This is a genomic window from Legionella lytica (assembly GCF_044626755.1).
Lineage (GTDB): Bacteria > Pseudomonadota > Gammaproteobacteria > Legionellales > Legionellaceae > Legionella > Legionella lytica_A.
This window is the reverse complement of record NZ_JBGORX010000001.1, coordinates 461374-519044: the sequence shown is the minus strand read 5'-3', so window position 1 is coordinate 519044 and position 57671 is coordinate 461374. Positions and strand designations below refer to the sequence as shown.

Sequence of the window (57671 nt, the reverse complement as noted above, 5' to 3'; positions counted from 1 at the left end):
TATTTAATTGCTCTAATCCCAACAATGAATCGCTATTTTTGGGGCTAAGTTCTAACGCTCTATTAAAATAAGCCCGTGATTGTTTGAATTTCTTATTAGTCAATTGTAAGCGACCCATTGCATTTAAAGCATCGACATCATTAGGATTTGTGGCCAACAATTGACTGTAAATAAGATTCGCTATGCGAATATGGTATTGTGCTGCTTCAACCCGTGCGATTCCCAATAAGGCAGGCCTGGACTTGGGATTTTTAGCCAACAACTCCTGATATTCAGCTTGAGCCTTTTTTAATTGCAAAGACCATTCATAAGTTAATGCTAATTCCTGCGCAGGTACAGGATCATTACCCGCTGCGGCATCTTTAGCACGTTGAAGCCAGCCTATAGACTCAGAGTAATTCTTTTGGGAACGAGCCAATAAACCATGTAATAAATAGACTTGAGCATCACGATGTCTTAATTGGTCGCAATAATTTAAAATACGTTGCACTTCATTCAAGCGAGGATTTTTGGCATTAAGCAATAATAGTCCAGCCGCCGTATTGCAAGGAGACGATTTTTCCGGGAGTGTTTTTTGCAAGGGCTGACTTGCAACCTTACTTGAGTTAAGTTGCCCTAGACCGATTTTGGCATCGACATTTCCAGGTTCCAGATTCAAGACCTCATTAAAATAATGTTTGGCCTGAACATAATTTTTTCCCATCATGTGAATGCGGGCTAAACCGTTTAATGCATCTACATCTTTAGGATTTTTCTGCAGTAACCCGCTGTAAATACGCTGCGCTGCAGCACTATTTTTTTGCCCTAAATCAATACGCGCTATACCGAGCAAAGCCGGACGTAAATCAGGATGGCTCACTAGGAGCGTCTCATAGATATTCTTAGCTGTTAAGTCAAAATGCGACCATTCATAAGTTACAGCCAATTCCAGTGCTGGCACAGGATTATCTATTGGAGCTGCATTCTTAGCTTTTTTTAACCATTCGATGGCCTGAGGATATCTTTTCTGTACCCGTTCATTTAATCCTTGTAACAAGAGTACTTGCACCTCAGTATTTTTCTCGCGCGCACAATTTAATAGAATTTGTTGGACTAACAATAATTGGGGAGGAGATTGGTTAATTAATTTTAACCCTTGAGCGGGATCACAAATAAAAATAGGTGTTATAGCAGAATCGAGCTTCGCAATTTGTTCATTCAGGACGTTAACCTGCTTCATGCCGATTTGCGCATCGACATTTCCTGGTTGCAGGGTTAAAACCTGATTAAAATAGAGTGCTGCTTCATCATATGCCTTATAAGCCATCATAACCCTCCCCTTACCATTCAACGCATCGGGATCGTTGGGATTTATGCTTAATAGCTTTTTATAAATGTCGAGTGCATCTTCCAACTGATTATTTGCTGTTGCTGTCCGTGCAAAACCCAATAAGGCCGGACGAGAATTAGGATTTGTCGCTAAAACCTGCTCATATATAGGTTGGGCTTTCTCTGGTTGATTCGCCCACTCATAGGTGACCGCCAATTCTAATGCGGGAATATAATTCGTATCTGCCGCAGCTGCTTTCGCTTGCTTCAACCAAGAAATAGCCTCTGTATAAAGGCTATTTTTCATACCCTCTTTTCTAGCGAGCAAGCCGTGCAACAATAAAACCTGAACATCTTTAGGCATACTTTTATCACAAGCTGCGAGTATGGTTTTGATCTGTGGAAAAGGCGAATTTTCTTGATTTAATAAAACGAGCCCCTGATTGGCGTCACAGACTAAGGGGATATTTTCAGCCCTCAATACAAAAGTCTGACCAAGCATAAAGAGCATTAGACTATACTTAGACCATGTCATATTCATGATAATCCATAATATCGGTGTAAAACACAAAAAATAATTAAAATCAAAAGTATTAACACTTCATAATAAAACAAACGCCGTTCTTCTTTTTGATCTGCCGCTAATATCTTTTGAAAATCGTAAGCTACCGCATGTGATTTTTTTCTAGGCTCTACTTTGCCAGTTTTTATGGTTTTATTCCATTTCATTTCGCGATGAAAAAACTGCACCGAATAAGCAGCTAAGGTAATAACACAAAGTAATGGTCCATAACCCACCAATAAAAGTAAAGGGGTGGTGATTTTTTGTGTGACACCCGCCCTATCTAAACGGTAAAGAATCCAGGCACAAAGCATACATAAAGAGATCCAGCTATTAGCCCAAAGCAAAAAATAATGATCATAAATATAGATTAATTCTGCCGAGCCATACTGATGAATAAGCAATGTTGCCTGGGTTGGAAAAACAGCAACGAGCATGTTAACTAAGGAAATTACTCCTGGAAAGATAATACCCTCAAACCAGACTCGTCTTGACGTTTTGGGATCAATACAAAAACTATAAAAAGTAGTAAATAAATAAGCCGCAAAACTGATTAAGGAAAAAATACGGAAGAACTGCCAAGATAATGCGGTATTTAAAAAATAGAGGGCATTAAGTGCTATGGAGGTAGTAATCATGATTAAGGGCATCAAAACTGTACTGAACCAAATCAAACCAAAAAAAATACCGCCAAGACCGCCAGGAGCGCTGGGACGAAACCATATGTTTTTAAACTTTCGAATAATCTGTACGTTCCCCTCCGCCCAGCGAAAGCGTTGCCGCCATAAACTGGTTATATCACCAGGCTCTTCAGCAATGGCAACTGCATTTCCGTCAAAAAGAACTTTATTATTATTCAGTTGGGTTTTAAATGTTGTGTAGGTATCTTCAACGAGAGTTGAGGTATCCACCTTCCCCCCCAACTGCTCAATATTAGCTCGGGTATGCAGTTGTGCTCCTCCCGCCAAACAGGCCATAACACCAAGCACATTCTGAGCACGCCGTGTTGCCGCCTGAGCGACGATGTATTCAAAACCTATGCTACGACTAATAAAGTTTCCTGGATTCTGTCCCTCTTTAATATAAGCGGTCACCGCACTAATCTGCGGATCGGCAAAATGACGAGTCATTCTCAGCAAGGTATTTTTTTCGAACATAACGTCCGCATCAATAATCATAATCGCCTCAGCCCAGGAATCGCTGAGGATGGTTTTTAAACCATGATTAACTACCGCGGCTTTACCAAAATCGATTTTTTCATTACGTCGCACATTAATAACATGCTCCGGGTATTCCAGGCTTTTAGCGGCAAGAATTACCGGCGTCTTATCGGTGCTTACATCATCTACGGCATAAACACGTAAACATTCGTAGGGATAATTCAAACTCATTAAGCTATCGATACTAAAGCCGATCACGTCCTCTTCGTTCCAAACGGGTATAATAATGGCCACTCTGGGTGTGTAATTTTTACATTGAGAGTAATGATTTTTTAATCCGTGAATACCGACTAAGAGAAATTGTAGGAATAAAGTAATGACTGGGACCGCTCCCAGTAAGGCTAAAAAAGACAAAAAGTCAATTAATCCAACCATAGATTAAAATTCATCCGTAAATAATAGCTATTTCATTACTAGCACTAGTGTATCAGGATTATAAAGAAAGAGAACCTGGTTGCATACAACCTAGTTCTCTTAACTACTTCTATTATATTTTAAGGATGAGGAATGGAGTCAATAATATTACCGATATTCCCTGAGACCCCATCGATAGACTTCATCTGATTCAGGACGATAGGAATATAGCTCGATACCCAGTTCACTATAGGCTGTAGTTGGTTACAAATAACTGAGCTTTGGGTATAAGGCTGATAAGGCAAAGAGGTCATTTTTAATACAGCCAATACTAATGACACCATTAAAACTCCTCTTCCAAAACCAAAACACCCTCCCAAAATCTTATCAATACTGCTTAAACCCGAACGGCGAAGCATAAGACCTAGAATAAAATTAATTACCGCGCCCCCCAGCATCACCCCAACCACAATAATCATGAACGCTGCGGCGGTGCGGGCAGTTTGGTTTCCTATAAACTGGGATAACCAAGGAGTTAAACTTTGTGAATAGTTATATCCCGTCCATATAGCAACTATCCATATACCCAAAGCAATTACTTCTTTTATTACCCCACGAAATAATCCGGTTATCGTAGATAATCCAATCAACACTATAAGAATTAAATCTATCCATTGAAATTGCATCGCTAACTGACTCCAGTATTAACCACAAATCCATTTAATTGCATCGCACTTGCCAATTGAGTTTTCAACTTAACTACGTTGTCTCTTATTGGAGAGTGCCCAACGTATACTTTGTAAATGGTCCCATTTCTTCCTGCGATACGTGCATAGCTCGCCTTATATCCTTTACCTTGCAATTTATGTACCAAAGCTTCAGCATTCGCTAATTTTGAAAAAGATGCAAGTTGTACTGCGTAGATATCACGCTTCACAGCCGGCCTTTTAGCAGCTACTTGGGCCACAACCGGTTGGACTAGTATTTTGGACTTAACCACGTCTACTTTACGTTTAATAACTTGTTGTGCAGCTACCTGAACCGGCTTAACTACGCTCACTGATTTAACAGTAGGTTTTTCGACTTTAGCCTGCACGGCTTTAACTTCTCTATGTACTGTAGTTTGTACCGCGTTGTTTAGCGCAAGTTCAATGGGCTTTTCGATTGCTGCCGGGGCGGGTTCTACCTTAGCAACAGGCATACTTGGCTCTTCATCAACCGGAGCTGCCCCATTAAAATCTTCTTTATCCGCTTTTTGAGAAGCCGCCGATTTAATATTTACCTTCGCTATTTTAATCGTTTTGAACATTTGCTCTTCGTCAGTAACGGCAACATTTGGAGCAACAGGTTTAGGGGGTAATTGAACATTAACACTCAGGTTACTATCTAAACGTTGGCTTGATTTTTTCATCATCGCAGGCAAAAAAATTGCTCCTAATGATAAAACCACAGATACACCCACTATGCGATGTTTTAATTTTTCATCCATTACCAGTTTCATCGAACCTCCTAATTAGACTGGACAGCCATTATATGACCCACAGTAAAAAATGACCCATAAACAACAATTAAATCACCTGGTTTTGCTTGATCTAATGCAGTTTTAAAGGCAATAAGTGGCTCATTATAACAAATTTCCACAAAAATTTCTGCATCATTAAAATAAGAAAGCAATAAATTTGCACTAATGGCACGTGTAACATCTAATTGGGCAGGATACCAGTGATCTACATAATCCTTTAACGGTAAAATTAAGCCTAAAATGTCTTTATCTTTTAACGCTGAAAAAACCGCATGAATTTTGTTTTTTTTACCGTAGTTCTGCAACGTCTTAGCTAATAATCTTGCAGACTGCGGATTGTGAGAGACATCATAGAGCACATCAATGCGCCCCTTCTGCAATTGCAAACGACCAGGAATAAAAATACGCGCCATGGCTTGCTGCATATGTTCGTATGATATAGGAAGGCTATCAGCCAATAGAAATGATGCCGTAATTGCAGCAGCAGCTGATTTCAATTGTATTGCCGGTTTCGGTAAATCATTTATTGCTGTGTCACTACAAAAAACTTTCCAGCTATGCTCACTTTCTTCAAATGAAAATTCCTTACCTAGATAAAATGAAGAAACCGGCAATGTTTTTGCCACCTCGACAATACTTGATGGAGGATTTTCGTCAGCATAAATAAAGGGTTTTCCACTACGTAGAATACCTGCTTTTTCATAGCCGATGGCGTCAAGGGTATCACCTAAAAAATCCTGATGATCCAAATCAATAGTAGTAATGATTGAAAGATCAGCATCGATAATATTGGTTGCATCTAAGCGACCACCTAAGCCCACTTCAAGGATAATAATATCCACCTGTTTTTGCTGAAAATACCATAGTGCGGCAAGGGTTATAAATTCAAAATAAGTTAATACAGTATCTTGACGTACAGACTCAATTAAAGTAAATGCCTGACATAAGCTCGCATCATTTATTGGGGTTAAACCAACACGGACGCGTTCATTAAAATAGATCAGATGCGGAGAAGTATAAGCCCCTACTTTATAACCTGCCGTGTGATATATATGTTCTAAGGCGGTTACGGTTGAACCTTTTCCATTGGTTCCTGCAACGGTAATGACTTTGCAATTAGGCTTAAGTAACTGCAATCGCTCGGCAACGATTTGTATTCGAGTTAGACCTAATTGAATTTCGTTGACATTTCGGGTTTCAAGATCAGATAGCCATTCAGCTAGGATCCATTCGTTATCGGGCTTTAGCAAAAAATACTCCTGACGGGAATTTTCAATAGGATAAAGCTCTGGAGCTATTTGCCTACCACTCTAAGCATTGCCGTATTACCGCGAGCAAGCCGCGGTAATACGAGAGTATGCGAGCACTAAACCTTGCGGGACTAAACCATCTGCCTAAGCAAATTAATTTTTGCAAGTCAGCTTAGCTACCAACTCAGAAACAACCGGACGAATTTCTTTTCGTTGAACAATCATATCAATATGACCATGCTCTAAAAGAAACTCACTGCGTTGAAAGCCTTCCGGCAAAGTTTGTCGTACGGTTTGCTCGATTACTCTTGGGCCTGCAAAACCAATTAACGCATTGGGTTCCGCCATAATCACATCCCCCAGACTTGCAAAACTGGCAGAGACACCACCCATAGTAGGATCAGTCAATACCACAATAAAAGGCAGTCCAGTTTCAGCAAATTTTGCCAAAGCAGCTGAGGTTTTCGCCATCTGCATCAAAGAGAATAAACCTTCTTGCATACGCGCACCACCACTGGCAGTGAAACAAATGTAAGGACGGTGCTCTTCTGCAGCGAGAGTAACGGCACGCACAAATTTTTCACCAACAGTAGCTCCCATTGAGCCACCCATAAAGTTAAACTCAAAAGCACTGACCACAACAGGCTGCTGCATTAATGTCCCTTTAACAACAATTAATGCTTCTTTTTCACCCGTAGCTTTTTGAGCTTGAGAAATTCGGTCTTTATACTTTTTGGAGTCTCTAAACTTCAATCGGTCAACGGGTTCTAATGTTGCAGCGATTTCTTCTTGGCCGGCTTCATCGAGAAACTGCCCAATACGAACTCGTGCAGAAATTCTATGGTGAAAGTTACATGACGGGCAGACCATTAGATTCTTGGTCAGTTCGGTACTGTATAGAACCTCGTTACAGCCAGAACACTTAAGCCATAAACCCTCAGGTACCCCTTTTTTCTGCGAGGTATCAGTATTTACTCTTGATGGTAATAATTTTTTTAACCAACTCATAAATTGGACCTATTATTTATAGAATCTTAGTCATAAAAAAAGCAGCCTTTTCCATTATAGGAAAAATCTACTGCTTTTTTCGCTAATATTATACACATAAAAAAATATTCTGAAATCGAATCCTGAGAAACGTTAGGTTCATTACCATAATCCCCTATTAGAGTAAACAGATTATCATTAATATTTTTTGCAAAGACCAAATAAAGCACAACACTGCAACATATTCATTTTATTCATCATTTTTTTTATTTTTTTTAAAAAATTTCCATTTTTTTCCTAAAGTTTTTTACATTGCAGCCGATAAACATTTTGGGAACAGGAAGCTCATATTAAAAATGAATTCTTGATTACTAAACGGAAAGAAAATCCCAAAAGGGATCAAGTCTGAGGAGACTATAAATATGGCTCAAGTTATTAATACCAACGTATCGTCGCTACTAGCACAGCGTAATTTAACAAAAAGCAGTAATGCAATGTCTACAGCAATTGAAAGACTTTCATCTGGCTTAAAAATTAATAGTGCAAAAGATGATGCTGCAGGTCTTGCAATTTCTACATTAATGACCGCTCAAATTAATGGTGTGAATAAAGCAGCTCAAAACTCTAGCGATGCAATTTCTCTTGCGCATATTGCTGAAGGCGGTATGGGTTCAGCTATTGACAACTTACAAAAAATGCGTGAATTGTCTGTACAAGCCGCAAACGGTACTAACAGTTCTGCTGACCGTTTGGCATTACAAGATGAAGTAAGTCAGTTAATTAGCCAGATCAATGATATTGCAAACGACACGCAATTCAACGGTCAAAGCATTATTAACGGAGCTTTCTCAAGTACTACCTTCCAAGTTGGTGCTAACGCAAACCAAACTACTTCTTTTGGAATTGATAGTATTTCAGCCAGTTCTATAGGCTTCCTGGCACAAGCTACTGGTACTAACGTAAGTACAACTACTGCTACTGACATCACTATTGGTATGGCTGGTACTCCAGGAACTAAAACGATTGCTTCTTCTGCCCTTTACGCTACCAGCATTACAGGTCAAGGCGCTGGTTCTGCATTCGCGAAAGCTGCAGCAATCAATGCAGCAAACGTTAATGGTTTATCAGTTACAGCACAAACTTCAGGTACTACGGGTGCTCTAACTTTTGCTGGTGGTGCTTATGCTTTAGACATCAACGGCATAACCATATTTGATGGTGATGATACTGCTTTAACTGCAACTACACTGAATGATTTGATCAACAGCCAATCTTCACAAACTGGCGTGGTTTCTTCATTAGATGCAACGGGTACTATTGTTACTTTAACTGCTGCTGATGGCCGTGATATCACTGTAACTGAAACTGGAGATACTCCATTAACAGCTGCAGGTTCATTTACGTCGGGTACTGCGTTAACCGGCACATTAACAATGACTGGTGACAACGTAATTTACTTAGGTGGTACTATTGCTGACTTAGGATTTACTTCCGGTACAATTATGACTGATACCAGTGGTATTGATACTCTGGACATTAGTACTCAAGCGGGTGCAACAACAGCAATTCAAAGAATTGACTCAGCAATAGCAAAAATTACTGCTAACCGTGCTGCTATGGGTGCTATGGAAAACCGCTTTGAAGCAACTATTGCTAACCTGGAAAACATTTCTGATAACACTCAAGCTGCTCGTAGCCGTATCCAAGATACTGACTATGCAGCTGAAATGGCAAATTTAACTAAGAACCAAATCCTGCAACAAGCTGGAACTGCAATGTTGGCACAAGCAAACAGCATGCCACAATCTGTTCTTTCACTATTAGGCTAATTGTAGGTATTTTAAATCGAAGTACAGGCTACTGTACTTCGATTTTTATTATTGCCCTAACAGCTAATAACTCTGTTGCTCTATGGGAATAGGAATAATAAATGACAATTGAATCAATCCCCCCAACAAATAAAATATTACAAGCAGACTTAGTAAAGCTTAATGATAAAAATCTTAAACCAATGACTAAAAGTGCTACCTCTACAGAAAATTTAGATACTGATGTCAAGCAAACGATTGATGAGGTAACTGGCTTATTACAAAGCATAGTAACAACAAAAATATCAGATAAAGTATTGCGTAAGCTTCCATCAGATGAATACTTGCATTTGTTAAGTTTACTTGATGAAATAGTTCAGGGATCCGTCAATAAACGCGTTTAAAATGAATGTTCTGCATTTGAATAAATAACCAAAATAAGAATAATAATAAGGGAAATTATGGGCTTATCATCACCTGGAATAGGATCGGGACTCGATATTAGAGGCATGGTCGATGCAATGGTTAAAGCGGACGTAGCTAGTGCACAAGCCCGTCATGATAAAAAATTAACTTCTGCCAATGCAGAGATTTCCGCTATTGGACAAGTTAAAAGTATCTTAGCCAATTTGAAAAATACATTAAATAATTTATCCAATATGAGCCAAATCAATAAAATGAAAAGCTCAATTAGCGATGCTAAATATTTTGATGCAACAATTACGACTCAAGCTCAACCCGGGACCTACCAAGTTCAAGTGCAATCCCTAGCCCAATCCCAAAGCCTTTCCAGCGCTTACTTCGCAAACAGCACTACCTCTTTAGGAGGCGGTACGATTACTTTTAATTTCGGTACCTATAGCAGTGATCTGAGCACCTTTACTGCAAACGCAGAGGTAAATCCCTTAACGATTACCATTACACCAGGAGGTGATAGTCTCCGGGCAGTTTGTGATGCAATCAATACAGCAGATGCTGGAGTAAGCGCCTGCATTATACAAGATAGCTTAGGGGCTCGATTAAGTCTTACCTCCTCTGAAACAGGAGAGAACTATGCGATGCAAATTACTAGTGATATCTCAGCATTGAATTATGACCCAACCACAAGTACTACATCACTAACACAAAATTTAGCAGCACAGAATAGTATGGTGCTCATTAATGGCATGGCAATAAATCAAAGTACGAATCAGCTTAAAGATGTGCTTTCAGGAATTACCCTTAACTTAAAAGATGTTACCGCTGGTTCAAACATTAGCTTAACCGTTTCAAACAACCAGGAACATCTAACAACATGCATTAACGACTTCATTAAAAAATATAACGAATGCATGACGCTACTAAGTAACGCAATTGGATATGACGCAGAGACACAAACCAGTGGATTTTTCCAGGGTGACTCCCAAATCAAAGGTTTAAAGCAAAACATGCAACACCTTATAAGCAGTTTTACTGCACCAAGTGGTAGTCCTTTTCAATCACTTGCAGACATCGGAATTACCACCAAAAAAGGTGGGGCGTTAGAGTTAGATCCAGATACGTTCAAAACAGCCCTCAACGAACACTTTGAAGCCGTCGGCGCTTTATTTGCAAAATCCATCACGGCAACAGATCCCAATATTCAAATTAACTCGATGGATACAAAAGTTGCTGCGGGAAGTTATGATGTTTTTTTAACTGATTTTGTTCCTGGCGCGAGTTTATCAGGGCGTATTGGTGATCTTCCCGGAATATCTACTGATGGTGTTACCCTGACAGGAGCTGGGAAATTTAATACTTTATCAATTAACGTACTTGCCGGTGGTACGGGTGATCGTGGTCAAATCATTGTCAATGATGGGGTTGCAGTCCTACTAGATAAGATGCTTGAAGGTTATGTCGGTGATAAAGGCGAGTTTGAAGAACGAACGGATTCGTTAAATAAAGACGTAACTCAGTTAAATAAACAGCAAAAACAAATTGATGATAAAAGTAAAATGCTGGAGCAGAAATATCTAAAACGATGGAATGCTGTTGACCTGCTTATTTCAAAACTACAAGATACGAGTGGAATGTTAAGTCAGGTTCTGGCTAATTTACCCAAACTAAAAGTTAAAGATTAAACTTACAAAATAGTTGGCTAGCGTTTAGTTACGCAGGCCAACTGATACATGGACTTAAAAGGTATCAATTCATGAAAAATCCATATAAAAAAGCAGCAGATCAATATAAATCTATTGAGTTAAAAACTCGAGTCGAAGCAGCAGATCCTCATGAGTTAATTAACTTACTCCTACAAGGTGCACGCAATCATATTGCGGCAGCGCAAGGAAGTATGGAACGCAAACAAATCCGAGAAAAAGGCGAGCACATAGGCAAAGCATTGGGTATTGTTGCCGGTTTAAAAACCTGTCTCAATCAGCAAGAAGGTGGTGAAATAGCTGCTAACCTACTTCAAATTTATGAACATATAGAAATATTACTGTTAAAAGCGAACTTACATAATGATGAAGAATTATTAGCTAAATCATGCGAGTTATTGCGTGAGATCCATGAGGCTTGGAAAGAAATTTCTCCCAAAGCATCAGACACGACAGATACAACAAATTAAGCGTACCCAAAATGTAGTCTATGGTTATAACACCCGTATTACGACTTCGCCTAATACGGGCTACACAACAAAATTAATTGCAAAATTTTTTAAAGTTATTCAGCAACATGCCGCTAAAGATCACATAAGCCCCCAAAATTGAGATCATGCCATGAAACTTATGATATCAATGTTGATCTCAGCATTCTTTATGCTGATTAGCTCACTTGCCACAGCGGCTACCACTCGTTATGGAGAAAGCTTATGTAGCTCACCAGATTACCTCTGCATTAAAATTAAAAATGGGGAAAGCTGGGATGAGCTCTTTCCTAATGCCGAAGAACGCGATATGGTGCGTCGCATTAATCGCATGAACATATCCTTACGTGCCGGCATGACCATTGCAGTCCCCAAAAACATCGATCGTTTAACAATTTATGATGTATCCCCCTTCCCTCGTTATATAGAATCCACAGGTGAAAAAACGATTTACGTTAGTCAAAAAAAACTAGCCTGGGGAGCCTATGATGTAGATGGGGAGCTTCTTTGGTGGGGACCTATTTCATCAGGAATTAGCAAATGTCCCGGGGTACGGGGTGGATGTACTACACCAACAGGTTCATTTCGTATTATTCGCAAACAAGATATAGAGTGTGTGTCTACGGTATTTCCACAAAGATCTTATGGTGAAAGTGGTGGTGCTTTAATGCCTTATTGCATGCACTTTTTCCGTGGTTATGCATTACATGGCAGCGATGATGTTCCAGGCTTTAGAGCAAGCCACGGGTGTGTACGCATGTTTACGGAAGATGCTCGCTGGCTTAATGAGGAATTTATAGATTTACCTGGTGGCGGTATGCAAGGAACCAGAGTAGTTATTGATGCGCCAAACGACCCCAATGAGAAATAACGTCTTTGACTGAGTAAAATCGAGCGCAGAAAATCCGTTCACTCTGGCCAAAATAGTAGAAATATCAACAAGCCATAGTCAGGCTGATATTTTATTTGATGTATTTGATACTAATGTGTTATTTTTAGCGGTTGGCTTTTGAGTGAACGAATCTGGAGAATAAAACACTAATGGCACATTACAATACACAATCGCTAGAGAACTCTGGCAAAGGGTCCATTATGTCATGGATCGTATGGGGATTAGCTTGCCTATTCTATTTTTATGAATGCCTTCTTCAAGTATCTCCAAGTGTGATGAGTAATGAGTTAATGCGGGATTTTGCTGTTACTGGGCAAACGCTAGGTATTTTATCAGGGGTTTATTTCTATTCTTATGCAGCAATGCAGCTTCCTGGTGGCGTGTTAATGGATTATTTTGGCCCACATCGCCTTTTAACACTAGCAACCGTAGTTTGTGCTGTAAGTACCATTGCTTTTGGTATGACTGATAACTTTTTCATGGCCTGCATTGCCCGATTAATGATTGGTTTTGGTTCGGCCTTTGCAGCAGTAGGAACCATGAAATTAGCAGCAAACTGGTTCCCTGCCCATCGCTTTGCATTATTAACCGGTCTGATGGTTACCCTTGGAATGCTTGGTGCCATTGGTGGTGAAACGCCATTAGCACTGCTTATTGAAGCATTCGGCTGGCGTAAAAGTATGATGATTATGGGCTACATCGGTCTTGGTCTCGCTGTATTGATTTTTATTATCGCTAAAGATGCCCCGAAAAACTCTCATCCCCCAGTCCATCATCACCCCCAAGAGGAAGAAGAGCATTTAATACCCAGTTTAATTGCCTTAATGAAAAATAAACAAATCTGGTTAGTCGCTTGTTACGGGGGGCTAATGTATATGGCAACTCCCGTATTTTGCGGACTTTGGGGTGTTCCATTTCTTATGACAAAAATGGCCATTACTAAAGAAATAGCTGCTAATTACATTTCCTTAGTATTTGTTGGCTGGGCTATTGCCAGTCCATTGTGGGGGATATTTTCCAACCGTATTGGTCTACGTAAACCGCCAATGTATATAGGTTGTGTTGGCGCCCTATTCTGCTCATTATTCTTTATCTTTGCTCCGATTGGTTCCTCATTCTTAATGCAATTTTTCTTGTTTTCCTTTGGTATATTTTCTGCAGGCTTTTTACCCGCGTTTACCGTAGTTAAAGAATTATGTAATAAAAAATATGTTGCTACCGGTTTAAGTTTTATGAACATGATGAATATGATAGGTATTGCTCTAGCTCAACCCCTTATCGGTTATATTCTTGATAAATTATGGACCGGTGAATTGAATGGAACGGTCAGAGTCTATCCTATGGAAGCTTATCACACTGGATTAGCTATTCTTCCATTAGGTATGTTCATTGCGTTACTTATTTTGCCCAAAATTAAAGAAACTTATTGCCAAAGCGTGAATTAAGAACATCATAAGCCCCCTTTAAAGTTGTGCTTAGCCCATAACGCATGAATTAGCGCGGCGTTCCACTAGGGCATCCTTCAAATTTTGACTAAAACTCGAATTACCGTGGCCACGCCACGTTAATTCGGGAGTAATGATGCACGTCATAATCCATGAAGTTATTCACAAAAATAGCATTTTGAAGTTTCTTGGGTATAATACACACAAATTGTGATCTCAATGTAGGTTTAATCAGCACGTACCAAACTTGCATTACATTTAAAGTAGATTTTACTATGGCTAAAAAACTGTATATTAAAACAAATGGCTGCCAAATGAATGAATATGATTCAACAAAAATGGCAGAAGTATTGCGCGAATCTCACGGGCTGGAGAAAACAGATCAAGTCGAAGAAGCAGATGTAATATTACTTAATACCTGCTCTATTCGTGAAAAAGCCCAAGAGAAAGTATTCTCTCAATTAGGACAATGGCGTGATTATAAAGCCAAAAATCCACACGTAGTGATTGGGGTTGGGGGTTGTGTTGCTAGCCAAGAAGGCTCAGATATTGTTAAAAGAGCCCCTTTTGTAGACCTCGTTTTTGGCCCACAAACATTACATCGCCTTCCCGCCATGTTGAATGAGCGTATTGAGAAGAAAAAGCCTGTTGTTGATATTAGCTTCCCGGAAATTGAAAAATTTGACCATTTACCGGCGCCAAGAGCTGAAGGACCAACTGCCTTCGTATCCATTATGGAGGGATGCAGCAAATACTGCAGTTTCTGTGTAGTTCCCTATACCCGTGGTGAAGAAATCAGCCGTCCTTTTGATGATGTATTGGCTGAGTGCTATCATTTAGCAACCCAAGGAGTAAGAGAAATCAACTTACTTGGACAAAACGTAAATGACTATCGCGGAAAAATGGAGAATGGTGAGATTGCTGATTTAGCACTTCTAATCCATTATGTTGCTGCAATTGATGGAATTGGCAGAATTCGTTTCACCACCTCTCATCCATTAGCGTTTTCGGATAACTTAATTAATGCCTATGCCGAAGTTCCTGAATTGGCAAATCATTTACATTTACCAATACAAAGCGGCTCTGATCGCATCTTAGGTCTTATGAAGCGAGGCTATACCGCTTTAGAATTCAAATCAAAAATCAGAAAATTACGTAAAATACGTCCTGACATTCGCCTGTCTACTGACATTATCGTTGGTTTCCCCGGAGAAACAGATAAAGACTTCCAAGCAACTATGGATCTAGTGCATGAAATCGGTTTTGATATCTCCTTTAGCTTTATTTACAGCCCAAGACCAGGAACACCCGCAGCTAATTTAGCTGATGACACCCCAATGGATGTCAAAAAACAACGACTTCAAATTCTACAAAACCGATTGCTACTCCAATCATCGCGTTACAGCCAGTCAATGATTGATAGCACGCAAAGAATATTGGTTACTGGACATGCGAAAAGAGACAACCAACAACTTTCTGGGCGTACTGAATGCAATCGTGTAGTCAATTTTGATGGTCCAGCTCATTTAATTGGTCAATTTGTGGATATTCATATTAATGAGGCATTACCAAACTCATTACGTGGACGTCTTGTTGAAGTTGAGGCTCATACATCCTAATGATAGAACATATTCAAAAACAACTAACAGTTCCCCGCGAGCACCATAATCAGCGCATAGACAGTGTGCTCGCACATATGCTCCCTGAATATTCCCGCTCACTTATCAGTAACTGGATAAAAAGCGGTGCCGTCACCATGAATCAAAAGCCCTGCAAACCGAAGGATAAGGCTTTGGATGGTGACCTCATTGAAATTAATGTAGATCTTAATGTAGTTGATACCAGTTTTGAGTCTTGTGCTCCTGAAGCAATACCATTAAATATCGTTTTTGAAGATGATGAGTTATTGGTCTTGAATAAACCTACCGATATGGTGGTACACCCTGGAGCGGGAAATCGAGAGCATACCTTGGTTAATGCCTTATTACACCATGCCCCCTCTCAGCATCATTTGCCCAGAGCTGGAATTATTCACCGCCTGGATAAAGATACTACGGGTTTATTAGTTGTAGCCAAGAGCTTAACTGCCCATACCTCCCTAATAAGGCAAATGCAAGCGCGAGAAATTCAACGTCACTACATAACCTTAGTGCAAGGTCATCTGATTTCAGGGGGAACCATTGAGACAGGTTTTGGGCGTCACCCTCGTAACCGATTGAAAATGGCCGTGCAAGAACATGGGCGTGAGGCAATCACTCATTATTCAATCAACAAACAATATCAAGACTTTACCCTACTGGATGTTAAATTAATGACTGGACGCACACATCAAATTCGCGTTCACTTAGCACATCTTAACCATCCGGTGGTTGGCGATCAGCTTTATGGTGGCCGTATGAAAGTCCCGGCACAAGCCTCAACCGAGCTACGCACACTCATTCAGGACTTTAAAAGACAAGCCCTACACGCATGTAGCCTTTCTTTTTTCCATCCCAAAACGGACGAGGAGTTGACATTTACCGCTCCTTTACCTGATGATTTTCAATATCTTCTTAACACATTGGACGCGCATTATGAAGACTAATTTAGCCTGTTGGCCAGCGCCTAAAAATATCACCGCACTGAGCACAACACGTTTGTCAGGATATAGTTTACCCCCGTATAACTCCAATAATTTGGGACTAGGAATTGGAGATGATGATCAGCATGTTTTGCAAAACCGCCAGCAACTGGTTGAGTTACTGCATTTACCTGGTGAACCTCAATGGTTACGCCAGACGCACAGTACTCGTTGTGTGTTGGTGGAAGAAGATGCACATCGAGAGGCAGATGCTTCCGTTACCCGCTCAAGTAAACATCCGCTCGTGATTCTTACCGCAGATTGTTTACCCATTACTCTATGCAATGTACAAGGCAATGAAATTGCCGCCATTCATGCAGGTTGGAAAGGTTTAGTCAATGGCATCGTAGAAAATACACTTGCCAAAATGCACAGCAAAGCCTCCGATCTGCTCGCATGGATAGGACCCGCAATTTGCCAAAAATGTTATGAAGTGGGCGATGAAGTATTTGAAACCTTCACCACGAAGTATCCTTTTAGCAAAGAAGCATTTAAACCAGTCAACTCAAAATGGCTGGCTAATTTGCCGAAAATTGCGGAATTGGTGCTGAACTCTCAAGGCATAAATGCGGTATATCAGTCCGAATTATGTACTTTTGAGTCAGAAAGTGAGTTGTTTTCCTATCGCAAAACCTCTCAAACAGGTAGAATAGGCACCTTAATCTGGTTTAATAATCAACCTCAACCTCAGGACTAAAAATGATAAAAAGCATGAAAGTACTCTTTAGTGCCCTGCTTCTTGCAAGCATGCCGCTAGCTCATGCGGCAGAAGAAGTAGCTATACCAAGCATGGCCCCTGTATTAAAAAATATTATGCCCGCCATTGTGAATGTTGCCGTGCAAGGTTATTTACCCAATGAAATCAGCGCTCCAGGAGCGGCAGCTGAAGAAGAGGCACAAAATAATAGACGCTCTAGACAATTACCTGAAAAAGGACGTAAGTTTGAAAGTATTGGTTCAGGCGTAATCGTCGATCCTAAACAGGGTGTTATCATTACGAATGATCATGTGATTCGCAATGCCACGCTGATTACTATTACCTTACAAGATGGTCGACGTTTGAAAGCAAGGCTAATAGGTGGTGACAGTGAAACTGATTTAGCCGTATTAAAAATTGATGCAAAGAACTTAAAATCACTACCTATTGGTGATTCAGATCAACTTCAAGTTGGTGATTTTGTGGTGGCAATTGGTAACCCATTTGGCTTAAATAGCTTCGGTAACAGCCAATCTGCAACCTTTGGTATTGTTAGTGCTTTAAAGCGCAGTGACTTAAACATTGAAGGTGTAGAAAACTTCATCCAAACCGATGCTGCGATTAACCCGGGTAACTCTGGTGGTGCTCTGGTTAACTCTAAAGGTGAGTTAATTGGTATCAATACAGCGATTCTTTCACCTTATGGTGGTAATGTGGGGATTGGTTTCGCTATTCCGATTAACATGGCGAAAGATGTTGCACAACAGATTATCAAATATGGCTCAATTCATCGTGGCTTGATGGGGATTTTTGTTCAGCACTTAACTCCTGAATTAGCTCAAGCGATGGGATATCCAGAAGATTTCCAAGGTGCATTAGTTGCTCAAGTTAATCCTGGGTCTCCAGCAGAGTTTGCAGGATTGAAAGCTGGCGATATTATTACGCAAATTAATAATACTAAAATCACACAGGGCACTCAGGTCAAAACGACCGTAAGCTTATTACGTGTAGGTACTAGTGCAAAAATTATGGTTCAACGCGACGGTAAGCCCGTCACTCTTGATGCCGTAGTTACTGACGTTAAATCCCATGAACAAAAACTCCAATCAAGCAATCCATTCCTTTATGGTTTGGCATTAAGAGCATTTGATCAAGAAACTCCACCTCATGGTAATGTTACAGGGGTTCAAGTTGTAGGTGCGGTAGAAAGCAGTGCCGGATGGCGTGCAGGTCTAAGACCAGGAGACATTATTATCTCAGCAAATAAGGCTCCAGTGAAAGACGTGAAATCCTTACAACACATTGCACAGCAAAAGAAAAATGAGTTACTGGTACAAGTATTACGTGGACCTGGTGCTCTTTATTTATTGATTATCTAAGCTTGGTCAAAACAACCCAGGATATCTACCCTCCTGGGTTGTTTTCTTAACCCTATCTTCCTCTCTATAGTGCCTTGCATGGGTAAAGAACCACGATGCGGCGTGCACCTACGTATTTCCGAGCTACACAAGAAAAAAACATACCCTTATCAATAATGACTCTTATCTTTTTCCTAATAGCACAACCATTATAAAAACCAGGCTAAGCTGCCTAAATAATTATCAATTATCATCATTCCCGAGCAATTTATATACAAAAAAAAGTATTTATTTATTTTATATGAAAAAAACCACTATTTTTATTAATTTAAGTATTGACATATGCCCGTCAAAAAGACACAATCTCGGTCCTCGCGGCTATGTAGCTCAGTTGGTTAGAGCGCGGCACTCATAATGCTGAGGTCGGTGGTTCGAGTCCACCCATAGCCACCATTTTTTCCTTTAAAATCAATTACCTTCCAGTAAAATCTTAAAAAACTTGTTGTTAAGTTTTTAAATTTGGTTATCATGTTACTATCTAGGATTTTGCGGTTTTTCAATGCGCTCGATAGTACTTACATTTTTAATATTATGTTCTACATTTGTTTATGCAAATGACATTAATATTTCTACTACCACCAAGGATGGGAATACAACGTTCTTTCTTCAGGCTGGTGCCTTTAATTTAGAAAAAGATGCTCAACAACGAAAAGCACAGTTATCTAAGCTAGTTGATTCACCAATAGAAATTAAAAATCTATCTGATAAGCGCCTCTATCTCGTACAAATAGGTCCCATCCATGATTACCCAACCGCAAGAGAATTACAGCGTACCCTTTCTCAAAACCTAAATACCTCCAAGAATAACGCACTAGCTCAAAATCAATCTTCTTTAGCCACAGCAAACTCAGCGACTAATAGTGGAGATCCAGCGCTAGCAATGCCAGAAGACAGCCAACTATGGAATTTACGCAATGCAGACATTCGGGCGGTCATTACTGAGGTTTCTCGTGTTACTGGCAAAAACTTTGTGATAGACCCAAGAGTACAAGGAAAAATATCCATTGTATCCTCTACCCCAATGTCATCCCATGAGCTATACCAGGTATTTCTTTCAGTACTTCAAGTTTCAGGGTATGCTGCGATCCCCAGTGGCGAAATTATTAAAATTATTCCCAATATTGATGCCAAAACACAATCATCAGATCTAAGATCTCGTCCTCGCGGAGATGACATGATGGTTGCTGTCGTTCCGGTACACTATGTTCCCGCAGAGCAACTAGTACCTGTTTTAAGACCGTTAATGCCACAATGGAGTAGCGTGTCAGCGTATGGCCCATCCAATATGCTGATTCTTTCAGGTCGTGCGAATAATATCAATAGCCTTGCAGATATTATAAAGCAGGTTGATAACTCAACAGCCAACGGTATTGATATCGTTCCACTTAGACATTCTTTAGCAATGGATATCGCAAATACATTGAAAGATTTGATCAAAGCCCAACCGAATATGGCTGGTGGACGCACGCAAATATCTATTTCTGCTGATGACCGTTCTAACTCTCTTTTAATTAGCGGTTCTAAGACAGATAGAATACGTCTGAGAATGCTTATTCTAAAGCTAGACCGTGAAAGTTCAGCAGGCCTCAATAGTAATACTCAAGTTGTGTATCTTAATTACATGCGCGCCGAAGATTTAGTTCCTATTCTTGCAGGTATTGCTCAAGCTAACTTTAGTGGAAATGTAGGTACCACAATTGGAACCATTACCCGACCAGCCTTAGACAGTACGAATCCCGCTTCAAATCTTGTAAATAATGGCCAAAATAACCAATTGAGCTCAATGAGTAATAACAGTGGAAGCGGTTTAGCTTCATCCGCCGCGACAGGAAATACCGCTTCAGCCAGTACCCAAAATGAAGGCTCCACGAAACCCACAGTACAAATCATTGGTGAACCCAATACTAACTCCATTATTCTTAATGCCCCATCCTCAGTTATTGGCGTTTTAAAGCGTGTTATTGCGCAATTAGATATTAAGCCAGCACAATTGTTAATTGAGGCCTTAGTTGCTGAAATAGACCAGGATGACGTAAATGACTTGGGTATTGAATGGGGTACCCAGCAACAAACAGGTAAACCCAGCGGCTTTAGAAATGGCTTCGCTATTCTTAATAGCCAAAGTAGAATTGACGATTTCCAAGCCCAGATTTATGCGTTAGCTCGAGCACATAAAGCGAATATTTTATCAACACCATCAGTCGTAGTTCTTGATAATCGCCAAGCGAAAATTCTTGTGGGTAAACAAGTGTCTATTGCGTCTACAAATTACCCTAACAATGCAAATGGTACCACAACATCCTCCAGCCCGTTTACCACCTTTGATCGGGTTAACGTAGCATTACATCTTTACGTAAGACCACAAATTACTCGTGGCAATGGCATTCAAATGCAAATTGACCAAGGTAATGATACCTTAGACCCATCGGCAGTAGCGGAAACATCAACTACACCTACATTTAGAATCAGCAGTATTGTAACCTCAGTGCATGTTGAAAGTGGTAATGTGGTTGTCTTAGGGGGCTTAACCCAAGATAGCCTGAGCAGCGACAATAATCGCATTCCCATTATTGGTGATCTTCCCGGGGTTGGCAGATTATTTAAACGCAGCATCCATACACGCGATAAACGCGTTCTTATGGTGTTTATCAAACCCATTATTCTGCGTAACGAACGTGATACGATTCATGCTACAGATCAGCGATACAATCATACTCGTCAATACCAATTAGATTGGTTACGCTCAGAAGAGGCCTTTGTGCAAAGTAACAACGCGACCGTATTGCCTGCGTTGAAGCGTGCTGACTTACCAAGACCCTTTAGCCGTCCACCTTTATTAGTGACTAAATAAGCCATGGATGCTGAAGAGAAATTCCTTAAAATTCCATACAGTTTTGCGAAGAACCATGGAATTGTTGTGGGGAGTGAATTGGCTGATGGAAAAGCAGTAATTTACCATCTACCTAATGTATCCTTACAATCGCTTGCTGAAATAAAGCGATTATTGCAGTGCGAGTTGTCATTAAAGCAAGTTGATGAAACTGCTTTCCAACAACATCTGGCCAATACCTATCAATCTAAATCATCGATTTTAGAAGCCGCAGGTGGAATGGAAGAGGATATGGATCTTTCATTATTAGCAAGCCAGCTCCCTGTCAGTGAAGACTTATTAGAAAATCAGGATGATGCGCCAATTATCCGTTTACTTAATGCCTTATTTACACAAGCAATAAAACAGAAAGCATCAGATATTCATATTGAAACTTATGAGGATCGCGTATTAGTTCGTAATCGTATTGATGGTGTTTTGCATGAAGTATTAGAAATTCAACGTGCCATTGCTCCTTTGGTTATTTCAAGGGTCAAAGTTATGGCAAAGCTCGATATTGCAGAAAAGCGTATTCCACAGGATGGACGTATTTCATTGCGTATTGGTGGACACAATATTGACGTGCGGGTGTCTACCCTGCCCTCAAATCATGGCGAGCGTGTTGTACTGCGTATTTTAGATAAGCAAGCAGCTCAATTGGATCTGAGCCTTTTAGGAATGCCCGCTCCAGCCTTGATAACAATTCGCCAATTAATTGCCGAACCTCATGGAATTATTTTAGTTACCGGTCCTACGGGTTCGGGTAAAACCACTTCATTGTATGCGATGCTTACGGAATTAAATGAAGTTACGCGCAATATTTTAACCATTGAAGATCCTATTGAATATGATTTAGAAGGGATAGGTCAAACTCAGGTTAATACCAAAGTTCAAATGACCTTTGCTAAGGGCTTGAGAGCGATTTTACGACAAGATCCTGATGTAGTAATGATTGGGGAAATTCGTGACCTGGAAACGGCGGAAATCGCGGTACAGGCGAGTTTAACAGGACACTTGGTACTTTCCACTTTGCATACCAATAGTGCATTGGGCGCATTAACGCGTTTACGTGATATGGGTGTGGAATCATTTCTTTTATCATCAAGTATTGTTGGCTTAATAGCCCAGCGTTTAGTTCGTAAACTTTGCCCTCATTGCAAAACACCTCATCAATTAAGAGATGATGAAAAAGAGCTAATGAACCTTGGGCCGGAGGCCGATTTATCTAAGGTATGTGAACCTAAGGGTTGTGATTTGTGTAACCATCTGGGATACCGCGGTCGAACCAGTATTTATGAGTTAATCACCATTGATGACACCTTAAGGGGTATGATTCATCGAAATGAGAATTTGCAGTTGATGGAGGAGCATTTAAGACCTACCATGCCGAGTATTCGTGATGATGGGTTTAAGCGCGTCCTGGCTGGTGATACCTCTTTAGCTGAAGTGCTTCGGGTTACTACGCAAAATTGATTATAAGGAACGCTAGCTGCTTACAACCGGGCTTTCAATTTTTACTCTCCCAAATGACCACTTATATCTCCTCCCCAATTCGCTGGAGGAATTTCTTCTCGAACATACCAATGAAAACTTGAATAAGGTCAATCAATAACTTTTTTTACCAATCCATGTTTTACCGGATTAAAGAAACCCGGTTGCAAGCAACCAGGTTTTCTTTTTTTACTTAACCAGCTTACGCCAGGTAGTTCCTTTTGGACCGTCTTCTAACTCAACTCCTTGCTCAAGTAATTCAGCACGGATTTGATCAGCACGTTCCCAATTGCGGTCAGTTCTTGCTTGAAGACGTTGAGCGATTAATTGTTCGATTATCACCTTATCGTCATCTGCAAGGCCTGCTTGCAGGAATTCTGCAGCATCAGACTGCAATAACCCCATTACCGCCGCTAAATGTTTTAAGGTTGCAGCGAGCACAAGATTGGCATTTTTATTCACTTCATGGCTTAACTGGAATAAAACAGATAAAGCTACGGGAGTGTTAAAATCATCATTCATTGCCTTGTTAAATTCAGCAATCCAATGCTCATCCAACTCACCATTAGTCAAAATCGATACATCTTTCATCGTTTGATACAGACGAGTGAGTGCCTTTTTAGCATTGACCAAATTCTCTTCAGAGTAATTTAATGGGCTACGATAATGGCTGCTTAACAAGAAATAACGGACAACCTCAGGATGATGTTCGTTTAATACATCAGCAATCGTGAAAAAATTACCTAATGATTTAGACATTTTTTCATTATTTACCTGCAGCATACCCACGTGCATCCAATAATTAGCAAATGGCTTACAGGTAGCCGCTTCACTTTGTGCAATTTCATTTTCATGATGCGGGAACTGTAAATCCAGACCACCTCCATGAATATCAAATTGCTCGCCAAGCTCTTCCATCGCCATCGCGGAGCATTCGATATGCCATCCTGGGCGCCCTTCTCCCCAGGGTGAAGGCCAACTTGGCTCTCCAGCTTTGGCCTTTTTCCACAACACAAAATCAAGTGGCGAACGCTTTTCTTTCACTACTTCAATGCGCGCACCAGACATCAAGCCCTCTAAATCCTTATGTGATAGCTTACCGTAATCAGCAAAAGTATCGACCTGATAGCAGACATCACCATTATCACTCACATAAGCATTACCTTTTGTCAACAAGCGCTCAATTAGTCGAATAATCGTATCAATGTGTTCTGTTGCTCTTGGCTCATAATCAGGGGGCTGAATATTTAAAGCCTTGCGGTCCTCATGCATCGCCGCAATGTAATGCGCAGTTAACTCATCAATGGGAATACCGCGCTCATTGGCACGTGCAATAATTTTGTCATCAATATCAGTAATATTACAAACAAAAGTTACATCATAACCTTGGGAACGCAGATAACGTACAATCACGTCAAAAGAAACCATAGAGCGTGCATGACCTAGATGGCAATGGTCATAAACCGTAATACCACAGACATACATCCCGATTTTTCCTGGATTAATGGAAACAAACGGCTCTTTTGTTCTAGTTAGCGAATTAAATAAATGTAACATTTCTGCCCCTTAGCTCACTTTTCCCCAAGTATCTTTCAAATCAACCACACGATGGAAAACACTCACGCATTCGTCTTTTTTCTCATTAACACAATAATATCCCAAGCGCTCAAACTGGAATACTTCACCTTCTGGCTGATGCGCTAAAGAGGGCTCACAAAGTCCTTGCATCGTTTGTAATGAGTCATGATTTAAAAATTGGAAGAAATCGTCTTCACGCGCTGGATTCGCATCGGTAAACAAGCGATCGTATTGCAGAACCGTTACTGGATAAGCATGTTCGCTTGATACCCAATGAATCACACCCTTAACCTTTCTGTCTTCAGGATTTTTTCCTAAGGTGTTTTCATCATAGGTACAACGTAATTCAACTACCTCGCCCTGCTCATTATGAATAACTTCACGACACTTAATTACATAAGCATGACGTAAACGTACTTCAGCTCCTGGTGATAAACGGAAGAATTTCTTAGGTGGCTCTTCCATAAAATCAGAACGTTCAATATAAAGTTCTCTGGTAAAAGGAAGATCCCGACGTCCTGCTTCAGGATCGTTTTGGTTATATGATGCATTCAGTTGTTCAACTTTTCCTTCAGGATAGTTTTCAATAACCACTTTTAAAGGATCCATCACACACAAAGCACGCTTCGCTGTTCGGTTTAATTCAGAGCGAACGCACTCTTCTAATAAAGTCATATCAATCACTGAATCACTACGCGAAATACCAATCATTTCACAAAATTGGCGAATCGCTGCAGGCGGATATCCGCGTTTACGCATACCACGTAAGGTGGGCATACGTGGGTCATCCCAACCAGAGACCGCACTCTTCTCAACTAACTCACGTAACTTACGCTTAGAAGTTACTGTATGTGATAAGTTCAAACGTGCAAATTCAGTTTGTACGGGTTTTGCAGGCACTGGTAAATTTTCGATAAGCCAATCGTACAATGGTCGATGATCCTGGAACTCCAAAGTACATAGAGAATGAGTAATTTTCTCTAAAGCATCTGAAATAGGATGCGCATAATCATACATGGGATAAATACACCACTCATCACCTGTACGTTGGTGATGTGCATGGCGAATACGGTACAGAACCGGATCACGCATGTTAATGTTGCCCGATTGCATGTCAATTTTTGCTCTCAATACATGGGTGCCATCAGCAAACTCACCGGCTTTCATGCGAGTAAATAAATCAAGACTCTCTTCCATAGGACGGTTACGGTATGGGCTTTCACGTCCAGGCTCTTGTAAGGTTCCACGATAAGCGCGAATTTCTTCCATGCTTAAACTGTCTATATAAGCTAAGTCTTTTTTGATTAATAACACGGCAAATTCATAAAGCTCATGGTAATAATCAGATGAATGGGTCATATCACACCATTCAAAGCCTAACCAACGCACATCATCAATAATGGCATGAACATATTCATCTTCTTCTTTGATGGGATTTGTATCGTCAAATCGTAGATAACAGATACCACCAAACTCTTGTGCCAAACCAAAATTAAGGCAAATTGATTTGGCGTGCCCTACGTGCAAATAACCATTAGGCTCTGGTGGGAAGCGCGTCACTAATGATTTATGTTTGCCGCTAGCTAGCTCATCAGTAATCAATTGTCTGATAAAATGTGCTCGTTTTTCGGTTGATTCTGTCATCGGTTTTTCCATCGTTTCCATATGATCTCTTTTGATCGTTATATTAAATACTTAGTTTTGCAGGTCGGGCCACAGCCCAACCCACACATTAATCATCACTCATCCATCGCACAGCGCATGGAATGTATCAAGCTTGCTCCGGCTTGCAGCATATCATGTTTTGCTTGATATGCCTCTAAAATCTGATTAATCAAAGCCGCACCAACAATAACCCCATCAGCAAAACTGGCCACTTCTGCTGCCATCTCTGGCGTTTTGATGCCAAAACCAACCATCAAAGGCAAGTTTACTTGTGCCTTTCGTTGTTGATATTGGGCCTTTAAGGAGGAGGTATCAAGAGTACTTGAACCGGTCACCCCTTTTAAAGAAACATAATATAAATACCCTTGAGCATGCTCTTGAATTAAAGCCATGCGCTCATCGGTAGTTGTGGGTGAGCAAAGAAAAATACTATATATACCGTGCTGCTGCCAAATAGAATTAATCTCTGCAGCCTCTTCAGGGGGTAAGTCCACTAAAATCGTGCCATCAACACCAGCTTCAGTGGCGTGTTGGGCAAACAATTCATAACCGTATTGCTCGATAGGATTTAAGTAACCCATAATCACAAGAGGTGTTTCTTTATCTTGTTGGCGAAACTCCCTGACCATAGCTAATACGTCTGTAGTATATACCTTATGGGCTAAGGCACGCTCCATCGCGTGCTGAATTACAATTCCTTCTGCCATAGGATCAGAAAAAGGAATGCCTAACTCTATAACATCAGCCCCAGCCTTTACTAACTCATGCATCAATTGTACGGTGATTTCAGGATAAGGATCGCCGGCAGTAATATAAGGACTCAGCATTTTTTTGCCACTCGCGTGTATCTTAGCTATAACTTTGTCTATTCGGTTCATACGCTAATCCCATCAATACTTGCAACAGTATGCATGTCTTTATCACCACGGCCGGATAAATTCACGATAATGTGTTGATTCTTGTTCATTGTCTTTGCCAATTTCATCGCGTAGGCTATCGCATGACTCGACTCTAAAGCAGGCATAATCCCTTCCACACGAGTCAAGGTACGAAATGCATGCAGGGCTTCGTCATCATTGATGGCTTCATACTTAACGCGACCGATGTCTTTTAAATAAGCATGCTCTGGTCCTACACCGGGATAATCAAGACCCGCGGAAATCGAATGGGTATCTTTAATTTGTCCATGCTCGTCACAAAGTAAATAGGTGCGATTACCATGCAAGACCCCAGGCGTTCCAGCAATTAGGGAAGCCGAATGTTCACCAGTCTCCAAACCTTTACCGCCTGCCTCAACACCGTAAATTGCTACAGACTCATCATTAAGAAAGGGATGGAATAAGCCAATTGCATTAGAACCACCACCAATACATGCCACTAAAGCATCGGGTAACTGTCCTTTTGCTTCTAAAAATTGCGCGCGAGCCTCTGTACCAATAATCGTCTGAAAATCACGTACTATCTGTGGATATGGATGAGGCCCAGCCACCGTTCCTATAATATAAAAGGTATCATCAATATGACTAACCCAATCACGCATTGCTTCGTTCAGTGCATCTTTTAATGTTTGTGAACCAGCGGTTACTGGCACTACCTCAGCGCCTAATAATTTCATCCGATAAACATTGGTTGCTTGACGCTTTACATCTTCAGCCCCCATGTAAACAACACACTCAAAGCCTAACTTCGCAGCCACTGTTGCTGAGGCAACCCCGTGCTGTCCGGCACCCGTTTCAGCAATAATCCTCGTTTTACCCATACGCTTTGCCAGTAAGCCCTGCCCTACCGTGTTATTCACTTTATGCGCGCCGGTATGATTTAAATCTTCTCGCTTCAGATAAATCTGGGCTCCACCGACGAGCTGACTTAAACGTTCAGCATAATAAAGTGGGCTCGGACGACCCACAAAATAATTTAATTCTCGACTTAGTTCTGCCAAAAACTCAGGGTCATGGCGATACTTATTATAGGATTGTTCTAATTCTTTCAATGCATGCATTAATGTATCTGCGACAAAAATGCCGCCATAGGGACCAAAATGTCCGTGCTCATCAGGAAGTTCTTTGTTATTCATTATATGTATACCTCACTGTGTAAACCAGGCTGTAAAGCCTAGTAGTCATGGTATTTAATCTAAGGCAAGCGTTGAAATACGCTTCATAAATTGCGTCATCTTTGTGTGATCTTTTATTCCAGGAGACGCTTCGATACCACTGCATAAATCTACTGCATAAGGATGACAGCTTTTAATCGCATCCAACACATTCGATTCATCTAATCCACCTGCTAATATGTAGGGTTTATCTAGTCGTTGGGGAATGACACCCCAATCAAAAGTAAGTCCAGTCCCCCCTCGTACGGTATTTGAGGGGGTATCCAACAATATAGCACGTGCACCAACATAATTTTCTGCCATCTGTTGAATGTATGTGCTTGAATCCGAATGAATGGCTTTAATAAACGGTTTATTAAACTGCTGACAAAATGCTACCGATTCCGCGCCATGAAACTGAAGTAGTTGAATCGGCAATTCTTCAATAATTTGCTGTACTAACTCCACGCATGGGTCAACCAAAACAGCAACTGTACCGACAAACGGGGGACTATCTTTTAATAAAATCTTTGCCTGCTCCACGGTAACATGGCGCGAGCTTTTGGGATAAAAAATTAAACCGATTGCATCCACGCCTAAGCCAATAGCATGAGCAATATCATCACTACGCGTCATACCACACATTTTGACTCGCACCCGCGACGGCTTCAATTATTTCTCCCAAAGAAAAGCTGGTCCCGGGCTATTTTGTAATATACCAAACCCTTGAGGATAAGTTACTTGCACTAAATACAAACCATAGGCAGGCGCCGTTTCCGCACCTAATCGTCTATCACGCGCAGCTAAAACCTCTTCTACCCAAGATACGGGGTGTTTTCCTGAGCCTACAGCAATTAAAACACCGGCAATATTACGTACCATGTGATGCAAAAAAGCATTTGCAGTAATGTCAATGATGACTAAATCATTGGTACGAGTTACCAGGATTTTATGAACATTGCGCATTGGTGTATTTGACTGACATTCAACAGAGCGAAAGGAAGTAAAATCCTTTTCTCCAACTAAAAACTGTGCGGCCTGATTCATTAAGCGGTGATCCAATTGCCGGTATTGCCAGGTCATATTGCTGCGCAGCAAAGCAGGCCGAATCGTTCCGTTGTAAATTATATAACGATATCTTCTGGCTGTTGCTGAATATCGGGCATTGAACTCTTCTGAAAGCTCTTTGCCCCATTTAACGCAAACATCTTTAGGCAGGAAGGAATTTGCACCATGAATCCACGCCCTTATACTGCGCTCTTTATCTGTATCAAAATGAACCACTTGATTGGTTGCATGCACTCCGGTATCCGTTCTGCCTGCACAAACAACAGAAATAGGACTATCGGCTACTTTTGATAAAGCATGTTCTAAGGCTTGTTGCACGGTATGCAAGCCCGTTTGTGCTTGCCAGCCATGATAGTGGCTACCATCGTACTCAAGCACCAAGGCTATACGCATTCATTATTCCTAAATAAAATGCCTCAATTTATATTACTGTATTTGCTTTGTCTATACTTTAGAGGATTCATTTTCAAAGTTTATCCTCCCAAGTAGCGGATAGTAATTATTTTTCTTGATCCATTTAATTAGCCATGATAGTTTCGTAGGCTTTATTTCGAAAAAGCACATTGAGACGCATTCTATGAGATGGAATTTTTTTGGTCACGGCATTGCAACCTTAGCATTTGTTTTTAGTAGTCCAACTTTTTCTCAAGATACACAACACAACATAGAACCATTTTGGAGTACAACAGGAAATTGGGTTGCTTCTTTCGGAGCTGGCGTACAGTATCCTCAATGGAATGATTTAATGAGAGTTAATAATACTCCGAACCCTTCAACTCCTCGCAGTAATAATTTATTTTCCACACGAAATCAAAGTGAGCCAGTAATTGGGGTTGCTTTAGGACGACGTTGGGAACATGAAAGCACCTGGTTTCCAGCCTATTCGTTTAGCGCGGTATGGAAGTACTTTTTCAGAACCAATATTGGTAATACCATTCTGCACAACTCAGGGCCTGAACTCTCTAATTATAAATATGATTGGGATTTAACTGCAAATATGCTTCTGGCATCTGCCAAAGTGAATCTGTTTCAGTATAAAAGATTTTCTCCTTTTGCGCATGCAGGAATTGGTAGCTCATTTAACAGAACTTCTCACTACAAAGAAAGAGCACCTGCTGGCGTTACTCCGCGAGTAAGTCCACAGTTTGCTAATTTCAGCACCAGTGAATTTACCTATAATGTGGGTGCAGGCGTTGATCTACTGCTTTCACCGAAATGGACTCTATCCGTTGGATACAGTTATCAAGATTTGGGCCAAATTAGTTCTGGCCCAGGAAAAGGCACTTGGTCGAATCAATCATTAAACCCAGGTTCTTACCATTCTAATGAAGTGTTGGTTTCTGTAAGTTATATTTTTGGTGCAAATCAAGCGAGCACAAAATAGACTGTGTAAATTATCGAACCCTCGACATGCTCCGGCATGTCGAAAATTTTATGACACATAATGTTAAGGAATAATCCCGTCTTGCGCTGCGCTAATACGGATTACGGCTCCGATAAGTTCATTAATATCTATGTTGTTAGTTGCAAGCATGTACATTTAAAGACATTTTAAATCGCTTGCATTAGCCCCACCTCTATTACATAATTTAGCCCCTGCTTTTTTCCCGGATTACTATGTCAGCATCATTGATTGATGGAAAAACGTTCTCTGCTCTCCGTCGAGATCAATTAAAACAACGTGTGCATGAGCTCATGCAACAGGGACATCGTGCTCCAGGTCTTGCGGTAGTACTTGTTGGTACCGATCCTGCCTCATCAGTTTATGTTAATAACAAACGTAAAGCCTGTGCTGAAGTGGGTATCACTTCCCACTCTTATGATTTATCCGAAGAAACCAGTCAGGAAGAGCTACTCAAACTTATTGATACGTTAAATGATTCTAAAGAAATTGATGGCATTCTCATTCAATTACCACTCCCCAAACATATTGAGGAAGCGGTAATTATTGAACACATTATACCTGCAAAGGATGTTGATGGATTCCATCCTTATAATTTAGGCCGACTTGCCCAGCGCAATCCTCTGCTTCGTCCCTGTACTCCTATGGGTATTATGAGCTTGTTGGAACATTACCAACTTAACGTCAAAGGCAAGCATGCCGTAGTAATTGGCGCATCCAATATTGTCGGACGGCCCATGAGTCTGGAATTACTTGCAGCGGGAGCCACGGTTACTGTTTGTCATCGTCTGACTCAAAATCTCGAGCATTTCGTGCGTATTGCAGATTTGATCATTGTGGCAACCGGCCACATGGATGTTATTGATGTAGCGTGGCTCAGTGAAAAACAAGTTGTGATTGATGTCGGTATCCACCGCCTCCCTGATGGAACGATTCGCGGTGATGTCGATTTTAAAAAAGCACTCAATAGAGTTTCCTGGATTACTCCAGTTCCTGGTGGTGTAGGCCCAATGACGGTTGTCAGTCTACTTGAAAATACATTAATGGCAGCCTCAGCGCGCAAACAATAGAGAAAAACTGGTTGCAAGCAACCAGGTTTTTCAAATAGGTTTTAGGCTATTTATCAAAAGAGTCCCAATCAAACTCGCCACTGAGTTCATCAAAATCATCTTTAAATTCCTCACGTAAGCGTTTGCGCTCTAATCGTTCTTCTAGCATTCGCCGTACGTTTTTTCGATGAGCAGTGTTTGTAACATCAGCATCATCATCGTAACTGTAATCAGAAAAAGACTGATCATCTTCATGCAGATCTCTCATCACGGTCTCCTATCAGACTTTTACCAAAGGGGTACGAGATACTGAAAAATTTACCCTTCTTACTAAAGAGTATAGTAGAAAATTTTTTTAATCTGATATAATTCATCACATTACTCTTACTTAAGAAAACTAATTTATGCTGAGCTATCAACACGGATATCATGCCGGTAATTACGCCGATGTCATTAAACATATTGCGCTAACACGCCTACTAAACTACCTTACCATTAAAGATAAGCCTTTGTTTTATCTTGAAACTCATTCAGGAAGAGGGGTTTATGACTTAAAGAATAAACAAGCCGAAAAAACAGGGGAATACAAACAAGGTATCAAACTAATTTGGCCAGATCATAAAGCTCTCCCGCCAGTTTTTCATAATTACACACACGCTATTGCAGAGCTCAATAAAAATAACGAGTTGAAGCACTATCCTGGTTCCCCCGCTTTAGCGATTAAGAACTTACGTGCCCAAGATCGAATGTATTTTTGTGAGCTCCACCCCGCTGAATTTGAGGCGCTAAGTACCATGCCCTGTTTCAACAAAAAAGTACATTTCAGCGAGACTGATGGGATTGCAGCAATGAATGCATTACTGCCTCCACCTGAAAAGAGAGGTTTAATCTTTATAGATCCCTCGTTTGAAATAAAAGATGAATACAAAACAATTCCTGCAGCAATAAAGCAAGCAGTTGCTCGTTTTTCTACAGGAGTTTATTGCCTTTGGTATCCAGTAGTTGATAGACGGCTTGTTGATAGGCTAGTACGAAACATGAAAGACATTAAGGGCCATAACGCCTTACGTATTGAATTTAATCTAACGATGGCCCCCATGCAGGGAATGTCAGGAGCAGGACTTTGGATAATTAATCCACCCTATACTTTTGCTGAAGAAATGAAAACCGCTCTAGATGCTCTACGCGTTTATTTTAACCCAGGGGTTTCCTCTTACCTTATTGAGACGTATTAACATGACAATTGTCCCTATCTCTGCATTCTCTGATAACTACATTTGGGCGATTATTGATAAAGAGGCAGGGATTTTTGATTGTGTTGATCCTGGCGACGCTCGTCCGGTGTTTCAATTTGCTAAAGAACAGCATTTGCAGCTACGGTCTATTTTATTAACCCACCATCATAATGATCACATTGGTGGCGTTGCCCAGCTCATTCATCAGTCTCCTAACTGTATAGTTTATGGACCTCATGATGCACGTATTCCTTACATCAACCATCATGTAAGTGAGCATCAAACCATAAACGTGGGACGCAATTCTTTTCGTATCCTATCTAATCCCGGACACACCTCCAGCCATATCAGCTATTATGAAGCTCAACATGGGTGGTTGTTTTGTGGCGATACGCTATTTTCAGCGGGTTGCGGCAGAGTATTTGATGGGACAATGGAACAATTACATCGTTCAATGGAGCTATTCAAATCCTTACCTCCAGAGACCGAGGTGTATTGTGCTCACGAATACACCCTGCAAAATTTACGCTTTGCTGAAACAGTAGAGCCTCATAATCAATTTATCCACCTATACATCCAAAAATTACGGGCACAAACGAATCCTTGTACTTTACCCTCAACTATAGAAATGGAGCGATTAATAAATCCTTTTTTACGAACTCAAAGTCCCGAAGTACTAAAGTATGCGCAGTATCATGGGGCTGTCTCTAATAACTCCTTAGATGTTTTTGCAGCACTACGCGAAGCAAAAAATCATTTCAAATAAAAAACAATAGAATCTAATTGAAATCATTGTGTACCAATAAAAGACAAAAAGGGTTTAATCATCGAATAAACTTTAGTACACTGGCAAGCCAATAGTATTCATAGGTAAATACCATTGAAAATAATAATAATAAAAAGATTTTTATTAGGTATTCTCATCTTTTGTGGTATTACCAATACCCATGCTACTTCTGATGTATGGGAAGTACTTCGTGGTGAATTTAAATTAGACCATGAAGTTTCACGGGAGGAAGTCCAAGCCCAAATTCGCTGGCTAATTGCCCATCCAGGCTATTTACAAAAAACCTTCAGTCAGTCCCAACCCTATATCTACCATATCGTTACAGAAATTAAGAAACGAAACTTACCCGGTGAGTTAGCCTTAATCCCTATGATTGAAAGCTCTTTCAACCCCTTTGCTTATTCGGTTGTAGGTGCCGCGGGCTTATGGCAACTCATGCCTGGGACCGGTAAAGATTTTGGAATAAAACAAGACTGGTGGTTTGATGGACGACGCAGCATTGACCATTCAACTGACGCAGCCCTCAATTACCTGGCCTATCTGAATAAATTTTTTGACGGCAATTGGACACTATCTATCGCATCTTATGACGCAGGTGAAGGCACTATTTCACGGGCGATCAAAGCCGCTCAACAAGAGAAACGCAGTCCAAGCTACTGGGACTTATCCATACCCAGAGAAACCCAAATTTATGTACCACGATTGCTCGCCTTTGCAGAGATTGTAAAAAATGCAGAGCAATATAAATTAACAATCCCCCCAATTCCCTATCAGCCTTATTTTCAGGAAGTAAACATTGGTAGTCAAATCGATTTAAACCATGCCGCCAAATTAGCAGGGATTAGTTATCGGGAGTTAATCAAATTAAATCCTGGATACAACCACTGGACTACAGCACCCTATAAACCCTTTAAATTATTAATACCAACAGAGAAAGTACGCCAATTTAATTTAAATCTGGCGAATTTTCCGGAAGATAAAAGAGTGAGTTGGACCAAACACCAGGTACAAGAGGGAGATAATCTAGACTCTATTGCCACTCGATATCATACAACAGTTAATTTAATTAAGCAGTTAAATCAATTAACGACAAATCAAGTCAAAATCAATCAATCCATCTTAATTCCCAGTACGCGTAATGCTCCACTGATGTCCGCCCCCTCTCCCAAGCAAGAAATTGCCTTGGTAAAAACGACCTATTATGGAAAACCGAGCCAACATAATGTGCCAACGCCAGCCCCGACCGCCCCGGCCTCTGCCTTTGCCCCCGCGGTGGGAAGCCACCGCATGATTCATATAGTGCAAATAGCCGATAGCTATCAACGTCTGGAAAAAATGTATGGTGTTAACGCGAACGATATACTGACTTGGAACAAATTATCTAGTGACCAACGTTTACAGGTCGGACAGCAATTAATTATTTGGAAAACAGCAAAGCCTGTAAGACCGTATATAGTTCAAAATGGTGATACCTTGGATGGAATTGCAAAACGTCATAAGCTTCCTGTAAATCAAATTCTTTCATTGAATCCTGGGCTTCAATGGAATACACCTCTATACATTGGACAAAAAATTCTTATCGGATAGGGCCAGCATGACGAGTATTTGGTCTTAGACCAGGACCACCATCAGATTCCTTAGACTGTTCATTTTTAACTAAATAGTTACAAAAATTTTTTATTTCCGGCCTCAACCTTGCGAGAGTGAAATCAAAACTTGTGTTATACTCAAAATAACTTGTTTATAGTATTAATGAATATATGAAATTACTATTTGATTTTTTCCCTATAGTTTTATTTTTTATCGTATATAAACTTTCTAATATATATACAGCCACAGCAGTGGCAATGGTTGCCTCATTAAGCCAGGTAGCGTTCTATCGCTTAAAATTCCAGCACTATGAAAAAATGCACTTAATCAGCCTGGCAATCATTATGGTACTCGGTGGAGCCACCCTCTTTTTCCACAATCCCTGGTTTATTAAATGGAAACCAACCGGCATTTATTGGCTTTCTGCTTTGATATTCTTCAGTTCAAGTTTTATAGGCAGCAAACCATTAATTCAAAAAATGATGGAAGCAAATGTATCACTGCCGTCCAAGATCTGGCATAGACTCAATTTTGCATGGTCTTTATTCTTTATTTTAATGGGTGCGGTCAATATTTATGTTGCCTACCATTACGACACTGATGCCTGGGTTAACTTTAAGTTATTTGGTGGTGTAGGATTTACCCTGCTTTTTGTACTAATCCAAGCGTTTTACCTAACAAAACATATGGACGAAACCGGACTTGAGAAACAATAGGAGCCAGAATGAGACTCTTGCTAGTTGAAGATGACGAATTACTAGGAGATGCTGTAAAAACAGGATTAACCCAGTTTGGTTATATAGTCGACTGGCTCAAGGATGGGGAAGCAGCTCGCGCTGCATTAAAATCAGAATCTTTTGAATTAATTATTCTTGATTTGGGTTTACCTAAATTATCAGGTTTAGGCTTATTACAAAATATTCGTAATGACGGCAACCCTACTCCTGTAATTATTCTCACCGCGCGTGAATCCGTCGAAGACCGTGTTAAAGGCTTAGACAGTGGTGCAGACGACTACTTGATAAAACCTTTTGACTTAAATGAGCTTAGTGCCCGAATCAGAGCGTTGGTTCGACGCTCTCAAGGGCGTGCTGACGCCGTATTACAGTATAAAAATATTACCTTGGACCCCGCCGCTCATTCGGTATTTGTGGATGATGTTCTGGTTAACGTGCCTCGCCGAGAATTTGCGTTACTGCAAAAGTTGTTAGAAAACAGCGGACAGGTTCTATCGCGCGAACAACTGATGCAAAGTATTTATGGCTGGGAAGAAGACGTAGATAGCAACGCACTTGAAGTTCATATTCATAATTTACGTAAAAAGCTTAATGCCAATTTCATTCGCACTATTCGCGGTGTTGGTTATATGGCTGAAAAAAATGATGGTATTGTGGTCTCGTGAAATCGTCTATACGAAAGTTTTTATTATTTAATTTATTACTGGCTATTACGATTACTACTACTTTAACAGCCATTGGTAACTATTATCTTGATCAAAAAGACATTCAAGATCACCTAGATACCTTAATGGCTGTTTCTGCATTATCCTATCAAGCTCTCTTGGGCGATGACCTACATCAACGCCCTCTCGTAAAAATTCAGGAAGCACTGGAAACAATTCCCCAAAAGGTAGACAATTTCTATCAAAAAAGATTTCTAAATGATGAACCACCAGAAAATTACATGGACAAGTTTAATTTTCAGGTATGGACTAATGGTGGAAAATTATTATTACATTCCTCTACCGCACCTAAAATTCCGCTTGCTTCAGAAATTGATGGCTTCAGTGATAAAAAGATTGCCGATCAAGATTGGCGGGTCTTTACCACTTATAATGCAAAAGCCGGAGTTCGCACTGTTTTAGCCGAGCGCTATGATACGCGCAATGAGCTAGGGCATCGTATTGCCCAAGATGATCTTTACATCATGCTACTCACCTTCCCTCTATCAGGATTATTAATCTGGATTATTATTGGACGAGGTTTAGATAGCTTAGATAAGGTTGCGGAAGAAGTCGCAAACCGAGCGCCGAGTCATTTGGAGCCTGTAGATTTACAAGAAGTACCTGAAGAAATAAAACCAGTTATCGACGAATTGAATAAACTATTCTTTAGATTAAAAGAAGGTTTTGAACGAGAAAAACGATTTGCTGCAGATGCCGCTCACGAATTGCGTACCCCTCTTGCTGCCTTGAAAACTCAAGCTCAAGTTGCATTACATACGAATAATATTGAAGAAAAAAATCAAGCGCTACAAAAGTTAATTGCGAGCGTAAACCGCAGTACCCACGTAGTGCAACAGCTACTTACCATGAGCCGCTTAGTTCCTGAAGCTGCACATATGGATGGCCGGGATGAGGTTAATCTAAGTCGTTTAGCTCGTGAAACCTTAGCGATGCTTGCAGCATCTGCCGTAGAAAAACAAATTGATTTAGAATTTGAAACCTCCTCAGAGAGTCTTACAATTCATGGCAACTCAACTGCGATTGGTATATTAATTCGCAACCTCGTAGATAATGCGATTCGTTATTGCAACGAAAATGGGCACATTATTGTTCGTCTTTCTCAACAACAAAACGAAGTGATACTGGAAGTGTGTGATAATGGTCCAGGGATTCCCGCAGAATTGCGAGCTCGTGTGTTTGAGCGCTTCTTCCGTATTCTAGGTAATAAAAGTCCTGGAAGTGGATTAGGGCTGGGCATTGTACAGCAGATTTGCCAATTACATAATGGTCGAGTTGAATTGGATGCCCCGATAACAGGAACTGGACTTATTGTTCGCGTATTTTTGCCGCTTGATGCTAAGAGCATGGTCTGAACCTTTACCAACTATAGAAGTACTAGAGTTTGTGAGGAAAGATTCAACCCCTGTTTCACCTTAACCTATATTGAAGAGTTTCTTAAACACCTTCATATTTGCACTATAGCTTTTCTTTTGACGAATCTGGCCCCCCAAAAGAGGTGCCTAACAAGAGTTATTAGCAAAAAAAGGAAAATGAGTCCCTTAATTTTTAAGGCATCTAATCCATTTATTCAAGAAACTAACGTGCAGCCAATATTTGTAAGGCATCACGAATTAACTGTTCACAACTCTTCGTGCCATCATCGACCTTATTCACGGCCTTCAATGCTTCTTGAGGCTTATAACCTAATGCTTCTAATGCACTCACGGCTTCGTCTTGCCCAAGAACCAAGTTGACCGGTGCCTGTAACGTATCCGCTGGTAAATCGGTAAATTGCTTAATGCTATCACGCATTTCCACCACCAAGCGCTCAGCAGTCTTTTTACCAATTCCGGGTAGCTTAGTTAGAAACGTAGCATTTTCCTGCTTGATGCACTGAATAAATTCGTTAGGCGTTGTACTGGAGAGAATGGCCATCGCCATTTTAGGTCCAACACCATTGACTTTGATTAATGCCCGGAACAATGCCCGTTCTTGCTTATCTAAAAAACCATACAATAACAATGCATCTTCACGAACAACAGTGTGAATGTGTAAGCCGACAGAGCCATTTAGGCAATCTAACTGAAAAAAGGTGTTTAATGAGGTTTCCACATCATAGCCAACCCCTTGGACACTCACCACTAATTTTCCGGGTTGATACTTATCAACTATTTGACCATCAAGCCAGCCAATCATCGTCTTCTTCTCCTTAAACTAACACTGTTGTTACCTATAATTGCAGATAATTTGTCGCGCATATAACTATGGCAGATAGCAATTGCCAATGCATCCGCAGCATCAGTTTGTGGCGCTTTATTTAAGGATAATAAGCTCACCACCATATGCCCTACTTGAGCTTTCTCTGCAGCACCATAGCCAACAACAGTTTGTTTGATTTCTCGTGCAGCATACTCGCTGACCTTTACACGATGTGATGCAGCAGCAACCATAGCCACCCCACGAGCATGTCCTAACTTCAAAGCGGAGCTAGGGTTTTGATGCATAAAGACTTGCTCGATTGCTACCTCTTCAGGACTATAATGATCCATTAATTGGCAAATGCCATCATAGATTTGTAATAGTTTTTGGCTTAACTCAGCCGTAGGTGTAGTGCGAATACAGCCGCTATCAACGTATTCTATTTTCTGGCCTACTTGTCTGATTAAACCATAACCAGTAATTCGTGAACCTGGATCAATACCTAAAATAACAGTCATTAGCTCATTGATTCTAAAATTTTTTCTGAGAATTCAGCATTGCTGTAAACGTCCTGAACATCATCCAAGTCTTCCAACATGTCGATCATTTTCATCAAGCTTTCAGCCGAATCATCATCAATAGGCACTAAGGTTTGAGCACGCATTGTTAATTGAGATTGCTCTACAGCCAGATTCGCATCGCTCAATGCGTTTAAGACACTATGATAGGCTTCTACTGGAGTAATTACTTCAATTTGTCCATCTTCCACGGAAACATCATCTGCACCCGCATCAATAGCAACTTCCATGACTTGGTCTTCAGATACACCTGCAGCCATGAGGATTTCACCTTGGTTAGTGAACAAATAAGCTACAGAACCATCTGTGCCTAAATTACCCCCATTTTTAGTAAATGCATGACGCACTTCAGAAACTGTACGGTTTTTATTATCAGACAAACAATCGACTAATACAGCAACTCCACCCGGGCCATAACCTTCATAACGCATGGCAACCATTGCCTCGCCGTCTAAGCCACCCACGCCGCGTTTAATGGCATTATCAATAGTGTCGCGCTTCATATTTGCAGCAAGAGCTTTTTTAATCGCATCACGTAGTCTTGGATTTGAAGCCTCTTCTGCTCCTCCCATACGTGCTGCAACGGTGATTTCACGAATTAATTTTGTAAATATTTTACCGCGCTTAGCATCTTGAACTCCCTTACGGAATTTAATATTCGCCCATTTACTATGACCTGCCATAACTGACCTCTGACTCGAATTAAATTTGTATGCGATTATACATTCTCTGTTATTAAAAATCTTCATCCTTAATTAGATAATATGCCCTGATAGGAAGGGACTAATGCCATAACATTACGTATTACGACTTCATCTAATATGGGCTACAAAATTGCTTGTTTTCATGGCACACTAACGATTAACGATTATATAAGGAGATAGACAGTGTATCTGCAAGGTTTTGGCAATTATCATCACAGCGAGGCGGTTTCAGGGGCTTTACCAAGTAACCAAAATTCTCCGCAGAACTGTAATTTGGGTCTTTATGCAGAACAACTAAGCGGTACTTCATTTACCCGCCCTCGCCACTTGAATCAGCATAGTTGGCTTTATCGCATACTCCCTTCGGTAGTGCAAGGAAATTACGAGCCTTACAAGGATGAGCTAGTAAAGCCCTACCCTCCGCAGCAATCTCCTAATCCATTACGCTGGTCACCTATTAGTAATGATAATGAGTGTGATTTCATTGAGGGCATGTTTCATCTTGCAGGATCTCACTTAGTAACGACTTATCTTTATCAGTGCAATCGCTCCATGCAGCATAGCTATTTTGCTAATAATGATGGTGAATTGTTATTTGTGCCTTATATAGGGGAAATTAATCTCCACACTGAATTTGGTAAGTTAAATATATGCCCAGGTATGATTGCAGTAATTCCTCGTGGAATTAGATTTAAAGTCGAACTAATCAGTAAAGAAGCGAAAGGCTATCTATGTGAAAATGCGGGTAATCCTTTAACTCTACCGCACTTAGGGCTTATTGGGTCGAATGGTTTAGCGAATCCCCGCCATTTTAAATACCCAACTGCCGCATATGAACAGCAAGTACAAAATGTTACTCTGGTTTGTAAGTATCAAAATAAACTATGGACCGCACCAAGCACTCATTCACCACTTAATGTAGTCGCCTGGCATGGTAACTATGCACCTTATTGCTATGATTTAAGCTTATTTAATACCATTAATACGGTCAGCTTTGATCATCCCGATCCCTCTATTTTTACCGTCCTGACTTCTGAGAGTGATACTCCTGGGGTTGCGAATCTTGATTTCGTTATTTTCCCTCCTCGTTGGATGGTTGCCGAGCATACCTTCAGACCTCCCTATTTTCACCGAAACTACATGAATGAATTAATGGGGCTTATACGTGGCGAATACGATGCGAAAAAAGAAGGTTTTGTGCCTGGTGGTGTGAGCATTCATAATTGCATGACCCCACATGGTCCTGACCAAGTAAGCTATGAAGCGGCTACTGCTAAAAAATTAGAGCCCGAAGCTTATTTAAATACCCTAGCCTTTATGTTTGAAACGCGTGATGTGTGGCAAGTTACAGAGCAAGCAATGGACGCTCAAGAACGACAAAGGAATTATGCTGATTGCTGGCAAGGGTTAAAGCCGACGTTTAAACTGTAGTTCGTAATACAGTTCTATATCTGTAGCAACTGTCTTGAAATGAAATTAAAGACAGTTGCTCCATTTGAAGTGTTTTAGAATAGATCTTCTTGAGTTAAACCTACTTTCTCTAACAGGCCGCGTAGCGTTTTTAAAGCCTCAACCTGAATTTGACGTACGCGCTCACGAGTTAGGTCGATTTCTTTACCCACATCTTCCAATGTTGCTTTTTCAAAACCACGCAAACCGAAACGTCGGGCAATAACTTGCTGTTGGTTTTCAGTTAACTTATCTAAAAGCGATTCAATGTGAAGGCGTAGGTTCTCATTGGTTAATAGCTCTGCTGGATTCACACTATTTTCATCGGCGATAGTATCTAACAACGATTTGTTTTCATCATAACCTATAGGTGTATCAACAGAAGCAACTTTATCATTCAAACCCAAGAGCTTTTGCACATCTTCTAAAGGCTTATCGACCATTTCAGCAATTTCTTCAGGAGAAGGCTCATGGTCTAGCTTTTGAGTAAGCTGGCGCGCTGCTCGCAGGTATACGTTGAGCTCTTTAACCACATGAATGGGCAACCGAATAGTTCTGGTTTGATTCATAATAGCACGTTCTATCGTTTGTCTAATCCACCAAGTGGCATAGGTTGAGAATCTAAACCCACGATTTGGATCAAATTTTTCAACAGACTTCATTAATCCCAGATTCCCTTCCTCAATCAAATCAAGCAAAGGCAGTCCACGGTTAAGATAACGGCGAGAAATTTTAACTACCAGCCGTAAGTTCGATTCAATCATTTTTTTACGTGCTGCCACATCACCTTTTAAGGCAAGCGTGGCATAGTGAACTTCTTCCTCAGCGCTGAGTAAGGGAGAGAATCCAATTTCACTCAAATACAGTTGAGTTGCATCCATCATTTTTATGGCATTTTTGCCGCGACTAAAAGAAGGAAAAGCAGCATCATCCGAAAAATCAGGTAACTCAGATTCTACCTCATCCTTTTCAGTGAGGACCTCCAAATCGTCATCATCCATCAAGAATGTCTCGTCGTCAGTGCTTACCTCAGACAACTCCTCATCCTTAAATTCAGTATCTTTAATTGACTCATCGTCATTTTGCATGATTTCACCCTGTAATGTTTAGCCGTGTTTCTAGAATTTACACCTTTTCAGGCAGTCATCCCATCACGAAATCCCTTAGAACATGACGAGCTGCAACCATATAGTACCTCTATTGTTGCAACAACCACTCATTAAATGTCAACCTTTTTGTAAATAATTCAACGGGTTGACAGGAATACCCGCTTTTCTGATTTCAAAATGTACACCTGTGTACTTACGATCAATGACTCCGGCAATAGCAATCACTTGACCGGCATTTACTCGTTGTCCTTCGGAAACCATAATTCGCGCATTATTGCCGTAAGCGGTTAAAAACTCGTTGTTATGCTTTATAATAATTAAATTACCATAACCTGACAAACCACTTCCAGCATAAGCTACTGTACCACTTGAGGCTGCAATAACTTTATCCCCAGACTTACAAGCAATATTTATGCCTTTTTTACCCTGATCCGGAACAAAAGATGTAACAACGCGTCCACTAACAGGCCATAACCATCCGGAAGCAGAACGAGCATAGCGCCGCGTGGGTGAGTGAACTATCTTAGGTGCGACAATTGGTGCCGGTCGATAGTGCTTAAATTGCGTTACTCGCTGGGGTATGGGTGCTCGACGAACTCCTCCTCGTACATTTAAAACCTGACCAACTCTTAATGAATAAGGAGGAGAAATATGATTTAAACGTGCCAAGCTGCGGTAATCTGTATCATAACGAAATGCAATGGCAAAAAGTGTCTCACCCCGTTGAACAATATGTGTTCCCTGTTGTCGGGAATACGGTCGCCATTTTGACTCAGTTACAGGAGCTAAATTGGACCCACAGCCCACAAGCGCGATTGCCAGAAAAAGACATAAAGATCTTTTGCAAAATGTCAGTATCATGAATTGCCTCAAGCAAATATTTTCAATAAAAATCTGCCGCAAATAGTTCTAAAACGAGGAAAGCTCGTATTCTTCGTCATTCCGTGGAGTCTGCCAGAATACTGGCTTCCGCGGACAAGCCTCGAAACGCTAAGGAAGGCCTGCGCTCTTATCTCATCCAGAATAACATAGCTTACTTCAGAATAATGTCCCTTACTAAAGTATCAAATTAACGCCAGTTAACCAACTGGATAATTGATCAAACATTTTATAATTGGTCATATCCAAATGTAAGGGAGTTATGGAAACATAACCTTCTTTTACTGCGCAAAAATCCGTACCCGGGCCACAATCAGCTGCTTCACCGGGCAAACCAATCCAATAAATAGGACGCCCTCGAGGATCTTGAGACTTCACTAAAGGCTGAGCTCCATGACGAGTTCCTAAACGGGTAACTTGTAGTCCTTTAATTTCATCGATGGGTAAATCCGGCACATTCACATTTAAAATGGTTTGCGATGGCAAACTGTGAGCACTTAATTGGGCTACTAATTGTTTGGCAATATGCGCACCTGTTTCATAATGTTTGATTGTGTCCCCCACCATAGACATGGCGATTGCAGGCAAACCTAAATAGCGCCCCTCCATTGCTGCCGCTACAGTACCGGAATACAGAACATCATCGCCTAAGTTAGCGCCATCATTGATTCCTGAAACAACCATATCAAAACCATTACTTAAAAACCCGGTTAAGGCCAGATGTACGCAATCAGTAGGTGTGCCTTCGACACTGTAATAACCATTCTCTAATTGTTTAACTTTCAAAGGACGACTCAAACTTAATGAGTTACTGGCACCACTGCGATTTCGATCCGGAGCAACCACCTCTATATCCACACAAGTAGACAACTCCCTCGCTAAAATAGTAATTCCTGGAGCATGCACCCCATCATCATTGCTTATTAATACTTTCATTGTTAACTCACTGGGGACTCTAACCATTTAACCACTGCTAAATACTCTTCCAAGTCATGTTTATTTTGAGCAATACTTGCTTGTAATTCTTTGTTATTCGCATCTGCTTTTAATTTCTGCTCTTGAGTGGCGACCGTCTCTTGTAATGCTAAAATCTTATTACCAAAACCTTGTGGGCTTTGTTGTAATTGGTAAGCTAAGCTATTCATTCTTCCGGCAATCTCTTGGATTTGATTACAGGTCATACCTTGGGGCTGGTGTTCTGGGCAACTTTTTATTGCCTGTTGTAATTCATTGGGGTGGGTTTGGTAATAATGTTCATCTTTTTTCATGCAAGATGTTAATCCCAACATGACTAATATTGCCACCAAGTACTTATTCATACTCAACCTCTTGATGTAAACTACAAAAAGTCGATATTATCATCAGATAATCCCTAATTCCATCTTAGTGAGAATTTCCACATGTTAGATTTTAAATTACAACGTGATGAACACACTGGAGAACAATATTTAGAAACCTCTTTGTGCGGAAAACCGTTACTTACCACCCCCCAATTAAATAAGGGGACCGCATTTACCCATGAAGAACGAAGAGCTTTTGGTTTATTAGGTAAGCTTCCCCATCGAGTGGAAACGCTAGATGAACAAGTTAAGCGCGCTTATTTACAATATTCCAGCTACACCACAAGACTGCAGCAAAATATTTATCTAAATAACTTACATGATAAGAATCAGATTTTATTTTATAAATTATTGCATCGTCATCTAGGTGAAATGTTGCCTACTATTTATACACCTATTGTGGGCACCGCGGTAAAACGTTTTAGCCATGAATACAGACAACCTCGAGGATTGTATATTGCGCATTCCGATAAAAATTTAATTGATGAAATTATCGGTAATCGTTCTAATCCAGAAATTGATGTGATTGTGGTCACTGATGGTGAAGGGGTTTTAGGCATTGGCGATCAGGGTATTGGTGGTATGGATATCCCTGTAGCGAAATTGATGGTTTATTGTTTATGTGGCGGCATTAATCCCGTACGTACCCTTCCTGTTTTCCTTGATGCAGGCACCAATAACCAAGACTTATTGAATGACCCTTTATATTTGGGTTGTCGTCATCCACGCATAAGTGGGGCAGCTTATGATGAGTTTATAGCAAGCTTTGTTCAAGCCATTCATAAGCATTTCCCTAATGCCTTTTTACATTGGGAAGATTTTGGCCGCGGTAATGCTCGTCGTATTCTGGATCAATTCCAAGATGAGTTATGTACCTTTAATGATGATATCCAAGGAACGGGGGCCGTTACTTTAGCAGCACTCATGTCTGCTTGTAATGTCACCGGTACCCAACTGAAAGATCAGCGCATTGTCGTTTTTGGAGCAGGATCTGCAGGAACAGGCATCAGTGACCAAATTGTCGATGCCATGATACGTGAGGGCTTAAGTGCAGAAGAAGCATATAAGCGTTTTTGGCTCATTGACAGACAAGGCTTATTACTAAATAACGATGCTGAACTTACTGGAGCACAAAAACCTTATGCTCACGATCCTAATGAGGTTGCCCAATGGCATGCTAAGAAGCAGAACCCATCACTCACGGATACAGTAAGACAGGTTAAACCAACCATTCTTATTGGCTGTTCTGCTCAAGCTGGTGCTTTTTCCCAGGATATTATTGAAGTTATGAGCCAAACTTGTGAACGCCCTATTATTTTCCCTTTATCAAATCCAGATGAAAAATGTGAGGCCAAACCTGAAGATATTTTAGCTTGGAGCCAGGGGAAAGCATTAATAGCAACTGGAACTGCATTTCCTGCTGTTGAGTATCAAAATCGTATGGTGCAAATAGCGCAATGCAATAATGCTTTAGTATTTCCAGGTATTGGCTTAGGGGTACTGGCGGTTAACGCATCAAAATTAACCAATGATATGATTCTTGCGTCGGCAGAAGCCTTATGCCGCTTTGCTCCAAGCATGAAAGATAGTTTCTTGCCCTTACTGCCATCTTTAGATGATGCACAAACAGTGGCTAAAGAAATTGCGATTGCAGTGGCTAAATCCGCAATTGCTTCGGGTCATGCGCAAAAAAATCAAGATGCAGATTTGGAAAAATTAGTTGCCGATATGTTTTGGATGCCAAGATATTTGCCATTTAAGAAGATTTGATTGTGATGCATACGGACTGATTTTAGCTGCCGTCCAGGAAGTCTGTTGCACGCAACTGTCTATTGGTTACATTCCCTTCCACGTCCCACAGCTTGTCCGCAGGACGTGGAAGTATAGAGCAGAACTGCATTGGCAGAGAGATGCACAAGAGTCAGTTGCACAGCCCAATTACTTACTTTACTATTTAACAAAATTAACTTTGATGGTTTTTAAGGTCGCTGTTTTAGGTTCCCAACTACGGCCATATTTAAATTTCAGCTCGGTACTTTTAGGGGCAACACTCCCTTTATTTAACTGAAAAACATAATGCATTTGACCACCCGCACCAACCATGTTCGTTTTAGGTTTCTCATAAGTACTTGAACTTAAGGTTAAAAGAGCATGATCATATTTAACAATTGACCATTGAAACCCGGTGGTGGGATTTGCAGGTAAGTTAATAATCAATTCAGAGGCCTTAGCATTCACCGTCATTGTTTCATCATCTGCATAAGCCATAATTGATATCCCCAAAAGCAGGCAGCTGAGTAATGCCCTCATTCTATTCTCCTTTAGATGCATCTATTGTGAGTTTAGCTTATTTTAAGTAAATCCTAGTTACTTGCAAGTGGGCGAGCACCCTTTTTGACAACAATTTGACTATAAAGGCCAAATTAAATACCATAAGGCGACTTCAATCAGCGGAGACGTTTATGTTTAATGCAGAAGACTGGAAAGATTTAAATTATATTTTTGATTTAAGCGATGAAGAAAACGATCGCAACTATGTTTCTGGTGTTTCAGAACGCGGATTTGAAGTATATACACGAAGGATGAATTTTTTTAAACCCTTCGAAGACAGTCCCGATTTTTTCCGTGACCTATTTACCATATTACGTTGTCCCCTTGCATTTTCAATTGGCTCGGTCATCGCCGCATACAATACCTTGATTGGAGCGATTGCGCTCGCTGGCGACTTATTAATCACCATGGGAAGCCTCATTTTTATGAGTGACGAGGCAGTAGATACTGCTTTGGCAAGCACCGGTGAATCATTGGCTTATGCAGGCACAATGCTTCTTGGTACAGCTATGGGACTTTTATTAGCAGTGCTTAGCATTCCTTACAATACCCTGTCTTTCGCTACCCGTGCATCATCCATGATAATACCTCCGTTAGCTAATTTGTATATAGAACCAGAATCATTCTCGATGATCTAAGCAATTTATCTCTCAAACCCGTATTACAACTACATCTAATACGGGTTACAATTTTTTGAAAAATAAAAGAATTCTATAATTGACGTTTATGCTGATTCACTTAAAATAGATTATTATCAACAGAGCTAATTTTCTTTGCCATAATATATTAAAGAAGTTATCCCTTACATAAGAGATCTTATGTTTGACAAAATTTATAATGCGGCACTGGAAGCCCAAGATGTTTATGAGCTAAATAAGAGCCTCGCAGATACACATATTGATGTACTTGATAGTTCGCCCCCTTATTTTACGCCTGCGGGTAAATTAGCAGCAGGAGGACACTATAAAGCCGCAGAAATGCTACGTAACATTGGAGCCCTGGTTGATCCAATCGCAATGGGCTATGCCTTTGCGGGTACTCATCGAATTGTTGAGGAATATCGCGTAACGCATCGGGCCGATCCCAGCTCTATTGCCATGGGATATGCCCTTGCCGGGGATCATGAAAGCGTCGAGCTCTATCGCGTTAAATGCCAAGCTAATCCAAGTACAATTGTCATGGGCTATGTCCATGCCCATAATGATGAAAAGGTTGAGGAATATCGCCTCCAGTATCGAGCCAATATAAATGCGATTGCCATGGCCTACGCGCAAGCCTGTAATCACAGTAAAGTGGAAGAATATCAAACCCAACATAAAGCCGATATCAAAGCCATTGCTATGGGGTATGCCCTTGCAGGCGAACATAAAAAAGTTAATGACTATAGGGTACAGCACAAAGCCGATGTAAATACTATTGTGATGGGGTATGCACTGGCGGGCAACCACAACAAGGTAGAGGAATATCGCCTCACACATGAAGCCAGCCCCAATGCCATTGCCGTCGGTTATGCTCAAGCGAGTAATGACGCCAAAGTTGAAGAATACCGTTTACACCATGATGCCGATGTCAGTTCAATTGCCATGGGCTATGCACTAGCCAACAATCATGTTCGCGCGGAAGAATACCGCCTATTGTATCGTGCGGACCCAGGCCTGATTGCTATAGGTTATGCGCGCACTGGGAATCATGGGAAAGTAGAAGAGTATCGCCTAAGACACTTAGTTAATCCTGATTTTATTGCTATGGGCTATGCACTCGCAGGCAATCATAACCGAGTGGAATATTATCGTAAGCATTACAGCGCATCGCTGAAAACAATTGCCCAAGGTTATGCCCGTTCTAATGAACCCGTTCCTCGTCTTTATTTTGCCGTAAATATACTCGCCCGACACGGGCCTGCAGGTCACGCAATCATCGATGTTATGCACCGACTAAGAACAGGTCAAGACCGCCGTTGGAATCCCTTTTGGATGAATAGTGGCACCAAATTGGATCATATTATCTATGCTGTTGAGGGTTTAAAATTTAGCGATCGTATTGAAGAACTGATTAATAATCCTAAATCAGAACTTTATATTGCTCTGAACACGCACCGCGCAGCTATTGTTAATCTATTCCGCTGGTTAGGATTTAGCCATGCACGTTCACTTATTTACGTTAAAGAACAACTTTCCAAAATGAAACAAAGAAAATAAAAAAATATCTATCGTTATGCTCTTGATATTAAACCCTATAAAGGCGATTATTTTACTTTTTTGTATGTAGGAGCGCGCGTGGAATACGAAACTATGGAATTTGATGTACTTATCGTCGGTGCGGGGCCATCCGGATTATCTGCCGCGATAAAACTAAAACAATTAGCCTTAGCCGCGCAACACGAACTGTCTGTTTGTATTTTGGAAAAAGGCTCGCAAGTTGGTTCTCACATCCTTTCTGGGGCCGTCCTAGAACCTAAAAGCCTACAAGAGCTTCTACCTGACACGTGGCAAGATGCGCCACTGGATACTCAGGTGAGTGAAGATCTATTCTATTTTCTAACCCAAAAACGCTCCTATAAACTCCCTACCCCAAAACCTATGCACAATGAGGGCAATTACATTATTAGCTTAGGTGAGCTTTGTGCCTTTCTAGCAGAACAGGCTGAAGCCCTGGGTTGTGAAATTTATCCTGGTTTTGCAGCGGTAAAAGCTCTTTATAATGACCAAAATCAGGTTATTGGTGTGGAAACAGGGAGTGTTGGTATTAATAAACATAATGAAAAAACAGAGCACTTCCAAGCCGGAATGCATTTGCTTGCGAAACAAACCTTATTGGCTGAAGGTTGCCGTGGCCAATTAAGCCAAAAATTGATGGCTCGTTATCACTTAAGAGATAAATCAAACCCTCAAACCTATGGTTTAGGAATCAAAGAAATTTGGCAAGTTAGTGCGGAAAAACACGAACCAGGTAAAGTTATCCATACTGTAGGTTGGCCTATGGACTATTCTACCTATGGTGGCTCCTTTATTTATCACTTGTCCAAACAACGGATAGCCATTGGTTTTGTTGTCGGTTTGGATTATAAAAATCCTTGGCTAAGCCCTTTTTCTGAATTCCAACGCTTTAAAACGCATCCCTTAGTGAGTTCTCTATTGGCTGGTGGGGAACGTATTAGTTATGGTGCGCGTGCTTTAAATGAAGGTGGATGGCAATCTCTACCTAAGTTGACATTCCCTGGTGGCGCTTTGATTGGGGATGCTGCTGGATTTCTTAATGTTCCTAAAATTAAAGGTATTCATATGGCGATGAAATCAGGAATGCTCGCCGCTGAAGCCTGTTTTGATGCATTAGAACAAATGGAAGCAGCACCTGTTGAATTAGTCCGCTATCCTGAAAAAGTAAAGAGTTCGTGGTTAGAACAGGAATTATATTCTGTACGCAATATAAGACCAGGCTTTAAATGTGGGTTAATTCCTGGACTGATCAACGCCGCGTTTGAAACGTATATCACCAATGGAAAGACCCCTTGGACTTTAACAAATCATGCCGATTACAACAGCTTAAAATTAGCTAAAAAAGCTAAAAAAATTGATTATCCTAAACCCGATAACGTGCTTACTTTTGATCGACTATCCTCAGTGTTTTTATCAGGTACATTTCATGAAGAAGATCAACCCTGCCATCTTGAATTAAAAAAACCTCAACTGGCCATTGATGTGAATCTAAAAAAGTATGCTTCTCCTGAAAGCCGATATTGTCCTGCAGGAGTGTATGAAATAGTTGAATACGAAGATGGGCCACAATTACAGATTAACGCCCAAAACTGCATTCATTGTAAGACCTGTGATATTAAAGATCCACGGCAAAACATCGTATGGCATGCGCCTGAGGGCGGTGGGGGTCCTAATTATTCGGGAATGTAGCCTTGCTGAATTAGAGCATCAAGTCCTGAGGGACGCTTGTGGACGTGAGCGCGTAATTAGATCATCGATTAGCATAAGATAGGTAGGGGTTCGTAGAATATATAAATTGGTTCATAGCAAAGCCCTGCGAAGCAACTCAGAACGATGCTTCGTTAAAACCCAGTACTGGATTGCTTCACTTGGTTCGCAATGACGGCAGATTTTTTATTTAACTTTAATTACATGCTGCGGTACTCGGACGGCTGCATGTGAGGCTAAACCTCTTCCTCTACAACGCCACCATCCACTTGCAGGAAAACCAGCTCATCCCACCACTTGCTTACAGAATATTGATTAAAATAAAAAGCCAATTGAGTTGCAAGCAATGCCCTGCATTCATCATCAAGATATAAACTGTAAGTAAGCACCATCCTAATGGTTTCCTCACTCAGCTCCCAGCACGCATCATTTAATTTTAAGAACGCTGTGGTAATCAACTCTTCACGTTCAGCATCAGAGATATAAGGGATACATGCAGTTAGTACCTGTATTACCGCCCGCTTAATTTCTAAAGGCGCTGGAGCAAGTAAGCCAAGAGCTGCGTTCAATACTTCGTTACGTCGCGCCTCATTAAAATAGGGAATGCAGCCTATACAATCCTGTAATGCAACCACGCAAATAGCAGGGTCTTTGTCATGTATTTTTAAGAGCATTTGCCCAAGAACCAACTGCTGTGAGTAGTCAGTAAGATAAGGCATGAATTTAATAATCGTCTTGCGGGCCATATTGTTTACAAAAGAGCTTTTATCATTTGCCATAGGCAGAATCAGATCAAAAACTCGCTGGTGATTTTTTTCATCCAAGCCAGGTATTAAGGGAGTAATCACTTGCAATGCCATACCACGCACAATGGAGTGATTATCATTTACTCTAGGAATAATTGCATTAAGTGCTACGTGGTGATTCTCATCGTTGAGGTACGATATAAGCGACAACATGGCTTGCAATATCATATAACGATGGCTCCAATCATTATCTCCCAAATAAGGTAAAATGACATCAAGTATCTGACGATGTTGCTCATTACTGATATAAGGCATCAACTGAAGCATTGACTGCAATAAGGCATCGCGAACAATCCAATTAATATCATTTAAATTGGCAAAAATAACATTAAAAGCTTCTTCACGCGTCTCATCACTCAAATGAGGAATACATACCCCCATAATCTCTAAAACAGCTTTGCGCATTCGCCCATTACTGCTATTCAGATAAGGAAGAGCCGCATTAAATACGTCTGCACATTGTTCTCTATTTAAATAATGGATGCATGCAGAAATAATTTTTAAGACGGCAAGGCTTATTTTCGTATCGTCCATACTTAATTTAAGAAAAAGAGCGTGAATTACCTCATCACAACATGCATTATCTAAATAAGGCATGCAGGTGGAGATAATTTTTAAAGATTCTTCACCAAGAAGCCAATTTTTATCATCCATCTTTACTGCAATCAGCTCACTTACTTTTTGATGTTGAGCATCATCAAAATAAGCAGTACGCACAGCGGTTAAAGGAAATGCATTTTCATAAATGCTATTTATTCCATTCGATAACTCCCAAGCCGCATCAACGGTTTGCAGGCTACTCTCCTGTTGGGATAAATGCTCACTAACGATTTGTTGTGCTACAAAACGAACCTTGGGCTCTTTATCATTTAATTTAGAGCGTATGGCAGCAAACATCAACTCACGATTCTTATCATTAAAATAAGGAATGCATACGGAAATAATTTTTAGTATGGCTTCACGAATAGAAGAAGTATCATCATTTAATTTTGGAAGAATGATATCAATTAATTCTTGATGCCTCTTATCATTAAGGCAAAGAATTAATACCGGTAAAATTTGTAATATAGTAAGACTATCTTCTGTATCTAGCCGTTGTCCTTTTAAGTTGCCGGAAGAAAAATGCGGATATTTGTCGCAGATATCATCAATAATATCTTTTACTTCGCCCTTAACCTGCTCTTTATTAACACTTAAAAGAGGGATCAAATTAATGTATTTTTTATGGGTATCGGCATTATTTAATAACTCATTAAAACACGCAATCCGCTGTTCCTCGGTCAAAAGCGGGATCCAATGATTGGCATGATGAATGACTAATAAATGTCGTGCTAATTCATCAGGTAAATAAAGGTTAGAACCAATAAGTAAAAAGACTAAGCCATAAAGGTGGGTTTCCCCTGTCTTATCCTTAATATATTCTCTAATTAATTCATCAAGATGATTGATGTTGTGAGCTTTGCAAAAAAACAAGTGCTCATGGCCCTGTCTTTTAGCCTTAATCAATTTTTTCAAACTTTGGATTTGCCAACGAAGATCATCATCTTGATTCCGAGAAAGCAAAATTTTGACAGCCCAATAAAGAGATTCATTGCGTAACTCATCAATTAAGTTAACAATCACCTCTGAAGGCATATTAAGAAAAGCCAGCTTATCAACCACATCCGGCGTTTTCAATAAGCTCTGGAGCACCACAGGACAAGCTGCTGCCGCCATAGCGTGGTGGGTTAGCATATATATAAGACTACCAAAGAGAAAGCTATAGAGAATGTTCATTATACTCCCTGGCTGCTCAGGGTCAATTTATTATGTACAAAGCCTGGATTTCCCAGATCCTATATTCTTAACACCAAATCTCGCAGCGCACCATCTGTTTAATATTTGAACTATAATTGTATAGTAGTGAGACTTATCTAAGGAGAGGATGAAATGAAAAAGCTTTTTATAGGATTATTGTTAGCTCAACTAGGTTCAATGGCTTTTGCAGATACTATTGTTACCGAAACAAGTAATTGGAAAAGCGTCCCGATCGTTATTGATCCAGGCACACAGGTTTATCGTTATGAAGGCCCTGTACCTGAAGGGGATTATTATTATTCCTATACTGGACATAGATGTTTTAAAGAAAAAAGAGATGTCGTAGGAGTAAATGCCATAATATTCCATGCGGGAGTGCCTGGTGGTAGTGATATCTACTGTTATGCAGAATAATGCAAACTAAAAACCTAGATTCAATTCATTTTTTAACTTTAAGAAATGCATTGTTTACTAGGTTTTATCTTTATTACTTATACGCTTATGAAAGAACAAAAAATAGTTAAACCTGAACAATCAAAAACATTTATCAAAGTCTGGTTAGGGCCTGTCTTAGTAATGGTATCTTTGCTAGGTATTCATTTGTTTATACAAAACAGCAGGCTCCTAAAAGAACTCTTTGCCACCTCCTCAGCGATAAGAACTATAGAACAGATTATTTTTTATCTTTTTATATTTCTAAGTGCATATTGGCTTGCTGTGAGGGTAATAAATAAAGCATTTACATTATTAATTAAATTAAATGCTTTTAGTGATCAATCACTGATTAAAATCATTTTGCCCTTATTTGTCGTTATTTTAAAAATCATGTCTTTTTTAGTTTTATTCAATATTATTGTTCAATATGTAAATATTCCCCCTGCACTGTCATTTATTTTCACGAAGATTACGAGCATTTTAATCATTTGTGCTATTAGTTGGATTTTATTTAAAGTAGTTGATATTGCAGAACAAATATTAGTTCGCCGCTATTTTACTCAAAAACGTGGCACGCTTGCCTCACGAAAAGTTTATACTCAAACCTTGATTATAAAACGAATTATATACAGTCTTATTATTGTCTTCAGTATTGGTTCAATTTTAATGCTCTTTGACAATGTCAGGGCTTTAGGTGCTAGTGTTTTAACTACTGCGGGTGTCGTGGGTTTAGTCTTTACTTTTACAGCACAAAAACCCTTGGGAAGTATTTTATCTGGATTAGAAATCGTCATTACCCAACCAATTAAGCTGGGTGATAGTGTCGTTATTAACGACGAGTTGGGAACTATCGAGGAAATTAATTTTAGAAGTGTGGTCGTAAGATTATGGGACTGGCGGCGCTTGGTTGTTCCCACTAACTACTTTTTAGATCATATTTTTCAGAACTGGAGTCGAACTAAAAACAGTAATTTAATTGGGACGTTTTTTTTATATGTTCATTTTACCCTTCCCGTACCTAAACTGCGCGAGGAGTTAAATACTATCTTAAGCACTTCTCCTTTATGGGATGGGCAAGTATCTAATATCATTGTAAGTGACTTACAAGTACACGTGATGCAATTGCAAGTTTTGGCGAGCGCTAAAAATGCCGATGATATGTCACGATTGAGAAATGAACTTCGGGAAAAACTCATTCAATTCATAGTAACTTTTTATCCAGAGTCATTGCCTAAATAGCTCGTATAGACCTTTTCAGAGAAATTGTCCAAATTTGGGCTATAATTAATACAGATCAATTCAGTAGTTATGAAGGAGGATACACCTATGAAAAGCTATCTAAATCCTCAGCCATATGCAGTAGATCGTGTGAGTAAGATTCATGAGAAACCAATTAAACCAGAGCATTATAAGTCTTACAAAAAAAATAAAACTGCTAAAGAAATTTACAAAAATGAATCAGAAGAGCAAGCTTGGACTGATGTTCTTGAAAAATTTAATCCTTATCAGAAGTTCAAACATGATTAGACTCTTACTCTAAAAATAGATCCTAATTTCGTAACTTGCTCGGTGAGATCCGTGTGTATCGCAAGATCCATGGATCCCGCGATCAAGCCGCGGGAGTTCGGCAAGCAAATTCTCGCTTAAATTAAGCGTTTTTAAATTGCTGGGTTTGTGCTGCACTTAATTCTCGAGCCATATCATCGAGATTCGACACCTGAATAACTTGTTTTTGAAATAACATCACTGCATCCACGAGCTGTTCTACATCCCCTTTTTCAGCCCAGAAACTTTGAAAGGCTAAGGGGGATTGTGCAATCAGAGCATCTTTGGAGACTAACGCATCTTCTTTTTTAGAAATAACGGTAATTAATTTATTTAATACGATAATTTTGTCATTTGTTTTTGCATCATATGGAGCAATAGTATCATCTCCATATGCATTAATTTTTCGCTGAATGACATGTGTCAGATAGTTACCAGCTTGCTCTACCGTCATGCCTTTCACTTCATTGCTGTATACAAATCGAGTAAATAATCGGTGATGATTGGGATTGATTTCCTGAGCTTCCTCAACATCGAGCCTTACCCCCTTTGCTACCCGAGGTTGCATATTATTCTGAGATAACTCAGATTTTCCTAAATGAAGTCTCTCTTTAATCCATATTTTTCCATTGTGAGGAAGTGTGCGCCACATCATATCAAATAGAGTTAAGGCTGCTGCAGACATTGCACTGACCATACCTAAAGTAGGTGCTACAGAGGGTAAAAGCATTATAAAGAGAACCGCACCTACAACGGCCGAAAGTAGTCCAAGCACAAATACATTATTAAGTGCCGCCTGAACATGATGCATCCGCTGGCTACGGTCGGCCTCTGATTCATAAGCTCGATAAAAATTAATACCCATCATTATCGTTTGATGGGTAATAGCCAGACTTAAGCTACTTAAAAAGAACCAGGGTCCGGCAGCAAAACTAAGCCCCATAAAGGCTGATAGTACCGCACCGTAAAGCGAAATACTCGCTAAAACAGCACCTGTTGCAGAGGCAATAAAGTTAAACCATTGATCTAGGTTTTTATTACTAGCCTGAGCTAATTTATAAGCATTCATTAATGCATTAAGCGTTAATAAAATCCCAATAAAAGGCAGCATAATAAAAAATAGCGGCGAACCTCCAAAAGCAGAATACCATCGAGTATCCGCCATGGTTGAAAATAACGCGACCTCTTGAGTTTCTCTAATGTATGTAATTACTTTTTGGAACTTGTTAACTAACATTGCTCACCTGTTATTAGAACAAATTAAGATTAAGTCTTGGTCTTCTGAAGCAGATATGCTTTCGTTCAGAATAACGTACTTCAGTGGATCCTAATTGCAAGCAACTGACTTTTCTACACTCTTCCCATGCATTGAGACTCCTACGTCCAGCGGACTAGTCGCGGGAGCAGGAGGAGATAGTCAAGAGACAGCTGCAAGCACTAGGCTACAACAAAATGATTTACTATTGGCGTAAATGTGGGAATAAAATTACATCTCGGATTGACTGCGAATTGGTAAATAGCATGACCAATCTATCAATTCCTATCCCCTGTCCTGCCGTTGGTGGTAATCCATATTCAAGGGCTTCAATGTAATCGCTGTCATAATGCATTGCTT

Annotated in this window: 52 protein-coding genes and 1 tRNA gene (2 of these 53 only partly in view); 29 read left to right on the top strand and 24 right to left on the bottom strand. The window is 40.3% G+C overall.

Going from position 1 to position 57671, the window contains the following annotated elements:
• The 6 genes from ACD661_RS02155 to accD form a co-directional block, all read right to left on the bottom strand.
• Positions 1-1843 carry the 5' portion of a tetratricopeptide repeat protein gene (locus tag ACD661_RS02155; RefSeq protein ID WP_400185974.1) on the bottom strand. 683 nt of this gene lie to the left of the window's left edge, so the window shows 1843 of its 2526 coding nt (coding positions 1-1843); its start codon is at positions 1841-1843; the stop codon falls past the left edge of the window.
• A gap of 2 nt (positions 1844-1845) precedes the next feature.
• A complete protein-coding gene (locus tag ACD661_RS02150; RefSeq protein WP_400185972.1) occupies positions 1846-3465 on the bottom strand; it encodes a glycosyltransferase family 2 protein in 1620 nt (539 codons plus the stop codon).
• Between the two features lie 119 nt (positions 3466-3584).
• Entirely contained in the window at positions 3585-4130 is a 546-nt protein-coding gene (locus tag ACD661_RS02145; RefSeq protein ID WP_400185970.1) for a CvpA family protein, read from the bottom strand.
• Positions 4131-4132: 2 nt separating this feature from the next.
• Positions 4133-4945 carry an SPOR domain-containing protein gene (locus ACD661_RS02140; RefSeq protein WP_400185968.1) on the bottom strand — a complete coding sequence of 271 codons (813 nt, stop codon included), beginning with the start codon at positions 4943-4945 and terminating at the stop codon, positions 4133-4135.
• An 8-nt stretch (positions 4946-4953) separates the two neighbouring features.
• A complete protein-coding gene (gene folC / locus ACD661_RS02135) occupies positions 4954-6216 on the bottom strand; it encodes a bifunctional tetrahydrofolate synthase/dihydrofolate synthase (protein WP_400185967.1) in 1263 nt (420 codons plus the stop codon).
• A 153-nt stretch (positions 6217-6369) separates the two neighbouring features.
• On the bottom strand, positions 6370-7224 hold the full coding sequence (accD, locus tag ACD661_RS02130) for an acetyl-CoA carboxylase, carboxyltransferase subunit beta (protein WP_400185965.1): 855 nt from the start codon (positions 7222-7224) through the stop codon (positions 6370-6372).
• Positions 7225-7625: 401 nt separating this feature from the next.
• On the opposite strand from accD, the gene ACD661_RS02125 reads away from it, so the two are divergent.
• From ACD661_RS02125 to lspE, 13 genes are all read left to right on the top strand, one after another.
• Positions 7626-9032: a flagellin N-terminal helical domain-containing protein gene (locus ACD661_RS02125; protein ID WP_400185963.1), complete on the top strand. Its 1407-nt coding sequence runs from the start codon at positions 7626-7628 to the stop codon at positions 9030-9032.
• Positions 9033-9133: 101 nt separating this feature from the next.
• Entirely contained in the window at positions 9134-9415 is a 282-nt protein-coding gene (locus ACD661_RS02120; RefSeq protein WP_400185962.1) for a hypothetical protein, read from the top strand.
• Positions 9416-9472: 57 nt separating this feature from the next.
• The gene (gene fliD / locus ACD661_RS02115; protein ID WP_400185961.1) at positions 9473-11113 is read left to right on the top strand and encodes a flagellar filament capping protein FliD; all 1641 of its coding nucleotides are present in this window, start codon (positions 9473-9475) and stop codon (positions 11111-11113) included.
• 71 nt (positions 11114-11184) lie between these two features.
• Positions 11185-11601, top strand: a complete 417-nt coding sequence (gene fliS, locus ACD661_RS02110; protein WP_400185960.1) for a flagellar export chaperone FliS — start codon at positions 11185-11187, stop codon at positions 11599-11601.
• A 160-nt stretch (positions 11602-11761) separates the two neighbouring features.
• Entirely contained in the window at positions 11762-12490 is a 729-nt protein-coding gene (locus ACD661_RS02105; protein ID WP_400187206.1) for a L,D-transpeptidase, read from the top strand.
• 170 nt (positions 12491-12660) lie between these two features.
• The gene (locus ACD661_RS02100) at positions 12661-13956 is read left to right on the top strand and encodes an MFS transporter (protein WP_400185958.1); all 1296 of its coding nucleotides are present in this window, start codon (positions 12661-12663) and stop codon (positions 13954-13956) included.
• A 275-nt stretch (positions 13957-14231) separates the two neighbouring features.
• Positions 14232-15575, top strand: coding sequence for a tRNA (N6-isopentenyl adenosine(37)-C2)-methylthiotransferase MiaB (gene miaB / locus ACD661_RS02095; protein ID WP_400185956.1), 1344 nt, complete (start codon positions 14232-14234; stop codon positions 15573-15575).
• Complete coding sequence (gene rluD, locus ACD661_RS02090; RefSeq protein WP_400185955.1) at positions 15575-16540, top strand: 23S rRNA pseudouridine(1911/1915/1917) synthase RluD; 966 nt, start codon at positions 15575-15577, stop codon at positions 16538-16540. Before miaB ends, rluD begins: the two co-directional genes overlap by 1 nt.
• Entirely contained in the window at positions 16530-17273 is a 744-nt protein-coding gene (pgeF, locus tag ACD661_RS02085; RefSeq protein WP_400185953.1) for a peptidoglycan editing factor PgeF, read from the top strand. Before rluD ends, pgeF begins: the two co-directional genes overlap by 11 nt.
• Before the next feature lie 2 nt (positions 17274-17275).
• A complete protein-coding gene (locus tag ACD661_RS02080) occupies positions 17276-18652 on the top strand; it encodes a Do family serine endopeptidase (protein WP_400185951.1) in 1377 nt (458 codons plus the stop codon).
• 355 nt (positions 18653-19007) lie between these two features.
• A tRNA-Met gene (locus tag ACD661_RS02075) sits at positions 19008-19084 on the top strand.
• 106 nt (positions 19085-19190) lie between these two features.
• Positions 19191-21542, top strand: a complete 2352-nt coding sequence (gene lspD, locus ACD661_RS02070; protein WP_400185949.1) for a GspD family T2SS secretin variant LspD — start codon at positions 19191-19193, stop codon at positions 21540-21542.
• A 3-nt stretch (positions 21543-21545) separates the two neighbouring features.
• Positions 21546-23033 carry a GspE family T2SS ATPase variant LspE gene (lspE, locus tag ACD661_RS02065; RefSeq protein WP_400185947.1) on the top strand — a complete coding sequence of 496 codons (1488 nt, stop codon included), beginning with the start codon at positions 21546-21548 and terminating at the stop codon, positions 23031-23033.
• 207 nt (positions 23034-23240) lie between these two features.
• Here the strand turns inward: lspE and cysS are convergent, their stop codons facing one another.
• The 6 genes from cysS to truA all read right to left on the bottom strand — a co-directional run bounded on the left by cysS (position 23241) and on the right by truA (position 29847).
• Entirely contained in the window at positions 23241-24608 is a 1368-nt protein-coding gene (gene cysS / locus ACD661_RS02060) for a cysteine--tRNA ligase (protein WP_400185945.1), read from the bottom strand.
• 9 nt (positions 24609-24617) lie between these two features.
• Complete coding sequence (locus ACD661_RS02055; protein WP_400187205.1) at positions 24618-26273, bottom strand: glutamine--tRNA ligase/YqeY domain fusion protein; 1656 nt, start codon at positions 26271-26273, stop codon at positions 24618-24620.
• A gap of 95 nt (positions 26274-26368) precedes the next feature.
• The gene (gene trpA, locus ACD661_RS02050) at positions 26369-27172 is read right to left on the bottom strand and encodes a tryptophan synthase subunit alpha (RefSeq protein ID WP_400185943.1); all 804 of its coding nucleotides are present in this window, start codon (positions 27170-27172) and stop codon (positions 26369-26371) included.
• Positions 27169-28368: a tryptophan synthase subunit beta gene (gene trpB / locus ACD661_RS02045; RefSeq protein ID WP_400185941.1), complete on the bottom strand. Its 1200-nt coding sequence runs from the start codon at positions 28366-28368 to the stop codon at positions 27169-27171. The genes trpA and trpB overlap by 4 nt, the downstream gene beginning before the upstream one ends.
• A gap of 54 nt (positions 28369-28422) precedes the next feature.
• A complete protein-coding gene (locus ACD661_RS02040) occupies positions 28423-29058 on the bottom strand; it encodes a phosphoribosylanthranilate isomerase (RefSeq protein WP_400185939.1) in 636 nt (211 codons plus the stop codon).
• On the bottom strand, positions 29059-29847 hold the full coding sequence (gene truA, locus ACD661_RS02035) for a tRNA pseudouridine(38-40) synthase TruA (RefSeq protein ID WP_400185937.1): 789 nt from the start codon (positions 29845-29847) through the stop codon (positions 29059-29061).
• A gap of 184 nt (positions 29848-30031) precedes the next feature.
• Between truA and ACD661_RS02030 the strand changes: the two genes are divergently transcribed.
• Positions 30032-30838 carry an outer membrane protein gene (locus ACD661_RS02030; RefSeq protein WP_400185936.1) on the top strand — a complete coding sequence of 269 codons (807 nt, stop codon included), beginning with the start codon at positions 30032-30034 and terminating at the stop codon, positions 30836-30838.
• A gap of 233 nt (positions 30839-31071) precedes the next feature.
• Positions 31072-31926 (top strand): bifunctional methylenetetrahydrofolate dehydrogenase/methenyltetrahydrofolate cyclohydrolase FolD, encoded by an 855-nt coding sequence (gene folD, locus ACD661_RS02025; RefSeq protein ID WP_400185934.1) that lies wholly within the window; start codon positions 31072-31074, stop codon positions 31924-31926.
• Positions 31927-31972: 46 nt separating this feature from the next.
• Here folD and ACD661_RS02020 read toward each other — a convergent pair whose 3' ends face one another.
• The gene (locus ACD661_RS02020) at positions 31973-32173 is read right to left on the bottom strand and encodes a PA3496 family putative envelope integrity protein (protein ID WP_400185932.1); all 201 of its coding nucleotides are present in this window, start codon (positions 32171-32173) and stop codon (positions 31973-31975) included.
• A gap of 136 nt (positions 32174-32309) precedes the next feature.
• Between ACD661_RS02020 and ACD661_RS02015 the strand changes: the two genes are divergently transcribed.
• The 6 genes from ACD661_RS02015 (at position 32310) to ACD661_RS01990 (ending at position 38334) form a co-directional block, all read left to right on the top strand.
• Positions 32310-33140 carry a 23S rRNA (adenine(2030)-N(6))-methyltransferase RlmJ gene (locus ACD661_RS02015; RefSeq protein WP_400185930.1) on the top strand — a complete coding sequence of 277 codons (831 nt, stop codon included), beginning with the start codon at positions 32310-32312 and terminating at the stop codon, positions 33138-33140.
• Position 33141: 1 nt separating this feature from the next.
• Positions 33142-33906 carry a hydroxyacylglutathione hydrolase gene (gloB, locus tag ACD661_RS02010; protein WP_400185928.1) on the top strand — a complete coding sequence of 255 codons (765 nt, stop codon included), beginning with the start codon at positions 33142-33144 and terminating at the stop codon, positions 33904-33906.
• Between the two features lie 108 nt (positions 33907-34014).
• Positions 34015-35514 (top strand): lytic transglycosylase, encoded by a 1500-nt coding sequence (locus tag ACD661_RS02005; RefSeq protein ID WP_400187204.1) that lies wholly within the window; start codon positions 34015-34017, stop codon positions 35512-35514.
• 173 nt (positions 35515-35687) lie between these two features.
• The gene (locus ACD661_RS02000) at positions 35688-36233 is read left to right on the top strand and encodes a septation protein A (RefSeq protein WP_400185926.1); all 546 of its coding nucleotides are present in this window, start codon (positions 35688-35690) and stop codon (positions 36231-36233) included.
• Positions 36234-36241: 8 nt separating this feature from the next.
• Complete coding sequence (locus ACD661_RS01995; protein ID WP_400185925.1) at positions 36242-36919, top strand: response regulator; 678 nt, start codon at positions 36242-36244, stop codon at positions 36917-36919.
• A complete protein-coding gene (locus tag ACD661_RS01990) occupies positions 36916-38334 on the top strand; it encodes an ATP-binding protein (RefSeq protein ID WP_400185923.1) in 1419 nt (472 codons plus the stop codon). The genes ACD661_RS01995 and ACD661_RS01990 overlap by 4 nt, the downstream gene beginning before the upstream one ends.
• Before the next feature lie 223 nt (positions 38335-38557).
• Here ACD661_RS01990 and ruvA read toward each other — a convergent pair whose 3' ends face one another.
• The 3 genes from ruvA to ACD661_RS01975 are packed head-to-tail and all read right to left on the bottom strand — an operon-like array spanning position 38558 to position 40421.
• Entirely contained in the window at positions 38558-39157 is a 600-nt protein-coding gene (ruvA, locus tag ACD661_RS01985; protein ID WP_400185921.1) for a Holliday junction branch migration protein RuvA, read from the bottom strand.
• Positions 39154-39678, bottom strand: a complete 525-nt coding sequence (ruvC, locus tag ACD661_RS01980) for a crossover junction endodeoxyribonuclease RuvC (RefSeq protein ID WP_400185920.1) — start codon at positions 39676-39678, stop codon at positions 39154-39156. Before ruvC ends, ruvA begins: the two co-directional genes overlap by 4 nt.
• On the bottom strand, positions 39678-40421 hold the full coding sequence (locus ACD661_RS01975; protein ID WP_400185919.1) for a YebC/PmpR family DNA-binding transcriptional regulator: 744 nt from the start codon (positions 40419-40421) through the stop codon (positions 39678-39680). The genes ruvC and ACD661_RS01975 overlap by 1 nt, the downstream gene beginning before the upstream one ends.
• Before the next feature lie 204 nt (positions 40422-40625).
• Here ACD661_RS01975 and hmgA point away from each other — a divergent pair, with 204 nt between their 5' ends.
• Positions 40626-41873, top strand: coding sequence for a homogentisate 1,2-dioxygenase (gene hmgA / locus ACD661_RS01970; RefSeq protein ID WP_400185918.1), 1248 nt, complete (start codon positions 40626-40628; stop codon positions 41871-41873).
• Between the two features lie 74 nt (positions 41874-41947).
• Here the strand turns inward: hmgA and rpoS are convergent, their stop codons facing one another.
• The 4 genes from rpoS to ACD661_RS01950 form a co-directional block, all read right to left on the bottom strand.
• Positions 41948-42979: an RNA polymerase sigma factor RpoS gene (gene rpoS, locus ACD661_RS01965; protein WP_400185916.1), complete on the bottom strand. Its 1032-nt coding sequence runs from the start codon at positions 42977-42979 to the stop codon at positions 41948-41950.
• A gap of 138 nt (positions 42980-43117) precedes the next feature.
• Positions 43118-43861: a peptidoglycan DD-metalloendopeptidase family protein gene (locus ACD661_RS01960; protein WP_400185914.1), complete on the bottom strand. Its 744-nt coding sequence runs from the start codon at positions 43859-43861 to the stop codon at positions 43118-43120.
• Between the two features lie 195 nt (positions 43862-44056).
• Positions 44057-44815 (bottom strand): 5'/3'-nucleotidase SurE, encoded by a 759-nt coding sequence (gene surE, locus ACD661_RS01955; protein ID WP_400185913.1) that lies wholly within the window; start codon positions 44813-44815, stop codon positions 44057-44059.
• A gap of 2 nt (positions 44816-44817) precedes the next feature.
• On the bottom strand, positions 44818-45198 hold the full coding sequence (locus tag ACD661_RS01950; RefSeq protein ID WP_400185912.1) for a hypothetical protein: 381 nt from the start codon (positions 45196-45198) through the stop codon (positions 44818-44820).
• A gap of 81 nt (positions 45199-45279) precedes the next feature.
• Here ACD661_RS01950 and ACD661_RS01945 point away from each other — a divergent pair, with 81 nt between their 5' ends.
• The gene (locus ACD661_RS01945) at positions 45280-46989 is read left to right on the top strand and encodes an NAD-dependent malic enzyme (RefSeq protein WP_400185911.1); all 1710 of its coding nucleotides are present in this window, start codon (positions 45280-45282) and stop codon (positions 46987-46989) included.
• A gap of 180 nt (positions 46990-47169) precedes the next feature.
• Here the strand turns inward: ACD661_RS01945 and ACD661_RS01940 are convergent, their stop codons facing one another.
• The gene (locus ACD661_RS01940) at positions 47170-47529 is read right to left on the bottom strand and encodes a protease inhibitor I42 family protein (protein WP_400185909.1); all 360 of its coding nucleotides are present in this window, start codon (positions 47527-47529) and stop codon (positions 47170-47172) included.
• A 152-nt stretch (positions 47530-47681) separates the two neighbouring features.
• On the opposite strand from ACD661_RS01940, the gene ACD661_RS01935 reads away from it, so the two are divergent.
• From ACD661_RS01935 to ACD661_RS01925, 3 genes are all read left to right on the top strand, one after another.
• Entirely contained in the window at positions 47682-48188 is a 507-nt protein-coding gene (locus tag ACD661_RS01935; RefSeq protein WP_400185908.1) for a hypothetical protein, read from the top strand.
• A 180-nt stretch (positions 48189-48368) separates the two neighbouring features.
• Positions 48369-49748, top strand: a complete 1380-nt coding sequence (locus ACD661_RS01930; RefSeq protein WP_400185906.1) for a hypothetical protein — start codon at positions 48369-48371, stop codon at positions 49746-49748.
• 78 nt (positions 49749-49826) lie between these two features.
• Positions 49827-51455 carry an electron transfer flavoprotein-ubiquinone oxidoreductase gene (locus ACD661_RS01925; RefSeq protein WP_400185904.1) on the top strand — a complete coding sequence of 543 codons (1629 nt, stop codon included), beginning with the start codon at positions 49827-49829 and terminating at the stop codon, positions 51453-51455.
• 254 nt (positions 51456-51709) lie between these two features.
• On the opposite strand, the gene ACD661_RS01920 is transcribed toward ACD661_RS01925, so the two are convergent.
• On the bottom strand, positions 51710-54055 hold the full coding sequence (locus ACD661_RS01920) for a HEAT repeat domain-containing protein (protein ID WP_400185903.1): 2346 nt from the start codon (positions 54053-54055) through the stop codon (positions 51710-51712).
• 153 nt (positions 54056-54208) lie between these two features.
• Here ACD661_RS01920 and ACD661_RS01915 point away from each other — a divergent pair, with 153 nt between their 5' ends.
• The 3 genes from ACD661_RS01915 (at position 54209) to ACD661_RS01905 (ending at position 56038) form a co-directional block, all read left to right on the top strand.
• Positions 54209-54490: a hypothetical protein gene (locus ACD661_RS01915; RefSeq protein WP_400185901.1), complete on the top strand. Its 282-nt coding sequence runs from the start codon at positions 54209-54211 to the stop codon at positions 54488-54490.
• Between the two features lie 45 nt (positions 54491-54535).
• Positions 54536-55750 carry a mechanosensitive ion channel family protein gene (locus ACD661_RS01910; RefSeq protein WP_400185900.1) on the top strand — a complete coding sequence of 405 codons (1215 nt, stop codon included), beginning with the start codon at positions 54536-54538 and terminating at the stop codon, positions 55748-55750.
• 87 nt (positions 55751-55837) lie between these two features.
• Positions 55838-56038, top strand: coding sequence for a hypothetical protein (locus ACD661_RS01905; protein WP_400185898.1), 201 nt, complete (start codon positions 55838-55840; stop codon positions 56036-56038).
• 121 nt (positions 56039-56159) lie between these two features.
• Here ACD661_RS01905 and ACD661_RS01900 read toward each other — a convergent pair whose 3' ends face one another.
• Both ACD661_RS01900 and lysS read right to left on the bottom strand, forming a co-directional pair.
• Positions 56160-57293 carry a hypothetical protein gene (locus ACD661_RS01900; RefSeq protein ID WP_400185897.1) on the bottom strand — a complete coding sequence of 378 codons (1134 nt, stop codon included), beginning with the start codon at positions 57291-57293 and terminating at the stop codon, positions 56160-56162.
• Positions 57294-57516: 223 nt separating this feature from the next.
• Positions 57517-57671, bottom strand: partial view of a lysine--tRNA ligase gene (gene lysS / locus ACD661_RS01895; protein ID WP_400185896.1) — the 3' end only. It continues 1342 nt past the right edge of the window; only the last 155 of its 1497 coding nucleotides appear in the window; the start codon falls outside the window, past its right edge — the gene reads right to left on this strand; it ends in the stop codon at positions 57517-57519.

Bases quoted from the DNA above. Each gene is read 5' to 3' on its own strand.
- ACD661_RS01935 (WP_400185908.1), top strand. From the start codon at position 47,682: ATGTTTAATGCAGAAGACTGGAAAGATTTAAATTATATTTTTGATTTA.
- folD (WP_400185934.1), top strand. From the start codon at position 31,072: ATGTCAGCATCATTGATTGATGGAAAAACGTTCTCTGCTCTCCGTCGA.
- ACD661_RS02080 (WP_400185951.1), top strand. From the start codon at position 17,276: ATGATAAAAAGCATGAAAGTACTCTTTAGTGCCCTGCTTCTTGCAAGC.
- ACD661_RS01960 (WP_400185914.1), bottom strand. From the start codon at position 43,861: ATGATACTGACATTTTGCAAAAGATCTTTATGTCTTTTTCTGGCAATC.
- ruvA (WP_400185921.1), bottom strand. From the start codon at position 39,157: ATGATTGGCTGGCTTGATGGTCAAATAGTTGATAAGTATCAACCCGGA.
- rpoS (WP_400185916.1), bottom strand. From the start codon at position 42,979: ATGCAAAATGACGATGAGTCAATTAAAGATACTGAATTTAAGGATGAG.
- ACD661_RS02055 (WP_400187205.1), bottom strand. From the start codon at position 26,273: ATGACAGAATCAACCGAAAAACGAGCACATTTTATCAGACAATTGATT.
- ACD661_RS01945 (WP_400185911.1), top strand. From the start codon at position 45,280: ATGTTAGATTTTAAATTACAACGTGATGAACACACTGGAGAACAATAT.
- ACD661_RS01915 (WP_400185901.1), top strand. From the start codon at position 54,209: ATGAAAAAGCTTTTTATAGGATTATTGTTAGCTCAACTAGGTTCAATG.
- ACD661_RS01995 (WP_400185925.1), top strand. From the start codon at position 36,242: ATGAGACTCTTGCTAGTTGAAGATGACGAATTACTAGGAGATGCTGTA.
- pgeF (WP_400185953.1), top strand. From the start codon at position 16,530: ATGAAGACTAATTTAGCCTGTTGGCCAGCGCCTAAAAATATCACCGCA.
- ACD661_RS02030 (WP_400185936.1), top strand. From the start codon at position 30,032: ATGAGATGGAATTTTTTTGGTCACGGCATTGCAACCTTAGCATTTGTT.
- lspE (WP_400185947.1), top strand. From the start codon at position 21,546: ATGGATGCTGAAGAGAAATTCCTTAAAATTCCATACAGTTTTGCGAAG.
- ACD661_RS01940 (WP_400185909.1), bottom strand. From the start codon at position 47,529: ATGAGGGCATTACTCAGCTGCCTGCTTTTGGGGATATCAATTATGGCT.
- cysS (WP_400185945.1), bottom strand. From the start codon at position 24,608: ATGTTACATTTATTTAATTCGCTAACTAGAACAAAAGAGCCGTTTGTT.
- truA (WP_400185937.1), bottom strand. From the start codon at position 29,847: ATGCGTATAGCCTTGGTGCTTGAGTACGATGGTAGCCACTATCATGGC.
- ACD661_RS01930 (WP_400185906.1), top strand. From the start codon at position 48,369: ATGTTTGACAAAATTTATAATGCGGCACTGGAAGCCCAAGATGTTTAT.
- ACD661_RS02100 (WP_400185958.1), top strand. From the start codon at position 12,661: ATGGCACATTACAATACACAATCGCTAGAGAACTCTGGCAAAGGGTCC.
- miaB (WP_400185956.1), top strand. From the start codon at position 14,232: ATGGCTAAAAAACTGTATATTAAAACAAATGGCTGCCAAATGAATGAA.
- lspD (WP_400185949.1), top strand. From the start codon at position 19,191: ATGCGCTCGATAGTACTTACATTTTTAATATTATGTTCTACATTTGTT.
- trpA (WP_400185943.1), bottom strand. From the start codon at position 27,172: ATGAACCGAATAGACAAAGTTATAGCTAAGATACACGCGAGTGGCAAA.
- ACD661_RS01905 (WP_400185898.1), top strand. From the start codon at position 55,838: ATGAAAAGCTATCTAAATCCTCAGCCATATGCAGTAGATCGTGTGAGT.
- fliD (WP_400185961.1), top strand. From the start codon at position 9,473: ATGGGCTTATCATCACCTGGAATAGGATCGGGACTCGATATTAGAGGC.
- ACD661_RS02020 (WP_400185932.1), bottom strand. From the start codon at position 32,173: ATGAGAGATCTGCATGAAGATGATCAGTCTTTTTCTGATTACAGTTAC.
- ACD661_RS01920 (WP_400185903.1), bottom strand. From the start codon at position 54,055: ATGAACATTCTCTATAGCTTTCTCTTTGGTAGTCTTATATATATGCTA.
- ACD661_RS01950 (WP_400185912.1), bottom strand. From the start codon at position 45,198: ATGAATAAGTACTTGGTGGCAATATTAGTCATGTTGGGATTAACATCT.
- ACD661_RS02015 (WP_400185930.1), top strand. From the start codon at position 32,310: ATGCTGAGCTATCAACACGGATATCATGCCGGTAATTACGCCGATGTC.
- fliS (WP_400185960.1), top strand. From the start codon at position 11,185: ATGAAAAATCCATATAAAAAAGCAGCAGATCAATATAAATCTATTGAG.
- ACD661_RS01910 (WP_400185900.1), top strand. From the start codon at position 54,536: ATGCATTGTTTACTAGGTTTTATCTTTATTACTTATACGCTTATGAAA.
- ACD661_RS02140 (WP_400185968.1), bottom strand. From the start codon at position 4,945: ATGAAACTGGTAATGGATGAAAAATTAAAACATCGCATAGTGGGTGTA.
- ACD661_RS02150 (WP_400185972.1), bottom strand. From the start codon at position 3,465: ATGGTTGGATTAATTGACTTTTTGTCTTTTTTAGCCTTACTGGGAGCG.
- ACD661_RS02125 (WP_400185963.1), top strand. From the start codon at position 7,626: ATGGCTCAAGTTATTAATACCAACGTATCGTCGCTACTAGCACAGCGT.
- gloB (WP_400185928.1), top strand. From the start codon at position 33,142: ATGACAATTGTCCCTATCTCTGCATTCTCTGATAACTACATTTGGGCG.
- accD (WP_400185965.1), bottom strand. From the start codon at position 7,224: ATGAGTTGGTTAAAAAAATTATTACCATCAAGAGTAAATACTGATACC.
- ACD661_RS01975 (WP_400185919.1), bottom strand. From the start codon at position 40,421: ATGGCAGGTCATAGTAAATGGGCGAATATTAAATTCCGTAAGGGAGTT.
- ruvC (WP_400185920.1), bottom strand. From the start codon at position 39,678: ATGACTGTTATTTTAGGTATTGATCCAGGTTCACGAATTACTGGTTAT.
- ACD661_RS02000 (WP_400185926.1), top strand. From the start codon at position 35,688: ATGAAATTACTATTTGATTTTTTCCCTATAGTTTTATTTTTTATCGTA.
- ACD661_RS02105 (WP_400187206.1), top strand. From the start codon at position 11,762: ATGATATCAATGTTGATCTCAGCATTCTTTATGCTGATTAGCTCACTT.
- ACD661_RS02145 (WP_400185970.1), bottom strand. From the start codon at position 4,130: ATGCAATTTCAATGGATAGATTTAATTCTTATAGTGTTGATTGGATTA.
- ACD661_RS01900 (WP_400185897.1), bottom strand. From the start codon at position 57,293: ATGTTAGTTAACAAGTTCCAAAAAGTAATTACATACATTAGAGAAACT.
- ACD661_RS02120 (WP_400185962.1), top strand. From the start codon at position 9,134: ATGACAATTGAATCAATCCCCCCAACAAATAAAATATTACAAGCAGAC.
- rluD (WP_400185955.1), top strand. From the start codon at position 15,575: ATGATAGAACATATTCAAAAACAACTAACAGTTCCCCGCGAGCACCAT.
- trpB (WP_400185941.1), bottom strand. From the start codon at position 28,368: ATGAATAACAAAGAACTTCCTGATGAGCACGGACATTTTGGTCCCTAT.
- surE (WP_400185913.1), bottom strand. From the start codon at position 44,815: ATGAAAGTATTAATAAGCAATGATGATGGGGTGCATGCTCCAGGAATT.